Consider the following 57,671-nt stretch of genomic DNA (forward strand, 5'->3'; position numbering starts at 1 on the left):
AAGAGAAAGAGGATGAGCACTATGATCAGCTCAAGCTTGGTATGTGATGCCACCTTTAGGTGGCTCCAATTCTTGCCCCTTTGAGGGGCTAACAGAAATAAGCCTCCGGCTTTGCCGGAGGTAATTTAACTAAAAGGGTAAGAGGATAGGAGAAGAAAAGCAAGGCTACTTTTTATGGTTATTATATTATTAATGACCTGGTTTGCTGGTGCCGCCATAGGGACGTGCATCTGCACCTTCTTTAAGGCAGTTACCATTAGCATCCAATCCATGAGGACAATCCATTTTTTGACCGGAAATGATTTTGTTATAGGCTTCTTTCTCGGTTTCAGGTAATGCTTGACCTGGTTTGCCACACCCTGTCAATGTCAGGGCTGCTAAAGCGGCGGCGATCAGAAAAAATCTCATTATATTGATTCCTTATTAAAATTTGTAACTACGAACATCTTGTGACCAGTCCAGTATATAACGAAAATACTTCATTGCTCAAGCATTGATTTGCAAAATTTTCATAGTTCTATAATCCACAATTCTTTTGCTAAATTAAATATACCTTGAATGGTGTGTCCAATTGCTTCTCCATCAGCATATATTTCTGATAAATTATCTTCTGTAACAGGCTTGACAAATGTTGTGTGTACTTTCTACAAACCCTTTAGCTTTTTCCTTTCCCTGATCAGATTTTTTCTGTCTTCCGAGAAATCAGCTATGGAATTCAGAGATTCATTTTTGCCTATGTTGTTTTTTTGCTGCCGATATAGATCCCGCTGTGCGCAACAGACTGCGTGATCTCGGTTTTGTCTTTGCCAGCGATAATATGCGGGCGGTAGTATACCAGACTGTATTGATAGCTCGGTCGAATTTGAATATTCTGCTCACTGCGAAACCGATACTAGTAAAATCATTCTGGCTCACCCCACCCGGGCACAAGGTATTCCGTATTCGATCTGTATCCCGTGCTGAAAGATGGATCTCTACGGCAAGTTGGGTCGCGTCTCCACCGACCGCTCCGCTGGCGGAAATGACTCCATCGCCTGCTGCACCCGCCTCCTCGGTAGAGGCTATTATCCGTAATAGTATACGTAAGGTACTTGATCACACGGAGCAGTAATTTCATTTCCAAATCAAAAATGATGCGAAGGCGAGCCGCAGACAGTATAAAGAATGCGACAAGGTGAAGCTCACAAAGTCAGTTTTAATTTAGAAATGGAATAAAATCTCAAAGACATAGTGGTGTTGTTATGCCCACAGTTTTGTTATGCCCACAGTTTATAAAAGAGCTTCTGCGTAGAATGAGAGGAAATGTAAAGGAAGCAGAGCGACGGTGCTGGGGATATGCTGAAACAGGCAAAAGCGGGCTGATGTACTAGATCAAAAAGTTCGATATCGATCCGGGAAAATCGCGATTGAGGACCGGTCAACAGTAGCATTTTTGCGCTCTATCATATCACTTGCTCTATGTTGACAATATTAATTGAAATCGGTATGAACCACTCGCTCAGTATAATTAGGAACTCAACTAAGGCCTGTTCTGTCATAAGGTGTATTCCAACAACCGGCTGTATCGAGATTTTTTATGAGACACAGACAGGAGGATCTATGCCACGCGGTGACAAGAGCAAGTATACGGACAAGCAGAAAAGAAAGGCCGATCATATAACCGAAGGATATGAAAAACGTGGAGTATCAGAAAAAGAAGCTGAACGAAGAGCTTGGGCAACCGTCAATAAAGAATCGGGCGGTGGCAACCAACCCGGTGGCGGTGGTTATGGGAAAAAAGATACTCACGCATCATCCCGCAAGGGTGGACACAGCATGACAAAGGAAGAACGGAGCAGAGCCGCAAAAAAAGGTTGGGAGACCCGCCGCAATAAAGAAAATGCATAATATCCTATTCAAACGATGCGGTGCAGCTTGTTACCAAGGTACGCAAGAACATGAAAAACAAGCTTTGCCGCTGTTGCTTTGCCGCTGTTTGACAAGCTGCAGTTACGTAAACGCTCGATTATTGAGACCGTCAATGAGCAATGGAATAATATCTCGCAAATCGAGCATTCCCGCCATCGTAGCCCATTTAACCTCTTCGTTAATCTGATAGCTGGGCTGGTGGCTTACACCTTTCGGGAGAAGAAACTTCCCTTCATATCAGATTCTCTTAAGCTCTTCCAGCCGTGGTGGGGTGATCCTTATGTCGAACTCACGTTGAAATAAGTATCATGCTGCAGCTGATCCATAAATAATCTGCGTTTCAGGGGAGCTGGGGACAGCTGATTGTGAATGCATATGCTTGCTGCTAACATCCTTATTTTTCAGTGAAGTGGCGGTTGATTTCCCATAAAACTTCCTCAGGTACAATTTCCTGAATAGCGGGAAATAAATGTTGCTCCTCATAGCGAATATGCATACTGAGCAGTGCTGACAGTTTCTGACCTTCTCCAGCCAGGGCTGCTTCTTGCTCAATGTTTTTTCTCAGCTGACTGACGACTTGTTGGATATCGTCGTGTTGTTTTAAGGTTTCGATGATTTCCAGATGGTCTGGTGAGGAATACTGAGAGAAAACAGGTAGCAGAATTTCTTCTTCTTGACGAAAATGGAGTTGAAGATTGGTATCCCAATACGCAATAAAATCAATAGCAACCCGATTAAGTGATGACATATCGGAACTGGAGGAGGCAATACGCAGATTTTTTGCCTGGACAAGAGCATGATGATGATCATGAGACAAGGGATAAAGGCTTTTATGACGTTTCATGAGAGATCATTCGTAACATGGACTATTGTTGAGTTTATCAATGCTAAAAAAGTGTATGTATGCCAATGGGTCAGAAGGACAAGAGAGCATATGAAAAATTAATGAATACAGCAATAGCTACGGAATACGTGTTTGTACGTATTTACTTAGTTTTTAATATTCGATTAACTGTTACAACTTGCGTATGAAAGCTTAGGCAATCTTAATGTGATACTTCACAGAGATCTTTTAACCAAGGAGGTAATACGATGAGCTATGGTGATATTGTAGGACGTTTGCTAAACGAAATGACCAATAAGGGAAAAGAAAGACTTAAATATATGGCCAATTCTGCTCAGTCTACAACTCAGTCTAAAAATAAGTGGATGGATATGATAGAAAAATTCGTTCGTACCAAGCAAGCCGGTAACTTGACAGGGGGACAATTAGGAGGCATAGGTGCACTGGCAGGCGCTTTGCTAAGTGGTGGAGCGTCTGTAGTAAAAGGAGCGCTAGGTGGAAGTGCGCTTTCTATGTTAGGAGCTATGGCCATTAATGCACTCCAGAAAAAATATGGTGCTCAGCCTTCTGACTTACAGGAAAAGGAAACGGCTCATTCCTTGCCTAAGGAGCAATTAGAAAAGGAAGCCGCTCACTCCTTGCCTAAGGAGCAATTAGAAGCGATGATTTCATCAGACACAGAAAAGCTCATACTGCGGGCGATGATAAATGCTGCCAAAGCAGATGGTCAGCTTGATCAGTCTGAAATGGACAAAATTATGGGTAAGGTAAATGAAGACGGGGTTACAGACGAGGAACGTCAATTTATCCATAATGAGTTAATTCAACCAATGGATCTAAATAAGCTGATTTCTAGCATTCCTAATCAAATCGTTGCGACTCAGGTTTATGCAGCTTCCTTATTCGCAATTGATATAGACACGGGTGCCGAAAAAACTTATTTGCGTCAATTAGCACATTCACTTAAGCTGGACTCGGACACTGTTAGAAGTCTTCATGAGATGACAGGCTCTCCTATAATTTGATTTTATTTGGCCCAGTTCTTGGTTACGCCTTGATCAATATTTTATTTGCACTGTAATAAATATTGATAGAGGAATTCCATCTGCGAAAGTCTATCGTTGAGTTTATTAGTACTTTTTTTCTGGTTCTCATTCCATTTCTAAATCAAAATTCACTTTATCGGCTTTACCTTGCCGTATTATTTATACTGTCTGCGGCTCGCCTTCGCGTCATTTTTGATTTAGAAATGGAATGAGATGTGTGAGCAGCATGTTATTACATTGTTTACGGTTCTGAATTAAAGCTTGCTTTGTCGTTCCTTTTCCTTTGTAGCCTTGTAGAAAAAACTAATAAAGGAAAGCTGGTTTGTGATTAATCCGCTTTTCACTAAACTGCTGATCATTAATTTTGCAGCTTCGTCGTTTTCTCGTGATGCCAGGAAAGCCTCCTTCGATCCAGCCATTGTTCGATTTTTTTCAAGATCTCATTCCGTAACGGTTGTGATGAGAAAAGATGCTCATGATGGCTTAACTTCGATAGGGGTAACAGTTCATTATCAGGATGATTCTGTAGGGTGGCCTTTGCAAAATCTTCGCTACCCCAGAATGGGGTAATCGGATCATGACCAGAATAGATCAAATAATAAGGTATAGCGAATTCGCTCATATGATGGCGAAAATGGATGATTTCTGTTTCGATTGCTTTGACATAGCGCAACAGAGCGCGACGGATGAACCAATCATCTCCGCGAATACGGGCTTTTTCTTGCTCGTTATCGGTTAAATAATTGACCACCCAATCAGGTGTAGCTGGCGTGAATAGCGTTCGCAGACCTGGCCAGGATAACACTTCAAATATTCCGTCGAGCAATGGCACAATGATAAAGGAAACGATCTGATTAATGATTAATAGTGGCAAAGATTCATTCTGCGGATTCAACCAATGCTCCTTGGCATGAAATGATAGCTTGATGAGTGGATTTGCCAGCCAGCCGCGCCAGCCTGGAACTTCGGTAACGGAAAAGGCTGGCCCAAGCAAGATAATGCCTTGTACTCGTCTGGCTGATTCGCTCTTATTTTGAGTCGACAGCAAATAAGAAGCCGCAATCAGAGAACCCAAGCTATGAGAAACAATGAAGATCGGTTTGTCCGATTCACCTTGTTCATCGCAAGAGATAATCAAGCGCTTTAACGCATGACTTAGATCTTGTCTCATTGGATCCAGATCATATAATGGAATTTGTGCCAGATAGGCATCACTTACTTCCTGTCGAGCAGCTCCGGCAATCAGGGCTCGATCTGCCTGTTGCAGAATCGGATTGGACAGGCCATGCGCATAGAGATCGAACCCTGCCACTATGAAACGCTGAGCGAAATAACGGGCAATTTCGTTATAACGACCAATGTATTCATTCATACCATGAACGAGCAGCAAACAAGCCGATGCATTGCTGGGTTTGTTCGGTTGTAATATCCGCAGAAGCAGGGGATTGGCATCATCTGCCTGGTGAATAGGAATTTCCTTACCCCAGCGTGGGTAAGGTTGGGTGACGAATTGCTGATGGACACAACCCGAAAGCGTCGCTATTAGCAAAAACATGAATACGATAAAAGTGTAGCGCATATTTCAGCTTTGCCCTACATCGTACGCTTAAGGATCGGCTTGAGTTCTTGTAATGATCGTGTATTGAGTACATTTTGCTTTTCCAGCCAGCCACGCCGTGCTTGACCAATACCGAAACGTAGGTTATGAAAATCCAACACACTGTGCGCATCCGAATTGATGCTGATTAGAACACCTTCATCTTTAGCTGCCTGGCAATAAATGTCGAGTAAATCCAGTCTTTCCGGATGGGCGTTAAGCTCTAGATAGCAACCGCGCTCTTTAGCTTTGCGGATAATACGCAACATATCGACATCATAGGGCTTACGCCTGGCGATGAGCCGTCCACTAGGGTGAGCGAGCAGCGTGAAATGGGGATGATCCATGGCCTTGAGAATACGTTCAGTCTGCTTGGCGCGTGACAACTCAAAGCGACTGTGTACGGCGCCGACTACCAGATCCAATCTTGCTAGTATCGAATCGGGTAGATCCAAGCTACCGTCTTCGAGAATATCGACTTCAATACCCTTGAGCAGCGTGATTCCCGTTAATTGCTGATTAATGCGGTCAATTTCGTCGATTTGCTTGGTGAGTTGCACCGGATCAAGGCCATGAGCGACGGTGAGCCGGCGCGAATGTTCAGTAATGGCCAGATATTCAAAACCACATTTTTGAGCAGCGCTAGCCATTTCTTTAAGCGTAGCACGACCATCGCTTGCTTTGCTATGAGCATGCAAATCGCCCTTCAAATCACCCAACTCGATAAGTTTAGGTAAATGCCCGCTTCTGGCAGCTTCAATTTCACCGCGGTCTTCGCGCAATTCTGGGGGAATAAACGGCAGCCCTACAGACTGATAGACAGATTCCTCCGTTTCACCAGCAATACGCCGTTGACCCTTAAATACACCATATTCATTGATTTTGAGCCCTCGCTCCTGACCCAGGCGGCGGATAGCAATGTTATGTGCTTTACTGCCTGTGAAATAATGCAGGGCTGCGCCATAACTCTCGTGTTCTACTACACGTGCATCCACTTGTAGCTTGCATTTAAGAATGACACTACTTCGGGTAGGGCCGTGAGAGAGTACCTCCGTTATATCGTCATAGCTGCAAAAGCTTGCCATGATCGGGCTATTCTGGGTAGCAGTAATTAAAATATCGATATCTCCTACCGTTTCCTTGGCTCGTCGATAGCTACCTGCTATAATCGCCTGCTGCACTCCGGAAATCGTGCTAAGCCAAGCTATCAAAGGTTCAGCATACTGAGCTGCAGTAGCTAATTTAAAACGGCTGATGCTGCCAGCATGAATAGCCAAGGCGTCAGCAATGCGCATTTCGGTTTTTTCACCAAAGCCGGCTAGACTCTGAATACGATGATCGCGTACCGCCCGTTGCAATTGCTCCATGGTATGGATATCCAATTCGTGGTACAAAGTTTTTACCCGTTTGGGTCCCAGCCCGGGAATTTTTAGCAATTCCGTAATAGTCGACGGTAATTGCTTATGCAGCTTATCCAGCACAGAACAATGACCCGTCTCGACGATTTCCTGTATTTTGTTGGCGAGATCTTCCCCAATGCCAGGAAGACTGGTCAAATCTTCTCCTTTTTGAACCATGGTGCGGACATCTTTACCCATTTCCTGCAAATAACGGGAAGCATTACGATAAGCACGCACGCGGAATACGTTGTTATTCTCAATTTCCAGCAAATCAGCGATCTCTTCGAAGATGGCTGCGATATCAGCATTATGGATAGGCATAGCGCTCCTTTATTTTTTTGGACAAAAGTAAAGGAAAACCAGTTATGAACGTAGTGAACATATGTTCATAGTTCTTAGAAGGTTTCTATAATCATAGTAGTTTCCTAATGCTTTGACTAGGTTACTAAAAATAGTGTCAAGAAATATTCATTCTTGCGCTCAATAATTCACGCCTCTCTCAGCTTGTCAGCAAATCGGCGAAGCGTCGCCGCATGTTTTCCAAGTGGGAGCCTTCCCAGTAGATGCGCTGACACTTGATGCATCGGCGGAAGACTTCATAGTAACGTTTCGTCTTGGGCTCAAGATGATCCAATATCTTGGTCTTGTCGACGGGAGCTAGCACACCGTTACAGACTAGACATCGTGCAAAAGGATGAATCAACCTGCATAAATCAAAGCGGCGCACGACTTCATCAATCTGGCTTTCGACATCAACTGCACGCACCCAATAGCCATGCTGGATCTGTTTGGCATGCAACAGGCGACGGTCTCGGGTCAGCACGATGCGTTGCTCGTTTACTGCAATCTTCACAATCATCGAATCATGATAGTCATTGCGATAAAGGCTGTCGAAACCTAATAAGCGCATGAATCGTGCTAGCTTGCCCAGATTGACATCCAGAATGAAGTGAGGGTCAGATGGGATTTTTTCGCGTAATCTGAGCAAGGAGCTGATGTCCAGTCTTTTAAAAACCGGATAGACAGCGACACGATCGCCAGCCTGCAGTTGATAATCGAATCTCACCAAGAGACCATTTACAATAATCAACTCAACTTCGGTATGAGGGACGCCGAAAGCTTCAATCGGGTCTTTGATTCCTGGATGACCACTGAAGTGATAGGGCATCGTTTTCTGCCGTTGCTCGGCAGAAAAAAAATCATTCAACTCGGCGTAAAAACGAAATTCAGCTAGCTTATCTGGTTGCACCTTTCCTGCTCTTAGAGGATTATCATGCGGCAAACTATCAGAAAATCCGGTTTGATGCGTCAACCTTGTGATCTCTCTTTAATCAGATCAACACAATTGGTAATGGGAGCGTACCATGTTATTGCCGTCAAAATCAAAAGGAACAAAAGAAATAGGCCGTTGGGATAATTTGAGATTCAGAATGGTGTTTAATCAAAGAAAAGTGAAATAAACATCTCGAGAGCTTCAAACGGTGAGTATCCGATGAGTGAATGATTAGTTTGACTCGGCATGGCTTTGTGTCTCATTCAGGTGGAGATATTCTCTGGCCTCAACTTGGTTGTGTTTAGCTTGAGCCGCTAATATCTGTAGGTTGCAGCAAAAAGGGTTGATATGGGTGCTAAACAGGTTCTAGCTTTGTCAAAAGATCAGCCATGTTGAGGCTATCGGTTTGATTAATTTCCTGGTTTTAGATGATCTACCGGTAGCTCAAGAAGGAAAGTTATTAGATCTGTTAAGTATTTATACTTATTTTAATTATCTTCAAAAAAGAATATTTTCTCATAGGGTCAGGTGAGGTTTGGAGCTACTAATTACGGTTGGTTTTGGCAAAGGATGAGCAGTAACGCTACCTTATCTAAATCAAATCTAACTGGAACCTGGCCTAGTGGATTCATCATTGATTTCAGGTATTTCCCAGCAGACTTAAAGCTAGGCACTGATCGTTTAATTAGTGGCTAGCGGACAAAATTTGAAAGTAATGGGTCAATCCAAGCGCTTTCACAAAACGCTGAATTTATGTCAACCATGTAGCCATAAAAAATTAACCAGGAGAAAAAATGAATAATCAGGTTATTAAGTCGGCAATTGCTAGCTTGATATTGCTCGCTGCTATGACTATAAATGGTGTAGGCGCTGACACCTCAAAAGGTGTAGGTGCTGACACCTCAAAGTCAGTTATAATAAATGGAAATTTTCATAATATAAATGGCTTATCAGGAGTAGGATTAGGTGTGGCTGGATCGCTCGACCATCGCTTTCCCGATAAAAGCTACCTAACAGTAGTCAGCTGGTCTATCTATCAACCCAATTTTTATTGCCATGGCTCTGGTGACACAGTAGCGGATCTTGTCGTAGTGTCACCCAATGCATCTCAAGGTAGTCTGCAAGTAGACATCTCTCTGCTCAACTGTTCTTCCAGCCCTAATGCTATTTTGCCTCTACCCAAGACGGTTACAATGAACTGCCTCTCAAATCAGCATTATTCCGAGAGCTATGTCAGCAATGGTATAACCAACTATCACTATGCTGGAATTACCTACAAATATCATTCGATTTCAAACTATAGCACAGCCGAATGCACCGTAATGTTCGACGGCGTGAATTTAGATTATTACGGTGGGTACGCAGATATATCACATACTCAATATGTGAATAAGGAAAAGGGGGATTAATCTCTTACTGTTTCGAACTTGGTGGCGGGCTAGTTAACAATACGTTTCCAAACTCATCTACAGCATGGAATAGTCGAGACCGCCGCCCTGTACTGTATTGAAGTTAGAATAGTTTTTTCCAAGGCAGACCATGAAAGCTTAGAATAATCTTTCTAGCTTAAGAATAAATCCTTTTGCTTGAACCAATATAGGAAGAAACTAATCATAGAAAAAGCATATAGATCTGAAAGATCTGAATAGCAGCTTTTAAATGCCACCCCACCGCAACGTATTTTAGGAGGAATCATGGCTTTAAAACAATACGGCGTTCTTAAAGGAAAGGCCATCAATAAAATTATAGGACAAGGTTCTAGCCCACATTACGAAGTGCATCTTATCGACGATACTACAGACTATCGTATCGCCGTTAATGTAAAGTCTAAGCTAGCCCCTTCTGAGCTTTTATATTTGCTCATTGATGATTTTCGCCATCCCATTCTGGAAAAACTGGTCAAACTAGACAAGGGATTTACTCAGCTTGAGAATGCGCCAAATAAAATGTCACTGGATTATATACGCGGCAATTTGTTCGACCCAGGACAAATGCGACCTTTACCACACAACCTTCCAGGGCCGGATAATGATCTCAATGAAAAAATTGATGCTTATGTGCTACGCGCTATTGGCGACGAACGGGCAAGTATTTATGCTTTCGGCGAGCGCTGGGGACCTGAAGAAAAGATAAAAGACCAATATTTTGGCTTTCTGCCCGGAAACGGTATTCACAATATCCACATGAATCAAGGCAATGTAGGGCAATATGTGGGGGAAGACGGAATTTGGCAGGATGGGGGATTACTTTTTCATTTTCCGAGTATAGAGCAGGTGGGAGCTGGCACGGAGATTTGGCCGGAACAATGGGGGGCTGTCTTTTTAGCTTTCCAGTCCCAGTGCTGGCATACCGATGATCAAACAGGCCATCAACTCGCTGAATGCGAGGGTATTATTCCACCTAAAATAGAGCCTGACGTACAAATTATAGCAGCGCTGGTTAATCCGGCAGGGGACGATCAAGGGAATGAAACGGTGACCTTGATTAATCGCTCTCCCAATATGATTGATCTGTCTGGCTGGTTAATTGCAGATAAAAATAAAAAACGATCCTTTATCACTAACCTGCAGCTTAATCCAGGCGCAACCAATGTCGTGCAATTGGATGGCCAGGGAGCGCAGTTAGGTAACAATGGTGGCATCATTACTTTGCTCAACCCGGATGGGCTTAAATATCATGGGGTATCCTATACCAAAGAACAATGTCGTAGCGGCTGGACCATTGTATTTTGAGGCGTAATCTTTTATTTGCCAAAACATTCTAAGTTGGCTCAGGTTTAGCCAAACTGACATATATTAGCCTAATCTGTTTTACTGCCTTTCGGGTCTTTTTCATGGGACAATTGTCTCATTATGAAAAATACCGCTACATTGGAATTACGTGGCATCAGTAAGGCTTATGCGAATGGAAAGCAGGTACTGTCCGATTTATCTTATACCCTGGCTGCAGGGGAGTACGTAGCCATCATGGGGGAATCGGGTGTGGGCAAATCGACGCTATTGAACCTAATTGCCGGATTGGATACTCCTGATACCGGCGAGATATGGGTTGATGGCGTTGCATTATCAGCAAAAGATGACGAGGCCGCGACCTCCCTGCGGCGGCGTCATTTTGGTTTTGTCTTTCAGGCATTTCATGTCTTGCCTCACTTGACGCTGCTGCAAAATGTGGCATTGCCACTCCTGCTCAATGATTTGCCGCTTGATCGTGCCCAACAAATGTTGGTGGCAGTGGGGCTGCAAGGGCGTGAACAGGATTTCCCACGACACTTGTCGGGAGGGGAATTGCAGCGTGTTGCGATTGCGCGCGCATTGGTGCATCGACCTCGCCTGATTCTGGCCGATGAGCCGACGGGCAATCTTGATCCTGATACCGCCCAGGAAATTCTTCAATTGATGCGTAGTGAAATCAAAGCTAATGGTGCTGCGGGCATTATCGTTACCCATTCGCAAGCAGCCGCAGCAACGGCAGATCGTATCCTACTGTTGAGCAAGACGGGTTTGCAACCCTTGATATCTCATCAGCACGTATGAACCATAGCCTTCTGTCCCGTTGGCTGCTGCTGGGAGAGTGGCAAGCGCACCGGCTACAAATCGTGGTTGCGCTCATCGCAATTGCGCTGGGCATTGCCATGGGGTTTTCAATCCATCTGATCAATACTACGGCAGTCAATGAGTTTTCTGCGGCCGTCAAAAGCTTGTCCGGTCAATCTGATTTCCAAGTGCGCGCAACGCAACCGACCTTTGATGAAATGCTCTATCCCGTTCTGGCACAGCATGAAAGCGTGGCGGTTGCCAGCCCGATGCTGGAGATCCAGGCGGCTATCCCTGCCAAGTTGGAGGATGACAGAAACAATACCTTGAAAATCCTCGGGATCGATGTGTACCGTGCTATTACCATAACCCCGGATTTAGTCGGCGTACCTGCGGAAGGGCGCGCTTTCGACATGCTGTCAGATGATGCCATTTTTCTGTCACCCGCAGCAATGGAATGGCTGGAAGTCGAGCAGGGTGACAAGCTGTCACTACGTCTAGGCACCCAAACTGTGACATTGCGGGTAGCGGGTGGATTGGTGAGGGCGCATGCCGGGCAGCGCATTGCGGTCATGGATATTGGCGCGGCACAGTGGCGCTTTGATCACGTTGGGCTGTTATCACGCATCGATCTTAAATTAAAACAAGGTGTCAATCACCCTGCATTTAAAGCGGCTCTTGAAGAGGAACTGCCCGCGCAATACTTAGTAACTGAAACTGTCGATCAGGAAAGGCGCATCCATAATATGTCACGCGCCTATCGCATCAATTTGAATGTGCTGGCGCTGGTTGCGTTGTTTACCGGTACTTTTCTGGTACTCTCGACCCAAGTGCTGTCCACTTTGCGGCGGCGACCGCACTTTGCGCTGCTACGCGTGCTTGGACTGACGCGCAACCAAATCCTGCTGCAGATCCTGCGTGAAGGTAGCCTGATCGGCATAGTCGGGTCACTGCTGGGACTCGGGCTGGGTTATGCCTTCGCCGCGACGGCATTGCATGTTTACGGAGGAGATCTTGGCGGAGGATTTTTTCCTGAAATCAAACCAGCTATTCAGTTGAGGCCGTTGGCAGCTTTGCTTTTTTTTGTACTGGGGGTGAGTGTGACCATGTTGGGTAGCCTGATGCCTGCCTGGGAAGCAGCCCAAGCTCATCCCGCGTCCGCGCTCAAATCAGGTAGTGAGGAGACAGCGCTGGCAAAATTGCGGACTCCCTGGCCGGCACTTATCTGTTTACTGCTGGCAGCTATCCTCACGCAACTCCCGCCTGTGGTGGAACTGCCCCTTTTTGGCTATTTCGCGGTAGCCTTGCTGCTGATCGGTGGTATCGCTTGGATGCCATCATTAACTGCATTGTTTTTTTCCGGATTATTTCGCATATTTAACCGCTTGACAGCGGGTGCACTGACTACTTTGGTATTAGCCAGACTGGCGAATGCACCACAGCAAGCTGCGATTGCACTAGGGGGAGTCTTGGTAAGTTTCAGCCTGATGGTGGCTATGGCGATCATGGTGGCGAGTTTTCGCATCTCGGTAGAAGACTGGCTGACGCATATTCTGCCAGCCGATATCTATGTGCGCACAGTGGTGCGACAGGATGCGCTTGGCTTCACGCCACAGGAGCAACAGGCAATTGCGGCAACAGCGGGAATTGAACGCATCGATTTTATCCGCTCGCTGCAGATTACGCTTGATTCGGCTAGACCGACTGTTACGCTGATTGCGAGACCAATCGATCAAGCTGATCCAGGCCATACCCTGCCGATGACGGATAATGCGCTAAGCCCTACTGAAATTCCCTTGGACGCGATTCCCATCTGGGTTTCGGAAGCGATGGTCGATCTCTATGATTATCAGGTGGGTAAGCGAGTAGCGTTGCCGCTGAGTGAGGCGCAGCAGGATTATATCGTCGCGGGTGTATGGCGTGACTATGGGCGTCAATTTGGCGCCATCCAGATGCAACTGAGCGATTACCAAAAGCTAACAGGTGAATGGCATGTCAATGAAACCGCACTTTGGCTACAGGCCGGGGTTGCGCCTGAGGAAATCATAGCAGCGCTGAAAGCGTTACCATTTGGCGAGTCGTTGACGTTCTGGCAGCCGAATGCAATCCGGGCAATCAGCCTCAAGATTTTTGACCGCAGTTTTGCCGTCACTTACCTGTTAGAACTGATTGCAGTCGGAGTAGGACTGCTCGGGGTGGCGGCCAGTTTTTCAGCACAGGCACTGAGGCGTGTCAAGGAATTTGGTATGTTACGCCATATCGGGGTGACACGCGGTCAGATCTATCGCATGCTGGCACTGGAAGGTGGATTGCTGGCTGGCTTTGGCATCATCATCGGATTCTTATTGGGAGGGAGTATCAGCCTGATCCTCATTTTTATTGTTAATCCGCAGTCGTTTCACTGGACGATGGAACTTCATCCACCTTGGCAATGGCTGCTCATTATGGCGCTCACCATGCTGATGGCAGCGGCAGTGACGGCGCTGCTCGCCGGACGGCGAGCGGTGTCGGGTAATGTGATACGTGCAGTCAAAGAGGATTGGTAATTCCATTTCTAAAGCAAAATTAGCTTTGTCGGCTTCACCTTGCCGTATTATTGATACTGTCTGCGGATCGCCTTCGCGTCATGTTTGCTTTGGAAATGGAATAAGAGGTTATGTATAAGCTGGTATCGCTACTTTTTTTATGGTTGACGTCGCTGGGGATGCTTGTGGCAGCCCCACCGGTATATACCCCTGTGACGCCGCGAGCGCTGGTTTTTCCAGAGGATCTTGGTGCACATGAAAATTTCCGCATTGAATGGTGGTATGTGACGGGCTGGCTGGAAGCACCTGATCAGCAGCCGCTCGGCTTTCAGGTCACCTTCTTCCGTCCGACCACTGAGCACGCCGAGGATAATCCCAGCCGGTTTGCACCCAAACGATTGATCATCGGTCATGCGGCGCTGTCCGATCCGGCGGTCGGTAAACTGTTGCATGCAGAGAAAAGCGCGCGTGAGGGCTTCGGTCTGGCTTATGCCAAAGCGGGTAATAGCGCTGTGAAACTGGATGACTGGTATTTTATCCGCGAAGCGGATGGCCGCTATCGTACCTATGCGGCAGGAGACAATTTTGTGCTCGAGCTATCGTTTACGCCGACGCAACCACTGATGCTGCAGGATCTGGATGGCTTTTCCCGCAAGGGGCCGAAATCGGAACAAGCCAGTTATTATTACAGTGAGCCACATTTGCAAGTCAGCGGTACGGTCACTCGCGATAATCGGGCGATACCCGTTAAAGGCAGCGCTTGGCTTGATCACGAATGGTCATCGGAATATCTTGATCCGAACGCGGAAGGGTGGGATTGGACTGGCATCAATCTCGACGATGGTTCCGCATTGATGGCTTTTCAGATACGCGGCAAGGACGGCAAAAAAATCTGGGCGTATGCCGGTTTGCGCGATCCTTCCGGCCGCATGACTATTTTTCAGCCGGATGAAGTCAGCTTCCATCCCGTGCGCACCTGGCGCTCTCCCCACACTGATGCAGTTTATCCAGTCGTCATGCGCATCAAGACGAGGGATATCGAATGGAAGCTCGAGCCGTTGCTGGATGATCAGGAACTCGATGCACGCCAATCGACGGGTGCGGTTTATTGGGAAGGGGCAGTAACCGTTACGCGTGATGGCCAGCCGGCTGGACGTGGCTATCTGGAATTGACTGGCTATGACAAAGCACTGTCGATGTAGCTGATATCGATGCAACTGATAAGATTAGCAAGATGAAACTGACTGACAACGAAATTCGCGATATTACGCAACACCTGGAAGCAGGCAAACCGCTGCCGGACAAATACCGTTTCCTGCTATTCGAAGACAAGCGTGAAGTGGAACTGGTCTGGAATGGCAAGACCAACGAAGTGTGCAATATCGTGCTGCCCTTTCAGACCATCGAACAAGTGGATGAGCCGCGTGCGGAAAAGCTATCGGATACCGCTCTGCAAATGAGCCTATTCGATATAGACAACCGTGGACGGCAACTCAAGGGTTGGACCAATAAGCTCATTTGGGGTGATAACAAGCTGATTTTGTCCTCGCTCAAGAACGGGCCGTTGCGCGAAGAAATCGAAAAACAGGGTGGCCTCAAGCTGATCTATATTGATCCACCGTTTGATGTGGGCGCCGACTTTTCGATGGATATCGAAATCGGCGGCGACACCTTCACCAAGAAACCCAATATCTTGGAAGAAATCGCTTACCGTGATACCTGGGGCAAGGGTGCAGATTCCTTCATTGCAATGATTTGTGAGCGGTTGGTACTGATGCGCGATCTGCTGGTGGAAGGTGGCAGCATTTATGTGCATTGTGATTGGCGGTAAATGCGCATATTCGCGCATGTTTGGATGAAGTTTTTGGCACTGGTGCACATAGAAATGAGATTATCTGGCGACGAGCTAATGCGCATAATGACCCAGGCAAGTTCGGCATTATTACTGACACGATTCACTATTATGCTAAATCAGAGCGCAATGTTTGGAATGATGTATTTGTTCCTTATTCACAGGAATACTTGGATTCTCACTGGCAGCAAAGAGACGAAACTGGTCGCCGGTATCGTTTAATACCACTAGATGCTCCTCGTCATGGTAATGGGGGAAACTTGGTATATGAATGGAAGGGAAAATGGCCTGCTAAGTCGCGGACATGGGCATATCTGCGTGAGAAAATGGAAGAACTTGAGAGAGAGGGACGAATTGCATACACCAAGACAGGAACACCTTGCTTAAAGAGATATATGGATGAAACTCTTGGGCAACCAATACAGAACTTATGGGACGATATTCCTCCGGTTAATCCAATGGCAATAGAACGCCTTGGTTATGCGACCCAAAAGCCCGGAGCCTTACTTGAACGTATCATCAAGGCTTCCAGCAATGAAGGCGATCTGATTGCTGATTTCTTCTGCGGTTCCGGTACCACAGCAGCCGTCGCAGAGAAACTCGGGCGCAAATGGATTGCTTCCGATCTGGGCAAATTCGCTATCCATACAACACGCAAACGCATGATCGGTGTGCAACGCCAGCTCAAAGTGGAAGGAAAAGATTACCGCGCCTTTGAAATCCTCAACCTCGGAAAATACGAGCGTCAGCATTACATTGGCGTCAATCCTGATCTGCGCGAGGAACAGAAACAGCAGCAGCTTGCTGCCAAGGAAACCGCTTTTCTTGAATTGATCCTGCGCGCTTACCGGGCGGAGAAAGTAGCGCAGTTTGCCTGTTTTCACGGCAAGAAAGCCGGGCGGCTGGTAGCGGTGGGGCCGGTGAATCTGCCGGTAACGCGGTTGTTCGTCGAAGAGATCATCCTGGAATGCCGCAAGCAGCATGTCACCAAGGTGGATATCCTCGGCTTCGAATTCGAGATGGGCTTGTTTCCCAATGTGCTGGATGAAGCCAGAGCGATAGGTATCGATATTGCGCCCAAGTATATTCCAGCGGAGGTGTTCGACAGGCGCGCGGTGGAAAAGAATCAGGTGGTGTTCCACGATGTGTCCTTCATCGAGGTCAAACCGCATATCAAGGGCAATACGGTGGCCGTTGAACTCACCGACTTCTCGGTATTCTATTCGCAGGACTCCATCGCCAACGCCGAAGCAACGCTCAAGGACAAGCAGAGCAAGATTGTGGTGGAAAAAGGCCAGATCGTGAGAGTGAGCAAGGATAAGGGCGGCGTCATCAGCCGCGAACAACTGACCCAGCACTGGACGGACTGGATTGATTACTGGTCGGTGGATTTCGATTTCGAAAACAAGCGCGAGATTATCCGCGTGCAAAGCCTGGAAACCGGCGAATGGGAAGAGCAGTGGACAGGTGATTACATTTTTGAAAACGAATGGCAAAGCTTCCGCACCAAAAAGGACCGTTCGCTGAAATTGATCAGTGTATTCCAGGAAGTCATCCCCGGGCGGCGCAAGATTGCAGTGAAAGTGGTGGATATTTTTGGCAATGACACTATGGCCATTGTGGAGGTGAGGGTGTGAACTCAATCAAGCTCCTTCCGTTCCCCAAGGAAATAGAAACCACAGCGGTATTGAAGAAACTCACCAGAGCACACCAGGCGCTGGCGGAGCTGAAAGGCATTGCGGTAAGCATTCCCAACGAAGGCATACTGATCAGCACGCTTTCTTTGCAGGAGGCCAAAGATAGTTCTGCGATTGAGAACATTATTACGACGCATGATGATCTTTACCGTAGCGACAGTGCTGCTAAGCTTTTTGTCAGCGTAGCAGCGAAGGAAGTGCATAAATACGCCAACGCGCTGCATTATGGCTTCCAGCAGGTAAAAGCGCATGGCTTATTGACTAATAACGATGTACTGCATATTCAAGCGACTATCGAAGAGAATAGTGCTGGTTTTCGCAAGCTACCAGGCACTGCGCTAAAAAACGATTTTACTGGAGAAACTGTTTACACTCCGCCGCAGCATGCAGATGAAATCATCACTCTAATGGCCAATCTGGAGCGATTCATCAATGATGACGATTTGTGTGACTGGGATCCGGTCACGAAAATGGTAGTTATCCACCACCAGTTTGAAAGCATTCATCCCTTCTATGATGGTAATGGCAGAACTGGCCGTATTATCAATATTCTGTATTTGGTCAAACAAGGATTATTGAAAATTCCCGTGCTTTACCTGAGCCGCTATATTAATCAGAACAAGAGCGATTACTATCATCTGTTGCAAGCCACTCGTGATACTGACGACTGGCAGCCTTGGCTGATGTTCATGCTTGAAGGTGTTGAGCAGACATCTAAGCAAACAGTTGCACTGATTGAAGGTATTAAGGCAACCATGCAAACATTTAAACAGAAAATACGGAGTGAGTTACCTAAGATTTATAGTCAGGATCTACTTAACAATATTTTTCGCCACCCTTACACCAAAATCGATTTTGTTATGATGGAGCTTGATGTGAGTCGAATTACGGCAACTCGCTATTTAGATGAATTGATCAATATAGGGCTGCTGATAAAGCGAAAAATAGGTCGTGACAATTATTACATTAATACAGCTCTTTTTGGTTTGTTGAGTAATGTGCATAAAAAATGACAGAAATATATAGATATCTAAAAAACATGTATAGAAAATTATCAATTTCTATACATGTTAAAAGAATAGATATAGAAAAGAAAAATTTTTTACCTCTGCTGAAGGTATCAGAAATGGATAAAACTCAATCTGCAATAATCTATTGCGATATAGTCTTGGTAGAAAATCATTAATGGCTCTACACAAGGATTTTCCTCACTCACCTCACGCCATTCTTGATCCCGCTATCCGTTGGTTTCCGGCAGATGAGGCGTTGCGCGAAACCAGCATGGATAAACTCATGCCACCGCTGGTATCACAGTTGCGGCGCAAGGTAAAAGCGTTTCGCGATAGCGGCTATGTCGGGGCAACCCGCACCAGTCAAAGCCTACTCAACTGGTGGTTCAAGGAGCCGCACTTGTTACCGCAGGCTGATGGTACAACTGCCGAGTTTCAATATTTTTTCGCGCAACGCGAGGCGTTGGAGACGATCATTTATCTGTATGACGTAGTCGGTGTGAAAGATAAATTTGATCTGATGCGCTTCGACAGCAGTGGTTCGGTGTCGGCTAGCCTATTCGACGAGACTTGGCGGCGTTTCGTAGTAAAAATGGCAACAGGCAGCGGTAAGACCAAGGTGATGAGTCTGGCGCTGGCATGGAGTTTCTTTCATAAGCTGTATGAAGCGGATTCCGAGCTTGCCCGTAATTTTCTGGTGATCGCGCCCAATATCATCGTGCTGGATCGCGTTTATAAGGATTTCCAGGGATTGCGTATTTTCTTTGACGATCCGGTGATACTTGATAACGGCTTCGACGGCCAAAACTGGCGCGATGATTTTCAGCTTACCTTGCATTTGCAAGACGATGTGCGCGTGACGCACCGCATTGGTAATATCTTTCTGACCAATATCCATCGCGTGTATGCCGGAGAGGATATTCCACCTTCGCCGGATGATGACAATACGATGGATTATTTCCTGGGTAAACGGCCTAGTGGCGCTACCACTGATTCAAAGGTGGATCTGGGTATGATCGTGCGCGACCTCGATGAGCTGATGATACTCAACGACGAAGCGCACCATATTCACGATGCGAGGCTTGCCTGGTTTCAGTCGATTCAGGATATTCATCATCGGCTCCTGCAAAAGGGTGGCTCCCTCAGTCTTCAACTGGATGTGACGGCAACGCCCAAGCACAATAACGGGGCGATTTTTGTACAGACAGTAGCGGATTATCCCTTGGTGGAGGCAATCTGGCAGAATGTGGTCAAGCACCCTGTGCTGCCGGATGCTGCCAGTCGTGCCAAATTTTGCGAGCGGCAAAGTTCCAAATACACCGAAAAATATGCGGACTATATTGATCTGGGGGTGATCGAGTGGCGCAAAGCCTATGAGGAACACCGGAAGCTGAATAAAAAAGCCATTTTGTTTGTGATGACGGATGACACCAAAAACTGCGATGAGGTGGCAGCGTATCTGGAGGGTCATTACCCCGAGTTGAAGGGAGCGGTTCTGGTGATTCACACCAAGAATAATGGCGAGATTTCCGAGGCTTCGACAGGCAAGGCCAAAGAGGAGCTGGAGCAGCTTCGCAAGCAGGCCAATGAGATTGATACCCTGGCAAGCCCGTACAAGGTGATCGTATCGGTGCTGATGCTCAAAGAAGGCTGGGATGTGCGCAATGTGACGACTATCGTCGGTTTGCGTGCTTACTCTGCCAAAAGCAACATCTTGCCGGAGCAGACATTGGGGCGTGGCTTGCGCAAGATGTATGTTGGTTGCGTGGAGGAATATGTCAGCGTGATTGGCACCGATGCCTTCATGGAGTTTGTGGAGTCGATCCAGGCGGAGGGGGTGGTGCTGGAACGCAAGGCGATGGGCAAGGGGACCGAACCTAAAACACCCTTGGTGATCGAGATTGATCATAACAATACACAAAAGAATATTGAGGCATTGGATATTGAGATTCCAGTGCTGGCGCCGCGTGTCTATCGTGCATACAAGCATCTCAATGATTTGAATACCGGTACCATGATATTCCAGCCAGTGGTCTATCAGCCATTCAGCGAGGAAGAGCAGCGTGAGATCATCTTCAAGGATATCACGACGGGTGAAATTACGCATACCACGGTACTGGATACTGCTGGCATAGCGGATTACCGCAGCGTAATCGGCTACTTCACTCAGACTGTAATGAAAGAATTGCGCCTGGTTAGTGGTTATGATGTGCTATACGGCAAAATCAAGATATTTATCCGGGATGTACTTTTTGCTCAGACGGTTGATCTCCAATCACCCAATACGCTGCGTAACTTATCAGAACTGGCTGCCACGAAAACTGTGATTGAGGCTTTCAAAAAGGCAATTAACGCGTTGACGGTACAAACCAGAGGTGACGCAGCAATCCGCGATAGCATCAAGCTGCGGCAAACTCGTCCCTTTGTTGTGAAGGATCAGGGTTATCTGATGCCCAAGAAAAGTGTATTCAATCGTGTAATCGGCGATAGTCATTTCGAGCTTGAGTTTGCCAGTTTTCTGGAGAATTGTAGCGATGTAGTATCTTTTGCCAAGAACTATCTGGCAGTGCATTTCAAGTTGGATTATGTCAACGCGGCTGGCGATATTACCAACTACTACCCGGATTTCTTGGTGAAATTGCCTTCTAATCGGGTTGTGGTGGTAGAAACCAAAGGGCAGCAAGATTTGGACGTGCCTTTGAAAATGCAACGATTGCGTCAGTGGTGTGAGGATATCAACGTGCTACAAGCAAATGTGAATTATGATTACATTTATGTGGATGAGTTAGCATTCAAGCAGTACGCGCCCAAATCCTTTGCGGATTTATTAGCCGGGTTTCGTGAGTATAAGAATGGCTAATCAGCAATACCCCACTAAGTATGGAGACGATACCGTGAGCAGCGCAGAACAGTTGATTCGGTTGATTTTGAATGCCTGGCCGGATACCCAGGCGATTTACCTGTTCGGATCATGGGGGACGGAATATGAACGACCCGAAAGCGATGTAGACATCGCTGTGCTGTTGCCGCCCAAGCAGGCGAAAGAGGCGGGTTCACTTTTATTCAGTGAGTTGCATCAGGCATTGCAAACGGCAGTCAACAGGGATGTGGACTTGATCAACTTGCGCTTGGCCCCGACAGTGTTGCAAAAAGAAATTATTATGGGTGGAGAGCGTCTTTTTCAGGCCCCTGGAACGGCTGTTGATGAATTTGAAATGCTGGTGCTTTCGCTCTATCAGAAACTCAATGAGGAACGCGCGGGCATTTTGGCGGAAGGTTTACGCAGTGGAAAATTCTACGACCTATGAATGACGTTATTCTCAGTAAGAAAGTCAGTATTGAACGCTGCCTCAAGCAAATCGATCGATATTACCGTATGGAAACAGGTGTGCCCTTTGTTAAAGATCAGCTTCGCCTGGATGCGGTGGCGATGAATTTGCAGCGTGCTGCAGAATTAACGATCGATATAGCCAATCATCTGGTAAAAATTCGTAAACTCGGGTTGCCACGCGATAGCCGTGAATCCTTTACCTTGCTAGCGCAAGCCGGAATAATCGGTGAAAAAATGATGCGTAAACTGCAAGGAATGGTTGGGTTTCGTAATATTCTGGTGCATGAATATCAGGAATTAGACATGCAAATCTTGATCGATGTGATTGAGCATCGTATCCAGGATCTGCTTGAATTTGCTAACCAGGCGCTGCATTGGGCAAATTGAGCATTCCCGCCATCGCAGCCCATTTAACTTCTTCGTTAATCTGATAGCCGGGCTGGTGACTTATTCCATTTCTAAATCAAAACTGACTTTGTCGGCTTCACCTTGCCGTATTATTTATACTGTCTGCGGCTCGCCTTCGCGTCATTTTTGATTTGGAAATGGAATTGCACGTTCCGCGAGAAGAATCCCTCACTGAATATCAGGCTCCCTCAAGCTCTTCCAGCCGTGGTGATATGATCCTTATGTCGAACTCATGTTAGTCACAATGTGGGTTCAATTGTTGTCATTTTAGAGGCAACAAAATTCCACCTTTGATTTAACCTTAACCTGGCAGATTACTTGATGTAAAAAAATCTTGATCCATTTTATAATTTTTGATTGAGCTCACGGTAATCCGCCAGGTTTATTTTGTATTTTTTCAGTTTGGCGTAAACAGCACGTGATGTAATGCCCATATTTTCAGAGACTCTTTTTATATTTCCGTGATGCTGTTTTAAAGCTGTTTCAAGGAATGATTGCTCAATTTTGGCAAGGGTGTGTTCTTTTACGTCTTTCCATTCAATAACACTTTTTGCCTCAGTTGGAAAATCTAAATCCAGTTCGGTCATTTCTTTGCCGCTGGCAAACAGGATACTGCGTTCAAGGATGTTTTCCAACTCGCGAACGTTGCCTGGCCAATGATAGGCGCGGATTTTCTGCATGACTTCTCGGCTAACTGATTCAACCCCTTTGTTATACTTCTTGTTCAAACGCTGAATGATTAATTGCACAAGATAAGGTAAATCTTCTGGTCGTTCAGCCAAGGAGGGGATGCTTAAACGGACTACGTTGATGCGGTAGTACAGGTCATTGCGAAACAGGTCCTGTTTAACAAGATTTTCCAGATCTTGATTGGTAGCTGAGATGATCCTTACATCAACCGCCAATGTTTGTCTGCCGCCAACTCTTTCCAGTTCACCTTCCTGGATCACACGAAGCAATCGGGTTTGTGCCGCTGGTGACAATGAATCAACTTCATCCAGAAACAACGTACCGCCTTCGGCTCGCTCAAAATAGCCTTGGTGTACTTCGATGGCTCCAGTAAAAGCACCTTTTTCATGTCCAAACAAAGCGCTCTCAATCAGGCTTTCCGGAATTGCACCACAGTTAATGGCGATGAATGGTTTTTGGCTGCGATCGCTCATCGCATGGATGGCACGCGCAATCAGCTCTTTACCCACACCTGTTTGACCCTGAATTAACACCGTTGCCAAGGTAGGTGCAACAATCTCGATTGATTGCAGTATTTTCTGCATCATGGGTGATTTTGCTACGATCGCTGGTGGTTGATATTTTTTTGATATTTGCCTGCTTTGTTTGTGCCAAAGTCGTTGCATGCTTGTTTCAATTCGGCAGTGCAGTTCGTCAATATCCTTAATTTCCTTGACCGGTGTTGTATCAGTATATTCCATTCCTGCATGTCCTTTTGCTGTCTGCGGATTGGTGTAAATACATACATCACACTTTCCATCCCGGCGAGCGATGCTTTTTTTGATTTCAACTTTGGCATAACCAAAGTTTCTGGCTGCGATACCTCCAAATACACTGGAGGTCATTCTGCATAATTCTGGAAAATTGATAACTTGCTCACCAAAAGGACAGCAGGAATTGGTAACTGTAATACAGTCCTGATTAGTTGAGACCAGTGAAAATTGACCGCCGATATTGTTTTTAATGCCGAGTATGAGTTCGATATAACTTTCAATATCAAGCTGTTCACTTTTATGCGTATTTTCTCGATAAGTTTCTTCAAAAAAACATCCTGCGGTTTTGGCGATATGCTCAATCAGCTGCTCGCAGTGCTTTTGTCCCTGTTGTTCACTGGCATGCATCAGCTCAAGAATAAAAGTTTGCAGGAAAAAAACCGGTGTTAATTCAGAAAGAGGGTTGTTGCTCATGATCAATGAGTTTTGTGAAATGAAACTTCACAAATTGAAGCATGGATACAATAATATGGCAATATCTATTAACTAAGCTATTGTGAATTATGGGAAAAGCTATTTAGACCTAGTGGCATGATATTTGCTAGTATTTTATTGCATCTAAAAATAATTAGATTTATCCATAACCCCAAATTTTTATTAAATCTTTTAGCATTATTTCATCATCAGGAGAATTCACGTATGAATCAGGATATGCCACCATTAGATCCCCATCCGTTAAGCGAGTATGTTGCCTGGGCAGGGTCGCGCAATCGTGAACCCATTTTGGGGGTGCTTAAAGAAAAATTGCCTAAGGACCCGGAACGTATTCTGGAGATGGCCAGCGGCAGTGGTATGCATATCAATTACTTTGCGCCCCATTTTAGTCATTTGCATTTTCAGCCATCCGATAGGGATATCGAGGTGTTTGATAATATCAAAAAGCTGACCAGCGAACGCGGTAACAACAATATTGCTGATCCCGTTCATTTGGATTTAACCAAGCCGGAGACCTGGTTTAATCCAGGACCAGAAAAGTCATTTGCTGCGATTTTCTGTATCAATATTTTCCAAGTCGCACCTATTTCGATTGCGGATGGCATGATGAAATGTGCTGAACATTTACTCAAGGACGACGGATTTTTGTTGATTTACGGACCTTTCCGGGTCCATGGCGAATTTTCTACCGATTCAAACAAGGAATTTGATGCAACGCTCAGATCCGCAGGTATTGAGGAATGGGGGCTCAAGGATATTGCTGATTTGAAACAAGCTGCAGCAAATCATGGGATGGAATTGAAGGAACAGATCGAGATGCCGAGCAATAATTTTTCGCTGATTTTTGGCAGAATAGCGCAGTGAGCCAACTGAGTTCAGCTATCGTCGCCGGTGTCGGACCAGTGCGCGGGCTAGGTGCCGCGCTGGCCAGTTGTTTTGCTGAAAAAGGTTTGCATGTCTTTATTGTTGGCCGCAGTGAAGATAAACTGGAGAAAGTAGCGCAGCATATCGAACAAAGAGGAGGTTCAGCTACTCCTGTTGTGGCGGATATCACAGTTGATGAAGATGTTAGACGATTGTTCGAAATGGTGCGATCGCGCGGTGATGCCATCGACATTGCAGCTTATAATGTGGATAGCAACATACCTGCTCCCTTTCTGGAAACGGATACCAAGACATTTGCTGTCTTGTGGAGGCAGAATTGCTTGGGTGCTTTTTTGTTTGCAAAGCAAACAATTGGTATCATGCAAGCACAACAACATGGCACTTTATTTTTTACCGGTGCAACCGCTTCCTTGAGAGCCAGACCCCCTTTTACGGCATTTGCATCTGCCAAGGCTGCTTTAAGGGCATTGGCACAAGGGTTGGCCAGGGAGTTTTCGCCTCAAGGCATTCATGTTGTTCATACCATTATTGATGGCGTGATTGCTGGTGACCGAGCGCGCAGTCAGTTTCCAGAATATGTGAAAGCAAAGGGCGAGGAGGGATTATTGCAACCCGATGCGATTGCGCAAACTTATTGGACTATTCATCAACAGCACCCCAGCACTTGGACACATGAACTGGATTTACGGCCTTTTAAAGAACCTTTTTGATATAACAGCTAGGAAAAAAACATGAACAAGACAACAAATTGGAGTTTACAGGGCAGTTATTTTGAAACCTGTAATTGTGTCACATCCTGCCCTTGTATCTGGCTGCAACCTCCCTCTGAAGGCAATTGCAAATTACTGGTTGCCTGGCATATCGAATCCGGTCATCTCGAGAATCAATCGCTGGATGGATTAAATGTCGCTTTGGCCTGTTATTCACCAGGCCATATGAAAGATGGCAACTGGCAGGCTGCCCTCTATGTAGATGAGCGCGCGAATGATGAACAGTTCAATGCGATTACCCAGATATTCAGTGGTCAACAGGGTGGGCATCCAGCACTTTTAATGAGTTTTGTCAGTGAAGTATTAGGTGCCAAAAAAGTCAGAATCGATTATCAGGAGCAAGGTAATAAGCGGCTACTGAGTATCCCTGGCATTGCTCAGGCAGAAATCGAAGGTATTCAAGGTATCAAAGAGGGTGATGCCACCATTGATAATCCACCGTTATGCGTAGTGACCAGTCATCCTGCCGTGGTTGCACGATCCAGCCATTATCAGTACCAGGATTACGATAAGGTCTGGAAATTTACAGAGCGCAATGGATTTTATTCTCCTTTTGTTTACCAACCTTAAAGAATGACAAGAATGGCGCAGAATCTAAATAAATCTGTTATTGCATTCTGAACAGTAATTTCTTCATTTTTATAGTGATTGCTTATCGAGAATAATTTTGTTTCCAAATCAAACATGACGCGAAGGCGAGCCGCAGACAGGATAAATAATACGGCAAGGATAAGCCGACAAAGTCAGATTTGATTTAGAAATGGAATAAGAACCGTTATTTGCTTATCATGCCTAATACGCAATCCGTGATTTTGCTATGCTTGTCAGCTGTGGTGATCGTTGCTTGGGCCTATTTGTTTTATCAGTATTGGCAGATGACTTCATTACCGATGTCGGACATGTGGATGCCCCCGGCAGACATTTCATCATGGCAGCTTATCGATTTCGGATGGGTTTATTCCATGTGGGCAGTGATGATGGCTGCCATGATGCTGCCCTCAGCCATTCCTATGTTTCTGGTGTTTTCCAGGATCTGCAAGCAACGTTATCAAACTTCTTATTATTTAAATATCCTGTTTGTCCTAGCTTACCTGGTAGTATGGTTTGTGTTCAGTATGGTACTGACAGGGTTGCAGTGGCAAATGCATGGGTTACATTTTTTGTCTCCCATGATGAATAACCAGAATGAACATTTGGCAGCTGCCATTTTTATCGGTGCAGGCATCTATCAATTTACACCATGGAAAAGTGGTTTTTTACAATCCTGTCGGTCACCGATGGGTTTTTTATTAACCGAATGGCGAGAAGGTGCGCAGGGTGCTTTTTATGTAGGATTAAAGCACGGCAGTGTTTGCGTGGGGTGTTGTTGGGCGCAGATGCTAATCATGTTTGCAGTAGGAGTAATGAATTTGCCAGGTATGGCACTGATCACCTTACTTGTTACGGCAGAAAAAATTGTGCCTGGCAAGAGCCAGCTAATTTGTAGAATAGGCGGAGTTCTGTTGATAGCATGGGGAAGCTGGTTAGTAGGAGCACAGTCTTAATTGGGTGTTATTCCATTCTAAATTAAAACTGACTTTGTCGGCTTCTCCTTGCCGTTTATTTATACTGTTTGCGGCTCGTCTTCGCGCCAGCTTTGATTTAGAAATGGAATTATTTTGCTTATAAAAAATAGCACGACTTGAAAGGGGGTGCGTTATACTTGGCCCCTATTAAAGGTCACGTTATTTCAGGTAGATTAATGAAAGATATCAAAATTTTGCTTGGAGAGAAATTCAAGCGTTTATACTTTATAACGATAGTAATCATCATGCTGCTCATTCAGGCATCGGTGAGCTTTGCTGACAATAAGGAAGTAGATTTCCTCAAGGCAGCCCTGACAGGCGATATCGCAACTGTCGAAAAATTGCTAAAAGAAGGTATTAAGATCGATTTGCAGAACCCTGACGGGTTTACCGCACTGGCGGTTGCTGCGCAGAATGGGCATGCTGCTGTCGTGAACTTACTATTGAAAAATAATGCGGCAGTTGATCTCCAGAATGTTCAAGGAGGAACAGCATTGCTGCTAGCAGCTAAGAATGGCCATGTAGATATAGTCGATGCCTTGTTGGCTAAAGGCGCCAATCCCGATCTGCAAAGCACAAACGGTTTATCACCCCTGATGGTTGCCTCTGCCCTTGGTCATACTGCTATCGTCAACACTTTATTAGCAAAAGGAGCCAATCCGAATTTGCAAGACGAGGCTCAAACGACTGCACTGCACTTGGCTGCTCAGAATGGACATTTGGAAAGTGTAAAAGCATTGCTAGTAAAAGGGGGCAAACCTGACTTGCAAGACACAAATGGTGCTTCTGCACTTATTTTAGCTGCTTTGTCAGGGCATCAGCCAGTGGTCGAAACATTGTTGGCCAGTGGTGCACAGCCTAATCTAAAGGCTGTCAACGACTTTACCGCCCTGATATTAGCTGCCCAGAATGGGCAAACAGCTGTGGTTGAAACCTTACTGGCAAAAGGAGCCAATATCGACCAACAGAATCAGGATGGCGTCACGGCACTGATGTGGGCCGCCCTCCACGAGCATGAGGATGTGGTTAAATTGTTATTAGCAAAAGGTGCGGATTCCGAGCTTAAGAGTGCAAGCGGTAAAACTGCGCTGGATATGGCCAAGAATCCGGCGATCATTGAGCTGCTTAAAGCCGCTAATAATTAGTCAAGCTTTTCTGAATTCAACCATTGTTCAGATCTCGTGAAAAGGTTGTTTCGCTAGAAATCGTGGTAGTTACCTATGATAAGGTGCTTTGCAATCTCCCTATTGTTTCGCTGATTCATAAGTGAGTTAACCAATAATGATAAGAGCTTGCTTAAGAATTTCTTTATAATCTTCATAACACCTAATTGGTTTTTGTTTCTTTATTTTTGATATTTACATGGCTGCTGTCAATAAACCAATGGCGAAAAAGGCTAACCCTAACCCTTTGCCTCCAAGAATCGCCAAATTGTTTCGAGAAGCTGGTACCCTGATACTGAGCGGTATCGCCTTGTATCTGATATTGATTTTTATTAGTTTTGATCGTACTGATCCCGGCTGGTCACATAGCGACCATATCGATCAGATCGGTAATGCCGGAGGCAGAGCTGGCGCCTGGCTGGCAGATTTGCTACTTTACCTGTTTGGCGCTTCAGCGTGGTGGTGGGTGGTTTTTTTCCTTTCGGCAGTCTTCTGGAGCTATCGCCGCATCGATATTGCCAGCATCTTCGATCCACGTGCGCTGCTCATTTCACTGACAGGTTTTATGATTCTGCTGGCAGCCAGTAGCGGTTTCGAATCACTTCGTTTGAATACGATTAACCTATCACTTCCCTTAGTGCCGGGGGGGATACTGGGCGAAACCCTGAGTAAAAACCTTTCCCTGATACTTGGTTTTACTGGTACATCGCTCATTCTGGTTATTTTGATGGCGATAGGATTCAGTCTGTTTTCCGGGTTATCCTGGGTACGCATCACTGAAATGATAGGCGAAGCTATTGAAGAATCTTGCCTATCTCTATGGAACCGCTTATTGGCTCTGCGAGATCGTCGTCATGAAGTGATTTCCTTCTTGATGCGCTTTAAGAAGAATAAAGAAGATAATGAATCGATCAGAGAGGCTTCCATGCGATTTAAGGAGGATAAAGAAGACAATCAGCCGATCAGAGAGGTTCCCGGGAAGCCTGTCAGAGAGAATCAAAAAAAGCCTGCCGAGTCTTCGTCCCCACCTTTGCGGATAGAGTTGCCTGAGCCCGCTATTCAGAAACCTGCGCGCCCTGTTAAAGAAAAAATAACCTCTTCTTTTACCGATTCATCTGATGCGCTGTTGCCACCGCTTCATTTGCTGGATGAGCCGCAAAAAGATGTTGAGCTGCTATCTAATGACACGCTGGAATTTACTTCCCGTCTGATCGAACGCAGATTGCAGGAGTTTGGGGTTGAAGTCAAAGTAGTGTCTGCCCATCCCGGGCCGGTCATTACTCGTTATGAAATTGAACCTGCTGTCGGTGTCAAAGGCAATCAAATCATTAATCTCGTCAAGGATCTGGCGCGCGCGCTTTCCGTTGCCAGCATTCGTGTGGTCGAAACCATTCCTGGTAAAACTACGATGGGTCTGGAGATTCCTAATCCCAAGCGGCAAATGGTTCGGCTGTATGAGATCCTCAGTTCTCAGCCATATGCGGATATGGCATCGCCTTTGACCATTGCACTCGGCAAGGATATCAGCGGTCGCCCGATTGTATCTGATCTCGCGAAAATGCCGCATGCACTGGTGGCAGGTACAACCGGCTCGGGTAAATCAGTGGCGATCAATGCAGTCATTCTGAGTCTGCTTTACAAAGCCACACCTGAGCAAGTTCGACTGATTCTGATCGATCCGAAAATGCTGGAGCTGTCGGTTTATGAAGGAATTCCTCATTTGCTGACCTCGGTGGTGACCGATATGCGTGATGCGGCTAATGCGCTCAACTGGTGCGTGGCTGAAATGGAACGGCGATATAAGCTGATGTCTTCCCTCGGAGTGCGTAATCTTGCTGGCTATAACCAAAAAGTCCGTGATGCCAAGAATAATGAGGAAGTACTGACTAATCCACTTAGTATAGCGCCGGATGGACCTGCGCAGCTTGAAGAAATGCCACTGATTGTGGTGGTGATCGATGAACTAGCTGATCTGATGATGATCATGGGAAAAAAGGTCGAGAAACTGATCGCACGACTTGCACAGAAAGCCCGTGCGGCGGGAATCCATCTGCTATTGGCGACGCAACGGCCTTCAGTCGATGTCATCACGGGTCTGATCAAAGCCAACATTCCCACCCGAATAGCTTTCCAGGTTTCCAGTAAAATTGATTCGCGTACCATTCTTGATCAAATGGGTGCAGAAGCCTTGCTTGGTCAGGGTGACATGCTCTATCTGCCACCAGGCAGCGGTTATCCGCAGCGGGTCCATGGCGCATTCGTGGCTGATCATGAAGTGCATCAAGTAGTGGAATATCTCAAGGAACACGGTGAACCGTGCTATGTTGAGGAAGTGCTCAAAGCAAGTGATGAAGAGAGCGAATTGAGCGGCGAGAATGGTGAAACAAGCAGGCAGGCAGGAGGGGAATCGGATCCATTATATGATGAAGCAGTGGCCATTGTGCTCAAATCACGCCGTGCTTCGATCTCGCTGGTGCAAAGACAATTGCGTATTGGTTACAATCGCGCAGCGCGCTTAATCGAAGAAATGGAACGCGCTGGCCTTGTTTCCGCCATGCAGAGCAATGGTAACCGGGAAGTTTTAGCCCCTAACCGAGATGACTAAGGAAGCAGTGATTAATTGCCTGCGCAAGTGAATGGCCGTGTTGGGTGGTACTCAGAAACTCGCAAACTCTAAACTCGCTTTGCTCGTTTTCTCGTTTCTCATGCTCTGTCCACCTTGCACTTGGTCTTGGCTCGACTAATTAATCAAAGCGTTCGCGCGTGAATAATGATCAAATTGAATGGATAATGAAAACATGTCTACTCATACCCGCTCCATTCAAATATTATTTTTAAGGAGCAGCATGATTCGATTTAGCTTATATTGCTTACTTTGCTTACTTCCCCTTTTTGCTCAAGCCTCTGCTATCAATAGCCTTAGAACATTCGTGCAGAAAGCACAAACTTTCAAAGCGGTATTTTCACAAACTTTGCTTAATAAAAATATTCAGGTAATGCAGGAAGCCACTGGTGTCATGATGTTTGAACGACCGGGCAAGTTTCGCTGGATGTATGAGAAACCCTACCAGCAATTGATCGTCGGTGACGGTAGCAGGGTATGGTTCTACGATCAAGATCTCAATCAAGTTACGGTACGTCAGCTGGATGTGGCGATCGGCAGCAGTCCGGCTGCTTTATTGGCGGGCAGTAGTACGATCGAACGAAATTTTGATCTTACAGAAGTCGAGGTGAATGATGAGATGGAATGGCTGGAAGCTATACCCAAAACTAAGGAAAGTTCATTTGAATTGATCCGCATGGGTTTTTCTCAAAAAGGAGAATTGCGTGAAATGGTTTTACGCGATAATTTCGGCCAGTTTACCTTATTGGTATTTACTGATCTCGAAACCAATCCCGTTCTTGCCTCCGATTTATTTCAGTTTACCCCACCCAAAGGGGCCGATGTGATCAGTGACTGATCTATTTACCCAGCGAAAACCCATTGCGCCATTAGCTGAGCGTTTACGACCTCAATCCTTGAATGATGTCATTGGTCAAACGCATCTGTTAGGCGCTGGTAAACCTCTCCGTCTTGCCTTTGAATCTGGTAAACCGCATTCCATGATTTTATGGGGACCGCCGGGCAGTGGAAAAACGACCCTGGCACGTCTCATGGCGCACGTGTTTGATGCTGAATTTATTGCGCTGTCGGCAGTACTGTCTGGTGTAAAAGATATCCGTGAAGCGGTTGAACGGGCGCAGCAGATATTGCAGCAATCAGGTCGCCGCACTCTATTGTTCGTGGATGAAGTACACCGCTTTAATAAGGCACAACAAGATGCTTTTCTGCCTTATGTTGAGCAGGGATTGATTACCTTTATCGGTGCCACTACCGAAAATCCCTCATTTGAAGTCAATCGTGCACTCCTTTCGCGCGCGCAAGTGTATATGCTGAGCCCTTTATCCGAGCAGGAACTTAAGCAATTGCTTGAGCGCGCCTGTCAGTTAGAGCTGCAGAAAATGCATTTCTCAGATGAAGCAAAAAATCTCCTGATCACCTTTGCCGATGGTGATGCGCGGCGCTTATTGAACCTGCTCGAGCAGGCGGATATTGCTGCCGAGACCGAAGGCATAAGTGAGATCGATGCAGACTTTGTCCGCAATGTGCTATCGCGCAGTATGCGTCTCTTTGATAAAGGTGGTGACGAATTTTACGATCAGATTTCAGCCTTACATAAATCGATCCGCGGTTCTTCCCCGGACGCCGCTCTTTACTGGATGTGCCGCATGCTCGATAGTGGTGCCGATCCGCTCTATATCGGTCGGCGCCTCATTCGTACTGCTACCGAGGATATTGGCCTTGCTGATCCGCGTGCACTGACCATTACACTCGATGCCTGTAATGCTTATGAGCGCCTCGGCAGCCCGGAAGGTGAATTGGCGCTAGTACAGGCAACGCTCTACCTGGCTTGTGCTCCCAAAAGTAACGCAGCTTACCTTGCTTACAAAAAAGCCCGCTCATATGTCGAGCACGATCAATCGCGCCGTGTACCACTACGATTACGTAACGCGCCTACCAAGCTTATGAAAGACATGGGTTTTGGGCAATACTACCGTTACGCGCATGATGAGCTAGAAGCTTATGCCGCGGGTGAAAGTTATTTCCCAGATGACATGCCGCTAGTGGATTTCTATCACCCTACCTCCTACGGGCTGGAGGCGAAAATTGCTGAAAAAATGCAGTACTTAAAAAAACTGGATGAACAGGTAAAAAAGCGTCATACAAAACCTTGAGGACTAATAAAAGAATCATAAAGAACGAATATACTTGCGTCCTTCTTCTCCTATCCTAGTAAACAGCTTTTAATTTCCGGTCTGATGTCAGCTTGATTCTACAATTGAGTTTGCTGCTGTGTTCATCCAAGGTGCGCTGCAGCCAATGTGCATCTTCTGCTGAAGCGCGGTTCAACCGGAAATGCTTGATTTGCAGCGGCACCATTTCCAAGCTAACCAATTTACCCGTGGCAGGTGCAACACTGACAAAATACATCAAGGATAAGTCGCCACGATAATGCTGGTAACCACCTATACCTTCATAATCATTCAGAAAATCACCGCATCCATACAAAATAAGTTTTTCTTTGTACACTTCCAGTCCGATAGGATGATGAGAAGAGTGACCATGCAGCAAGTCTATCTCGGCAGAATCAATCAGCATGTGAGAAAAATCAATGTGTTCCTCGGGAATACGATAACCCCAATTTCCACCCCAGTGGATGGAAACGATGACAATATCGCCAGGGCGCTTATTCTGACGCACGAGTGCTGCAATGTGATCAACCGTTTTGCGGGATAAATCGGTTAAGAAATAAACACCTGCTTTCCTGGCCGAAGCTGTCCATTCATAGGAAATGCCGCTGGATTCCGTGCCACAGGAAATGACAATGACTCTTCCTTTTGAGGGAATATCCAAGATAGCCGGCGATTGTGCTGCCTGCAAGTTTGTACCGGCACCGGCAGTTTTGATGTGAGCATTGGTCAGGATGCGTAAGGTTTCAGTCAAACCGGCATATCCCCAGTCCAGTACATGATTATTTGCCAGTACACAGCAATCAATTTTTGCAACGGTGAGAGAGGGCACATTTTCAGGATGCATGCGGTAGTGGATGCCTTTATTCACCCAAAACTCATCGCTGGTAGTAATGCTCGTTTCCAGATTAATTATACGTGCATCGGGTGCTATTTTTTCCAGTTCAATCAGCGCATCGCCCCAAATATAATCGAAGCTTACCGGTCTGGGAATTTTGCCATTGATTTCTTCGGCCAGTTCGACATACTCTTGCGCATTTTCTACATAGGGTTCATATAATTGCGGTTTGCTGGGGTGAGGCAATATTTGATCGATTCCTCTACCCGTCATCACATCACCGCATAAAAACAGTGTAATGGGCGTTTTTTGTGTGGATGCTTCAGAGTCGGTTATTGCCATTGCTTTCTCTATACCGGTAGTCAATGTCAGGAGAGCTGCGGATGATCCGATTAGAAAATCGCGTCGTTTCATTTGAACTCATCAGTCATTGCTGAATTAGCCCAATTTTAAGAACGGATAGCAGTTGCGTTGTTCACGGGTCCATAACGAGAAGCCTGCCTGCTGTGCGACGATTTCAACATCCAGAATTACGTCAGGATCATCAAATGTTACTTTGCCCTCAGCCCCTAGTGATCGTAATTGCTCATTCAGATAGTCGCCGAGTAAACCTGCTTCATCCTGGCTTTTTATCGTGCCATAGAAGCCACGCCGATGCATACGTACATGGAAACTGCGATGGGCCAATTGGGGCAGAAATGACTGAATGCACTGTTTGGCCTTTTCCTCGAATGCTGAGAGTGTCTGAAAAAAGAAGCAGTGAGTACAAGGAATGACTCGACAGAATACGCGCTTATAAGCTGGATCTTTTTGCATGTCCTGGAGAAAAGATTTGAGAAATGTTTCGGTATTCTCAACCTTGAGGGTCAGCACGTTGCGAAAAGGTGTCTTTTCAACATGATCATAATGCGATAGTAAAGAAAAAGCTTCCTTAAAGCAATTTTCTGCGATAGTGACCACAACGTTCCAATCTTTCATGATGATTTACCTTCGAATGATAAGTAATGGATGCATGATTTGGCTTTAGAGAAAGATGCCAGGCCCGAATAACTTATTCCATTTCTAAATCAAGCCTAACTCTATTCACTTCGCCTTGCCATTTATTTATACTGTCTACCGTCTGCCTTCATCTCATGTTTGATTTAGAAATAAAATCTGAACTACTCACTCCCCCGAAATAATTAAAGAGCGCCTCTAAAAATACTTGACAAGTTTTTGGACGACAAAAATTCAATTTTGTGCCGCACTGATAAATTCCCACGGTAGTCACCTTAGATGCAGTGATGAGCCATTTTCAGTATGGTTTTGCTGTTTTGTCGGGATGAGTCTAGTTTATCCTCATTGACTGGCTTACCAGGCGCCAAAAAAAGCCGTGTGATGATGGCGTTATCGATAATAATCCATAAACATCAACATGACGAACTTGGATAAAACTTCAGTCAGAGATGAATTCAGCCGTTTAAAAGCAGACTTTGATCGTCTTGGTGCTAAAGGTAAATGATCGTCTGAAAGCCAGGCAATCATAAACAGCCTGTTTATGATGGTCGGACTGATTCTGGCGCTCTTTCTTGAGCGCAGCACTAAAAAAGACAGTAGCCATTCCAGCCAACCCTCTTCATTCACATCGAAAGATGAATCCGTGTTAAGTCATCCTGGAAGTAACGGCAAAGGCAAAAGTGAGAACAAAGACTAGGCCAGCAATACCCACGTTAACGAAACCGTTACGGTTTCTCCAGTGCTCGCCTGCGAAGCGTGCGCACAAGATCACAAGATCTCAGTGATGTTCTCTGTATTGATCATGAAAGGCGCACCAAGATCGATATGGTATTTGAGAAAGTCATTGATCATGTGGATGCTGAAATCAAACGCTGTCCAGCCTGTGGTGCCACGATAAAAGGCGTCTTCCCGCCGGACATACACGGCCTGTTACAATATGGCGATGGTTTAAAGACTTTTGTGATTAACTTACTGATCGGTCAGATGGTTGCTCTGAACCGGGTGCAGAAGTTGGTGAAATCGATGATAGGGGTCGTAATTGCTGAGGTCAGCTTGTTAAAGTTCGTGCTGCGTCTTCATCAGGCCTGGCAAGCTGGGAGTAGTAAGCTGTCGAGAAGATACTCAATTCACCCGCGATTAATGTCGATGAAACGTCTTTCCGAATTGACATGAAGAACGACTGGATGCATGTCTATTCATCAAATGACATCACCCTCAAGTTTTTGCACCGAACCCGGGGTAAAGCGGCGATCGAAGCAATTAACATCAAATTGATTGGATATCCCGGTTGGCTGTTGTTGTTTAGGTTTCGCCCAAACCGTGAGTGATATTAATTAAGTCTGGGCAGCCAAAGCTGGCCATGAACTCTGTGAAAATATTTTGGACACGGTTTGGTGCCGAAGATTGTGTGAGGTAGTGAACTACCAAGTACTTGGATAAAAAGTAAGATTACTATATTAATCCAGATGAGTGACTGGTGCGGAGCGTGTGACTTCGACGTCAAAGACAACGACATAACGGGCGCGGTATCCGTAGCAGCAGTGGGTAAAGTTAATTTTTATGCTATTTTTAGTGGCAGGGTGTTATTTAGGCTATTGACAGAGGTCGGCTAATGGGTGACTTTGTCGGCTTCCCCTTGCCGTATTATTTAATACTGTCTGCGGCTCGCCTTCGCGTCATTTTTGATTTGGAAATGGAATTACGTGGCAATTGGCGAAAAGCAGATCCTCCACTTTTCCTACTCCAATCACATCAACCAAATGCTTGGTTATCTTCCAGCTAATATCAATAATGGGTTCTGGTGAGTTAGTTATTTATTTGGCCTCTTCCGCAGAATCTGTGGAGAAGATATAGAATGGCAGCGAAGTTTTTGTGATTTTGAAGCAGTTTTGATCAGGAAAGGGATGGATATTTATCTCCGTTATAGGCCATGATCAAACTAAATAGCTCCAGAACAGAATGGAATGGAGAATCTGGCTATTTTTTATTTGCGATGGCTGAGGATCAGTGCGGCAATCTCTACACCTAAGCCAAGGCTCAGAAGGACCACTCCAACCCATGCATTCTCTGGTGCCAGAAAGATGAGCACACCCCCTAAAATAAATAGCGAAATAGATAAAATGCGTTTGGTACGAGGGTTTCTGATCATACTAATTCTCCTCATCATGCTGAAAAATTTTGACTATGTTTATAGCTGATTCGAGTGCTTGAAAAAAGATCTATCTGGATCTATATAGAGTAGATTTTATACTAATTAGTGCCACTAACGCTCGCGGCGAGGCTGGAAAATGAAATTTGATATTTATCGAAATATTTGTTTTACCTGGGTTGAAAATATAGTGAGTATTCTTATATTAAGATCAGTACATATTGTTTCCTTATATGACTATCAGTGAGCATATTAATGGATTTTTGAAATTTATAGACATGAGAAAAAATTTGTGCAAATGGAAAATATCAGAGCGAACCTAAGAATTTTTTCGCAAGAGAAGATAGGCAGGTACGCTACATGAAAATACTGTGGGGCAACCCGATTAAATATACTTTTATTGTGATATGGAGGTTATGAAATGGCTATTATGCGTTATGAACCTTGGGGGTTATTGACTCAACTTCAGAAAGAACTGGAGCAGATGCGCGGTGATGCGGCAAGAGAAGGCTCCTCTGCTACGGCGGAGTGGGTTCCAGCAGTGGATATCAAGGAAGAGCCTGATAAGTTTGTGTTGCTCGCTGATCTGCCCGGGGTTAAGCCAGAGGAGATAGATGTCAGTATGGAGAATGGAGTATTGACGGTTAAAGGTGAGAAAAGGACTGAAGCCAAGACTGAAGAAGAAGGTTATAAGCGCGTTGAGAGAACGTATGGCTCTTTTTATCGACGCTTTAGTCTGCCAGATACGGCAAATCCGGATGCTATCTCTGCTGTTTCTAAACATGGTGTGCTGGAGATTGTTATTCCCAAGCGGGAATCAGTGCAACCTAAGAAAATTAATGTGGCATCAAACGAGTAATAAAATGGAGCCTTCGGGCTCCATTCTTTTTAGAATGCTTTGAATAAAAGTCCCCTGTATAAAAAATTATTTTACTGAGACCTGTAATTCATGAAAGAATTACAGGCTTGCTAATTTTCTTGTTTTTCTCATGCCTCTCGTAATACTTGAGAATGCCAGTCTGGCATTTGGTCACCATGCATTATTGAATCATGTGGATTTGCAACTTGATGCAGGGGAGCGTATCGGTTTAATTGGCCGTAATGGTAGTGGTAAATCAAGTCTTCTGCGTGTAATAGCAGGGGAAATTAAGTTGGATGATGGCAAACTCTGGTATGCACCAGAATTGAAACTGGTCTATGTCCCACAGGAGCCACAATTTGAAGGTGGCAGTACAGTATTCCAAGAAGTCTCCAAAGGACTTGGAAATCTAAGCCAAGTATTGCTCGAATATCATGAGATTTCTCATGCTTTGAGTGAAAGCGGAAAAAATACCCAAGCATTGCTCGAGCGCCTGCAGGATTTGCAAAGCATACTTGAGGCGCAGGATGGTTGGCGTATTCAAACGAGAGTAGATACTGTGATTAATCAGCTCGGGTTGCTTCCAGATGCACAGATAAAAACTCTTTCAGGTGGCGTAAGAAAACGAGTGGCGCTTGCACGTGGCTTGGTAGTGATGCCAGATGTACTATTGTTAGATGAACCGACCAATCACCTCGATTTTTCATCTATTGAATGGCTAGAAAGTTTACTCAAGGATTTTCCCGGTAGTGTCATTTTCATCACGCATGATCGACGTTTTCTAGATAATGTTGTTACACGAATTATTGAGCTTGATCGTGGACATCTGGAGAATTTTCCAGGGAGTTTTGCAGTTTACCAACAGAAGAAAGCTGAGCTTCTTCAAACCGAAGCCGTGCATCATCAGAAATTTGATAAAGTGCTGGCACAAGAAGAAATCTGGATACGAAAAGGTGTTCAGGCTAGATGTACACGCAATGAAGGTAGGGTAAGGCGATTGGAAGCATTACGTCTGGAACGTGCAGCCCGACGTGACCGTGTCGGATCGGTTAATTTTAATATCGAACTAGGGGAGCGTTCTGGGCAGCTGGTCGCAGAGCTGGAGCATGTCTCCAAAAGCTACGGTGATAAGATTATTATTAAAGATTTCTCCTGCCGGATCATGCGGGGGGATAGGGTGGGATTGTTGGGTCCGAATGGCGCCGGAAAATCAACTTTATTGAAGCTTATATTGGGGGAGCTGAAACCCGATTCGGGAAGCATACGTACAGGAACAAAGCTGACGGTGGCCTATTTCGATCAAATGCGTGAGCAGTTAAATACGGATTTAACGTTAGTAGAATCAATCAGCCAAGGATCTGATTTCATAGAGATTAATGGTGAGCGTAAGCATGTTATTAGTTATCTGGAAGATTTTTTATTTACCCCACAGCGTGCTCGCTCAACAGTTAAGTCATTGTCAGGTGGCGAGCGTAATCGGCTGCTGCTGGCTCGCTTATTTACGCGACCAGCTAATGTGTTAGTATTGGACGAACCAACAAATGATCTCGATATCGAAACGCTTGAGTTACTGGAAACGCTGCTACAAAGTTATGCCGGTACACTGTTTCTGGTCAGCCATGATCGCGCATTTCTTGACAATGTAGTGACCCAGGTAATTGCCTTTGAAGGAAATGGTATTTTAAGGGAGTATGTAGGTGGCTATGAAGAATGGGTTCAAAGTAAACATTCTGTGGAGGTGGCACTTCAGCAAAAAGTGGCTACACCTAAATCTTCTCCTGCTTCACAGGACAAAAAAGCTAAATCCACATCTACTTCACGTATTAAATTGAGTTATCAAGAAGCGCGTGAGCTGGCAGCTTTGCCTGAAAAAATTGATTTACTGGAAAAGGAGCAATCATCTATTACTACACGATTGAGTGATTCTGCAATTTATCGAAATTCCCCTGAGGATGCCAAGGCTTTGCAAATACGATTTTCTGCAATAGAGCAAGAGCTGACTAAGTGCTTTGCACGCTGGGAAGAATTGGAATCCAAGCAATCAACAGCATAAAATTAGAAGAAGATTATTTGGAAAAAATCACAGATAATTTCCCTATCCACAACAGGGAGATTACTATTATATTCATTGACTTAACATGACTCATCGTTTAAAGTTTACATTTTTGAGAGGAGGACGCACAAAGTGAAAAAGTCAGCAGCTGTTAAATTATTACTTGCTACTGGCATGTCTCTGGCATTTTCTGGTGTAGTACAGGCAGCCGGTGATGCTGAAGCAGCCAAAGCCAAAATTTCCATGTGTATAGGTTGCCATGGAATAGAGGGTTATCGTACATCTTATCCTGTTGTTTACCATGTTCCGAAGCTGGGCGGACAACATGAGGCCTACTTAGCCAAAGTACTTAGGGATTATAAATCAGGAGAACGTAAGCATCCCCAAATGAGTGGAATTGCAGCCACCCTTTCCGATCAAGATATTGAAGATTTGGCTGCTTATTATGCTAGTAAATAATTTTTCCCTTTAAGAAGCAAGGATCAGAACATGAAAAATTTTGTTGTGGCCGCAGTAAGCGGTGTGGTATTACTCTTTTCCGGATACGGTATTGCGGCTGATATCGAAGCTGGCAAGAAAAAAGCTGCAGAGGTGTGTGCTTCCTGTCATGGAGTCGATGGTAATAGTCCTGCTCCAAATTTCCCTAAAATTGGTGGTCAACCCAGAACTTATCTCGAGAAAGCCTTAAAAGACTATAAAACTGGTGAGCGTAAAGATCCTATCATGGCTGGAATGGCTGCGCCGTTAAGTGAAGACGATATTGAAAATCTGGCTTTTTATTATTCCGGCCAATCTGGCTTATATGTGAAGTAATAATTTGTTCTATGGATGGGCAGGGAAGTCATACCTTGCTTATTCAAAAAGAAATATAATAAAAAACAAAAAACGGAGTGTATGATTTTATACATTCCGTTTTTTATTGATCTTATTACATTTTTAAATCAAAGCTGACTTTGTCGGCTTCACCTTGCCGTATTATTTATACTGTTTGCGGCTCGCCTTCGCGTCATTTTTGATTTAGAAATGGAATGACTTAGCAATCCATTTATCTAGACAATCAAAGTAAATCTGAGCATCCGGTGGCGTTTGATTGCGCTGCGCCTGCCAAAGCATTTCAGCAAGACATTCAATAATCAGATGAGCTGCATCGTGCTCATTCCCGGTTTTATTTAGCAAAAGTTCAAATTTCTTGCGAATCCCAATGGGTTGATTAATAGAAAGTTGCTCTTTAATGGCAACATGCATACTCATATGAAGAAAGGGATTGGTTTCCCCCATCTCTGGAAAATAGTTTTTATCACGATAACGCTCGCTATCATCAAGCATATCCTGATATTCAGGATGCAACAAGATGACTTCTAGTGCAATAGTTTCTATACCAGATAAGACTTCTTTCTGGCGAAATTTACGCCATGTTTCGAAGAATAGTTGACGGACCTGTTCTCTCGTTGGATTAAACATCTAGGAATTCATTACAACAACAGGGTTATTTTCCAGGTTTTTATGTTCGTATTCACACAAATCGTTGATAAGGCAGTCGCTACATGCGGGTTTTCTTGCCGTGCACACATATCGCCCATGGAGAATCAGCCAGTGATGTGCATCATGGCGAAATTCAATGGGTACACATTTCATGAGTTTATCCTCAACCACACGCACATTCTTGCCGGGAGCAATTCCCGTTCGATTGGCAACACGGAAAATGTGGGTATCGACTGCAATGGTGGGTTCTCCAAAAGCAGTATTTAAAATAACATTGGCGGTCTTGCGCCCCACGCCCGGTAGCTTCTCAAGCTCAACTCGCGTTCTCGGTACTTGACTATGATGATGTTGGATGAGTAATTGACACGTTGCAAGGATATTTTTTGCTTTTGTTCTATATAAGCCGATGCTTTTAATCAAGCTAATTAACCCGGCTTCACTCAGTGCTATCAGTTTCTCGGGAGTGTTAGCCAATGGGAAAAGTTTTCTTGTTGCCAGATTGACACTCTTATCCGTGGCCTGTGCTGAAAGGATGACCGCGATAAGTAGCTCGAATGGTGTGGTGTATTCAAGCTCGGTAGTAGGGTGAGGATTGGCTGCTTTGAAGCGTGTGAAAATTTCGTAGCGTTTGGCGGCGTTCATAGTTCGGGGTGATTACTTTTGATCAATTGTCTCGGCCCGATTTGCAAGTGCGCGCGCTAATGCTGCTTGAATGGCCGCCTTTTTCAGATTGGTATTTTCTGGTGCAGATTGAGATTCCTTTGCTGCCAATGATTTTTGTGCAAATATCTCAGTTTGTATTTGTTTGTCACGTTCAAGCCTTTGTAATCTAAATTGATGGCGTTGCCGTGCTCGATCAGCAGCTTGCTGCTTCATTTTCTGAGCCTGGTTTTCAGGGTAGGGTACAACGGGAATTATGCTAATACAATCTACCGGGCAAGGGGCGACGCACCGCTCACAGCCGGTACATTCTTCTGTAATAACCGTATGGACCTGTTTGGCAGCACCAACAATCGCATCGACAGGACAAGCTTGTATACAGAACGTGCAGCCAATACATTGTTCTTCGTTGATAAAAGCAGCCGATTTAGGTTTGGGTACACCGTGTGTTGTATTGAGAGATTTGAAAGCTACACCGACTAAAGCAGCAAGCTTTCGGATACCTTCTGCATCTCCAGGTGGGCATTGATTGATATCGGCATGGCCTTCTGCAATAGCGGTAGCATAAGGTAGACAACCTGAAAAGCCGCATTGACCACATTGTGTTTGCGGCAGAACGGCATCGATTTGTTCTATTAATTTGCGTTTATCAGTCATCATGGCAGGAAGTGCAAATTGCTTCAACAGATTGGCGTATCAAATCAGAGCCATGATAAATCAAACCTGTATAAATTTGGATCAGATTCGCTCCCGCTTCTATTTTTTCTTTTGCATCTTCAGCAGATAGGATGCCACCGACACCAATAATGGGTATGGTTCCTTGTAGCAAGGCATATAACTTTCTAATCACTTTGGTGCTGAGTGGCTTGAGGGGTGCGCCGCTTAAACCACCTGTTTCATTGGAAAGCGGTAAATGTTCTAGATTCTGACGTGAAATAGTTGTGTTGGTAGCGATCACACCATCAATTTGGTATTTTATCAATAGCTGAGCAATTGCCTCCAGTTGTGATGATTCCAGATCGGGCGCAATCTTTATAACTAGCGGCGTATATTTACCCTGTTGATCGCTAAGTTTTGTTTGCTCTCTTTTTAATAGATGCAACAAGCGCTCAAGCTCGGGAGAATTTTGTAATTGTCTCAAATTGCAGGTATTGGGTGAAGAAATATTGATAGTGACATAGCTGGCATAACGATAAGCCTTTTGAAAGCAAATTAAATAATCTTCTACTGCTTTGTCTACAGGTGTATCAAAATTCTTGCCAATATTAACGCCCAGTATGCCCTGAAAATTGGAACGTTTAATATTCTCAATCAAGTGATCAATACCGTCGTTATTAAAACCCATGCGATTGATAATTGCCTGTGCTTGAGGGAGGCGGAACAGGCGCGGCTGTGGATTGCCCGGTTGTGGACGAGGTGTGACCGTGCCTACTTCGATAAAGCCAAATCCCAGTTTTGCAAGGGCTTCAATATAAGCGCCATTTTTATCTAACCCAGCTGCAAGGCCGACAGGATTGGGAAAATCTAAACCCATTATCCTACGTGGCTTACAGGTAAATGAGCGGCCTCGCAGCAATCCAAGGTTTTGCACGCATTGTAATGCACTGAGAGAAAGGGTGTGCGCTGTTTCGGGATCAAGCGTAAATAGCAGTGGGCGAAAAAGGTGATAGCGCATTGAAACTTATTTTACCCTGTAAGACAGATTGGATTAAGCAGAACAATTTAAAGAAATTTTTGGGGAGAGTTGCTGAAGGCTTGCCATTGTCCGTCCGATAACCTTTGTAAAGGGTGGAAATTGGTTTTATAACTCATTTTTCGGGTTTCACCAATCCAATAACCCAAATAAAGAAATGGCAGGTTCTTCATGCGACATTGTTCTATCTGCCACAAAATATTAAAAGTACCAAAACTTGCATTGAGAATATCGGGATCGAAAAAAGTATACACCGAAGAGAAGCCATCGGGTAATTGATCAATGATGCTGATCATGCGTAATTGATCCTTTTCATGGAAGGTAACAAGCCTGGAATCGACGTTGCTTTGCAGCAAAAAATTGCAATATTGATCACGACTATCATAATCCATGCCACCGTGAGCATGACGTTTCACTTGATAGCGGCGATAGAGACGATAATGATCAGGATGGTAATGCAATTTATGTTGTGTGGCTACCAAATCCTGATGTCGCTTCCACGCTCTGCGTTGCGCTCGGTTAGATGTAAACTGATCAACAATGATACGTATCGGAACGCAAGCCTCACACTGCTCACAGCTTGGGCGGTAAACAAAATTACCACTGCGGCGGAAACCCATTTTGATCAGTTGCGCATAGGCCGGTGTATCGATCAGATGATCGGATAGCGCAATTTGTGAACGGGCAAGCTTGCCAGGCAAATAGCTGCATGGATAAAACTCAGTGGTATGAAATTTCATAACTGGCAAGATCGCATCATTCTGGATAGACATAATCAAAGTGCCATTTCCCAATTCTTCCTGGAGTAGTGAGTAGATTATTTAATATTTGAACAAATTTAATGCGAGGAATTTCTCTGCCACCTAATGAAGTAAGGTGCCTCGTTTTCATCTGACAGTCAAGCATGCCAAAGTTCCAATGTTCCAATTGTTTTACCAAATACACAAAGGCAATTTTGGAAGTATCCGTAACACGGGAGAACATCGATTCACCAAAGAACATTTTCCCCAGAGCAATACCATACAGCCCTCCCACTAACTCTCCTTCGATCCAGGTTTCCACTGAGTGAGCCACACCCATTTGATGCAGTTCAGTATAAGCTGAGATCATTTCCGGGTGTATCCATGTCCCTTCCTGTTCCATGCGTGGGGCTGCACAGGCTTGCATTACCTGAGTAAAAGCGCTATCGCATCGAATTTCGTAATGATGCTTCTTCATAGTTTTATGAAGTGAACGGGAAATTTTAAGCTCATCAGGAAATAATACCATACGCGGATTTGGACTCCACCATAGGATGGGCTCTTCCTGATTGAACCATGGGAAGACGCCGCAACGATAGGCTGTCAGCAGGCGCCGCGGTGATAAGTCGCCGCCAGCGGCAAGCAAACCATTAGGTTCATCAAGCGCCATTTCTAGCGGTGGAAAATATTCTGGGTTAGGAGTTAGCCAATGGATCATAAGTCTATTTTGTGATGAAATATATATATACCTTGATTTAAATCAAGGTATATAGCGTAATTTTTTCTTATTATAAATTTATCGATCCATAGATTGAATAAATAACAAATAACAATAATGGAAAGGAGAACGAATGAAGCAATTCCGTCACAAAACTAGAGTCGTTAGTATAGCTGTTAGTTCACTCATTATGGCGCTAGCAACGGGCTCCCCCCAGTTGCTAGCTCACGGTGGCACATCAACTGAAGCCATGGAGCAGCAGATCAAAGTATTAGAAAGTCAGTTAAAGGCGATTCGGGATGAGCTCAATCAAGTAAAAAGCAAGGCCGCACAAGATGAACAGGAGATTAGAAGTGTAAAAGAAGAGGTTGTCCGGCAAGATCGGAACATCCAAAAAGTAGAAGGGCGTGAACGTAAACACTCTCATATGCTATTTTTTCGTGGCGGCTTCGCTCATAACTTACAGGATCGTAATGGGGTAACCTTGCAAAGCAATGTTGCACCAGTCGGCGCACAAGATGCGGGAGGCAATGATGGTTGGTATGTAGGAGCGGGTTTTGATTTCAATTTAACAAAAGATGTATGGGGGATCATGCCCAAGACAGACGTCTTTGCTGAATTAATGTTTGAATACAAGCGTTTCGGCGTTTCACAAGGTAATGCACTGGCTAATATTCCTACTCAATTGGCAGGTGGCACACTGAATCCACGGGATGTGACTGTATCTCAATTTACCTTATCAGCTGCACCGAAAATTAAATTTTTGGATGGCTATAGATTCAGGCCTTGGATTATCCCAGCCGGCTTTGCTCTTCATGTTATCAGCCCACCCTCTGAATCCATCACGGTTTTGGCGCCGGGTATGACATTTGGTGCGGGGTTTGATTACCGAATTTGGAAGGATTTTTTTATCGGGGCAGATGCGCGTTATCATGAGACATTTGGCAAGACTGATGGCGTTAATGTCAGTGGCTTGACTGCCGGTGGTTACCTTGGAATCGGTTTTTAACGATATGGGCGCAGAAAGTAAAAGTAGGAGGACAATTTTTTTAGCTGTAGAGAATGATAATCTCCTAAATAGTTGTACTTCGTAGTTGTGTTTTAAATAAAATAGATTTATTTCTCTTCTTGTTTCTAGCAAGATCAGTGTGACTGAGTAGATGATTTTGTGACGAAGCCTTTGCACCCCGCTGTATGCCGGTGGGGTGTTTTTTTATTCTTGTTTCTTGGGAAAAACCGTATAAAAGTCTAAAAATACAGTTATGCAGAAACCTTCTACATCATCGCCATATTCAGCGGTAAAAATCGGGAGTTTAAGCTTCTCTCCGGGATAATACTTTTGCGCAGCCAATGCCAGAAAATAAAAAATATCCGCAAAATTATTTTCACTGATATCGATTTGGTACCATAAAAAAGTTACCTGCTGTTTCTTAAGTAAGCTGACGACAAAGACAGTTTTGCCAGAGCCAGTCAAGCCATTTCCCATATTATCTTGTTCCATTTCTAAATCAAAAATGACGCGAAGGCGAGCCGCAGATAGTGTCAATAATACGGCAAGGTGAAGCCGATAAAGTCAGTTTTGATTTAAAAATGGAATTAGCCGTTTTTCTTTGTTCAGTCAGTATCAATAAGTGATCACGCTCAAAAACACGATCGTAAACCGGCGACATGATTTTAGTCAGATACCTTTTAATACCACCCATCGACCTTTTATGATGTTTTTTTCAATCTGTATGCTATCCGTAAGTCTGATTCTGGTAATTTTCAGGCCAAAGATCGGAAGGCGCATTATTCAAACAAGATCAGTGCGATTGAATGGATGACTCTGTGACGGAGTCTTTGCACCTCGCTGTATGCCGGCGGGGTGCTTTTTTATAGCTTATTTATTTCGAGTCAGAATTATGATCTTTCTCTCTTTTTAATTGCTTGGCAAGCTCATGAATTTCATTAGAAAGCCTAACTTTAAATCCCTCAAATAAAATCCGATGGCATTGATGATAAGTCTGCAATGCCTGATCAAGCTGTCCTTGCCTGATATGATGAGACATTAATCGTCGATAGCTTGCTTCAGTCAAGGGGCTTAGCTCCACTATCTTGGTTAATAACAAGCTAGCGCGGTCATATTCCCCCTTCTTTTCATGGAAACTTATGGATAAATCCAGCGCGCGGAATAATTTATTCAATAATTGGGATTGTTTTAATATTCCTAACCCTGAATCGAAATCCTTCAGAAATGGGCCCTGGTAGAGTTTCAACAGCCGGTCAGTTAATTTAATGATCTCAGACGGTTGCTCATCACTAAACGCTTGCTCCAACTTGTCTACAGTCTCTTCAAACGCCCACAAATCTAGCCAGCAATAATTCCTGTTAAAGGAAACCAGACCAGAATTCAATATTATGGCTTCCTTGCCAAGGAGCTTGCGTAATCGGTGCAACGCTGTTTCCAAGGATTGCCTCGCCAGGTCACCATCAACATCAGGCCATAATATATCAGTGAGTTGAATGGAAGGAGCCTTACGACCACCTAGTATGACTAACGTCTCCAGCAATTCGAGTATCTTTTTCTGGCTTTTGCCAGAATGCTCTATCTGTTTTCCTTCGACTTCTACTATTAATGATCCAAAACTATAGATTCGTACTGGCCAGGGCCATTTCTCGAGATATGTAGGTGGACAAGCCAGCAGTCGATGTTTCTGCAACAAGTGAACAGCAAATTCTTCCTCGATGCCGTTTTCAATTGCCAGCAGGCACAGCGAAGTTAAAACCTTGGGGCGCCACCCGAAAAAAGCAACAATCTCCTCAGTATGCAGAATTTGTAATAGCTCTTTTAGAGCTGCGAGGGTACGAAGCTGATTTTGCTGTAAATATGCTAGCCAGGCATCGGCGATATGGTACTGGATCAGATTATGCTTATTATTGGTATCTATAGCTGCTGCAGAAAGTAAAGAAAGTGTTTGCTCCGCTTTGTGCCACTGTGACAGCTCAGCGAGTATTTGCACCTCAAGTGACCAAAGGCTGACACAAGCGATTTTAAAGTGAACTAATTTTGCCAACTGCAGAGTCTTTTGACTCTGCTCAAAGGCTTGATGCAGCTTGCCGGCTAACGCAGCTAACCAGACGGCATAGGAATAATGCATCACAGTTGATATGCGCTGGTACGCATTCTCATACTTGATGGTTCTTTGCAAAACAATTTCAGCACTAATCAGATCACCGTTATTAATATGACAACCAACAATAGTAGCAAGTAGCACCGCTTCAAATGAACGAATGCCTGATAAATCAGACAATTGTAGCCCTCTCTGGGCATATTCAAGCGCTTTGATAGTATCGGCCATAAATAGTCTTTGATTAGCTAATAGGTAAGTACTCATAATTCTTACCATGGCAGGTATAGCTTGATCTTCCACTATTAACTCCAAGAAAGCAGCGGAGGTGTGTAGTTTGGTTAATTGACAGTTAAATATGTAATATTGTGCTAACTGTGTGCCTAACAATAACTTGATTGTTTTCATCGGAGTGGAGAGAAACAGCCGTTCACAAATTCTGATTAATGTTTTTAACCGTGGATGGTGTGGGTCATAGATAGTAAGACCATTTATCGCCGCCATATAAAACTTGATTTTTAATTCGATTGACGGACAGGCGTGATGATGCTTGCGTATTTCGTCAAAGCGATTCATCCAAACCTTCAGTCTGGAAAAATCATCCCAGCTAATCATAATTGATTCAACTGCTGCCACCCAGCTAGAATAAATACCCTTAATATCATGATTGATGTCAAATAGCTGATAGCATTTTTCCATATGCGCTTCAGTCAAAAAGGGGCTAACTGGTTTCAATGCAATGGCATACCAATATTTCAACCAGGCATCCATATCCAGGTACTTGCTTGGTAATGCTTGTATCCATTGAATGACGGTATGATGACGCCCAGAATTAATTAGCTGGCTAGCTTGCTGCAATAGTAACTCTTTTAGCGATGACCAGTCCTGTAATTGCTGGAAAAGAAGCATGGCTTCAAGAGTGTTATCCTGCTTTACCAGGATCATCGCTGCTTTGTGCTGTAATTTCCTCCAATAGGCTTGGGTAAACACAGTGTCGGCCTGAGATAGCAATAAATCTCTGAGCAGCGGATGAAATTGATAAATCGGATTGGGTCTCTCTATACGCTTAATCATAAAATTTTTATAAACAAGCTCATTGAGATAGGACCTAGTTTGGCTGCAACCGGTCAGTTGCATACCCATTTCTGCCGTTAATTGGGTAAATAATGCACTGGCTACTAGAAACTTATGCAGTTCCTTGGGTAAATGAAAAAGTATTTCCGAAGAGAGATAAGCAAAAATATTTTCTTCGGCATTAAAATCTTCAGTAGCACCCCAAATTCTGAATTCCCTCGCCATCAATACCATCCCGGCAGACCAGCCATGTGTTTTTGACTGAATTTGCTGGATCTGGAGATCATTCAAATGTGGATCAAGCCATTTCAGGAATGCTTGACCCTCCTGATCATTAAACTCTAGCTCGGCATTGCTTATATCGAGCAATTCGTAATTGGTGTACAACCGCTTAAGTACAGCATGAAGACGATTCCTGCTGATACAGATCAATTGCATGCCGTCTGGTAACTGGTTTATAACAATCTGTATCAGCCGGGGAAAAACAACATACTTTTCCAGTTCATGGCAATTATCCAGCACAATGGCTGATTCTTCCGTGAGCGAAGCAAAAAGCTTACGAAAAAAGACACGTGCAAAGTTCTCTACATCATCAGCATATTCACTGGTAAAGACCGGCAGATTAAGTTTCTTTCTGGGATGGTTCTTTTGCGCAGCCAACGCCAGAAAATAAAAAATATCGGCCACATCATTCTCGCTGCTATCGATTCGGTACCACAAAAATGATGCATGCTGTTTTTTAAGTAAGCTGGTGACAAAAACAGTTTTGCCGGCACCGGGTGATCCATTCACCCAGATCACCTTCGCTGTCTTTCTTTTCTTAACGAGCTCAAACAAGAAAGTCCGCTCAAAAACACGGGTGTAATCGGGCGGAATGATTTTGGTCGGATATCTTTTTATTATCAATTCTATTCTTTCTATATCAAATTATTTTTTTCATAATGTGTATGCCATTTGTAAGTCTTCAATTTTATTTATCAAATAATCTGTTTGCTATTTGTATATCCTCAATTGTTAAATTTTTGCACAAAAATTAATTATGAAAGATTAATCAGTTTTCATGAAATTTTTAGTCAGCAAGTTTTTAATTTAACTGTACCAAGAGAGGGGAGGGTGAAAAAATATGAGGAGTATACACGCTGCAGAGCTTGTTACAGATAGCTTCTTTTCATCGCGTATGGAAAAAGTATGTAACTCGCGTCCACTATCAGCTATTTGGTCGATGGTTCTATTTGCTATCTCTTTGCTATTTCTGGGAGGTAATGTATTAGCAGGAAATACTCATCGAATCGGCATGTTTGCTGAAGAAATGACTGGCGGTTATTTTGCTTATCGTATGATGAGATATGAAGTTATCGATCAAGATGGTAGCTCAACCGATATAACTGCCCGTTATAGCGATAGGGCCACGATTCCAGGGCCAACCATAATCCTTACCGAAGGTGATGAAGCTGAAATCGAGCTCATGTATCAAATTAATCCCGATCAGGCAAACCCCAAGCATAATCATGTCAGTTTGCACGTGCATGGGGTTCACTACGATAAAGACAGCGATGGTACCTTGAAATACATCAATTTGTACAAGGATGAGAGTGCGACGCCTGTTTTGTCATACACTTATCGTTGGAATGCTGCGCTCGGCACTGCTGGCACATGGCCCTATCATGACCACAATATGGATAGCCATAATGGCGCTGAAGATAGGGGGCTCTTTGGAGCGCTTATCGTCAATTCTGCATCTGCTGCCGTGGATAACATTAAAAAGGAATTTGTTCTTTACATTATCGATGATGCTATTGTCGGAATGGAAACCAATAACACGACAGGTCAGCACACCCCGCTTTGGGTTAATCCTAACCTGACTGCAGAAAAAAATAGTGATGTCAGATTCCATGTGCTTGCACTGGGTACCAATTTCCATCAATTTCAACTTAATAACTACACATGGGCAGATCCAGGGGCAGTTAATCAAATCAATACAAAAGCGATAGGACCCCTTGAAAAACATGTATTTGTAGTTAAAGCAACTCATTCTTCAAGCTATATGGATACCGCTTTCTCAAGCGTATTGCTCGGCATGAAAGGCGATTTTGTCGTTGCTGATTAAGGCTAATTCTAATGAGTGCAAATATGAGTTCACAAAATTATGGAAAAAAAATGAAAACCATTACAGCAATTTTATTATTTATTACAGCATGGCTGCTTTCTTCGATTGCGCTGGCAGCCTCGCACAACATCGTATTAACTGCTGAAACCCTTCCTAATGGACAGTATGGCTATAAAATGATCAGCCATACTACGACGGATGGTACTGTACCCAATTATCCTGCTGATGCAGTGATTCCTGGTCCTACTTTGTTTATACAAACAGGAGATGACGTCAAAATTCAACTGACCAACAATACCAATGTCAAAATTGAGTTCAATGTTGGTGGATTATCTGTCGGCAATACTCCCTCTCTTTCACCGAAACAGACAAAAAATTATAGATTTAACGCTAATACAGTGGGTACATTCCCTTATGGTGATGAAAAGTCAGCCTTACTTGGATTATTTGGTGCCATTGTAGTGGATGATTCCAGTGGGAAAGCGCAAAGCTTTATGGATGGTAATGGCGCGCTAACTGCTGTCAATCGTAATCAGCTAGACAAAGAATTCGTTTTGTTTATGGTCGGCTCAACCTTCTGGGGAGCTGAAATCAGTGCGAATGGCACACAAAGACCGCTATGGACTAACCCCACTCTGGGTGCAGTCGAGAATCAGCTTGTGCGCTGGCACGTGCTAGCAGTGGGGCATGCCCATACTTTCCATCTGCATGCACATCGCTGGCCTGATGCCGTAGATAAAAATGCGGCTTCATCAAATATTATTGATGTTAAATTGATGAATAGCCCTTTTAGTAGCCATACCTTTACCGTTAAAGCTGGGACAGGTGTCGGGCCGGGTGTCTGGCAATATCACTGTCATGTGATGTCGCATATGCAATCCGGCATGAATGGTAAATTTCATGTGGTTGCAGCAGGGTCGGGTGAAACAGGCGAAAGCATCGCAGGTGCTTCCCCGCATGGCAAGATATTTGGAAATGAAAATGGTGATGGAGCGGGCCTGGTGACCTTCATTATATCCGACGAACCGGGCAGCTGGTTTAGAAGTGCACGTGGTGATGCTTTGAGTCCGGTAACGCATACTAAATCACTGGAAATTATTCCCCCGGGCAGCAGTGTTCATTTCATCATGTCCGACACCAACGGTACACATACTGTCACCAATCTGCTGTGGCCAAGTGATGCAGGGAAAAATGATCATGGCGGGGATCATTTCATGATTCCTTTTGAACAAACTAAAGCTTATCGTGGCGGCGGCATTGTGCAACTCAATGTGCCTGGCCTATATGTATTTACCTGCAAGATTCACCCGTTTATGATGGCAGCGGTGATAGTGGATGACCCAGCTACAGATGGTTTAGATCTGGGCAAGACTATTGATCTGGTATCAGGGGTGAAAGATTTGCCTACTAGCAGTGACTTGGCAACCCGTCTGGTACACACCTTCTTTGTTGCCTCTACGCCGAAAAACTGGCAGGATTTTACCTCTACTAGTCCCTGGCATGTTGCCTATCCCAATGTGGATGTGGTAACGGATGCGGGCAAACTCTCATTGGTATCTGTTCTTGAAGCAAGGTATGGTCAGGACATTGCACTGACGCCATTAGTTAAACCGGCCATTCCGGGTGTGGGTGAAGTATGGATCGATACCCAGTTCGAGAAAACAGCCGGTAAAACCAAACCAGGTACTATTACCGTTCTGGATACCAGTAACTGGACACTTAAACGGAAAATTGCGTTACCGCAGATCAATATGAATAACCCACATAACATGTGGGCCAATCGTGACCATTCAGTCATTTATCAAACTCAGTGGTTTGATACCAATCTGGTATTAATTGATCAGAGGACAGGTAAGTTGATTAATAATATCCACGTTGGGGATACGCCTTCGCATGTGATGACCCTCCCGAATACGGATGATGTTACTGTGGCAATTCATGGCGAGAATGGCGTAGTCATGATTCCTGCCGGCACGACAGAAGTACATCACATGATGCCGACCCAACAGCATGGACAAGCTCCGGCTAATCCGCATGGCCACTGGATTTCTGCCGATGGAAAGCAAATTATTACGCCTAATGTCAATACCGGTGATGCCGGTATCTATGACTCGGAAACAGGTCAAATCATAACAAGAACTCAGACAGGTGGCGGTGCGCCTGTACCACACCCAATTGCTATCGGTATGATGCCGGATTCCAGTAAAGTTTATGCTGCGAATTTGCTGCATCACAGCATTAGTGTATTGGATGGCAACAATGGTGCACTATTAAATACCATCAATTTGATTGCTGATTATAACCCAGTAACTGGTGAATTCGCGGATAAAGATGGAAATGGAACGGTCGCCGTTGGCGTGCTTCCAATTCAAACTCCAGTGTCACCAGATGGCAAAGTAGTGGTAACGGCTGCGATGGGCGGGCAAATTGTCATCACGGATACGGCTACCGATAAGATCGTTAAAATGCTGCCATGTGATCCTGGCTGTCATGGGGCAAATTTTGGTGCCAAACAGGGTGGTGGTTATTATGCTTATGTCGCCAGCAAGTTCTCCAACCGCTTGATCGTGGTTGATCCCGATCCAAATGGTGATGGCAATTTGATCGATGCGGAGATTGCCGGTTCGATTTCCTTGGTGGCGGATGCAAGTGTTGTCAAGGATGACAATATCAGCAGTCTGGCTGGATTTGGCGGTCAGGGCGTATTGCCATTACCCATCGTCTATAATGGCTGGGTACAGAATCTCTCAAGCGAATGGAGCGCAGGACTAACGAATAATCAGCGTAATCCAATCCAATAGATGGAGGTAGGTATCAAGTCTAGAATTAAAAAGCTTCTGTAGTCATAACATCACGCTAGCCAGAGAATCTCTGGTTAGCGTTTTTGTTTAATAACGATTAATTGCTATTACCCGCTTTAGCGAGTAGTTTATCCAATAAACGAATGCTCAGGAAGCGTTTGAGAAAACCAAATAAATAGGTAGGGAAAGTAACGTAATAGCGCGGTTGAGGGTTGTGTGCCTCAAGGGCATGAATGACTTTTTTGAGTACAGCCTCGGGCGGCAGTGTAAAAGGAACGGCTGGCCCTTGCTTGTTTAATCGATCCAATACCGCACGGTATTTTTTACCATGGAAGCTATGGTCGATATCGATATATTTTTGTAAAGCCTTAAGTGCGTTAGCTCTAAATTGAGTGGCAATCGGACCCGGTTCGATCAGGCTGACAAAGATTTGAGTACCCATTAATTCAAGACGAAGCGTATCGCTCAATCCTTCGAGGGCATATTTGGAAGCATTGTAGGCGCCGCGAAATGGCATGGCTGCAAAACCCAGCACGGAACTATTCTGGATAATTCGACCATAACGTTGCTTGCGCATGATGGGCAACACAAGATTGGTCAGCTCTAGCCAGCCGAAAACATTGGTTTCGAATTGTGCGCGTAAGGCCTCGCGACTCAAATCTTCAACTGCTCCGGGTAGGCCATAGGCGCCATTATTGAACAGGGCATACAATTGACCATGAGTACGGTGCATGATTTCTTCAAATGTTTGCTGAATCGAATCTGGCTCATTTAAATCTAGACGAAGACTTTCCAGCCCTTCAGCTAATAACATCTCGACGCTTTCCCGCCTTCGCGCTGTGGCGAATACGCGATAGCCTCGTTTGTGCAATGCATGGGCGACACAATAGCCAATACCGCTGGAGCAACCAGTAATTAAAATAGACTTTTTCATCAACTAAGCTTATCTTGCAAAACGATTCATAGTTGTTTTGGACTTGACACAAGAAAAAGCATAATCATAGCATCACATAGCTCGATTCATTACACATGGCATCACAATGATCATAATTGAATAATGGCAAAATTATTGTTTAAACTACGAAACGTTCCAGATGATGAAGCCGAAGAAGTGCGCGAATTACTGACCAATCATCATATTGATTACTATGAAACCTCAGCAGGCAATTGGGGCGTTTCCATGCCCGCCCTCTGGGTGAAGGATGATCATCAATTCCGGGAAGCAAAAGCATTATTTGATGCTTATCAGGAAGCACGTTCAATACGGGTGAGGGAAGAATACGCGCGGCTTAAAAGCGAAGGCAAACACAAAACAGTGTGGGATAGTATGAAGCAAAATCCTGTTTTGTTTGTAGCGTATATACTCATTGTGCTGGCCTTGCTTTACTTGCCATTCAAGCTGATCATGGAACTAGCCAAGTAGTAATTTTCTTATTTTATTTTCTCATTGTTCAAAATCATTTGAGATTTTTTTGCTAAGTGGTCCGGATTGAATCAAATTAATTTAAAAATCATCCTCTCTTTCCTATCGGGTGCGCTGACTGTTCTCGGGTTTGCACCGTTTTATTTTTTTCCGATTCCTTTAGTTACCCTAGCATTACTCATCTATTTTTGGCGTCAAGATATAAAGTCTTTAAGTGCCGCAATACTGGGTTTTTCTTTCGGCATGGGAATGTTTGGTGCAGGGGTGACCTGGATTTATGTCAGTTTGCATGATTTTGGTAGTATGCCGATGCCGCTGGCTGTATTAGCTTTGATTCTGCTTTGTGCTTATCTCTCATTATTCCCTGCGTTAACGGGATGGGTTTCGGTAAGATTGCGCAATGCTGCGCCAGCTATTTGGCCCTGGATGGTTGCCTCGTTATGGATATTATCAGAATGGTTGCGTGGTACTTTATTTACCGGTTTTCCTTGGTTAGCGGTTGGGTATTCGCAGGCACCCTCTAGCCCGCTCATAGGTTTTGCACCAGTAGTGGGTGTGTATGGTATTTCGCTTCTTTTGGTTCTGAGTGCTGGCTGGCTATCCTCCTGGTTTGAGCAAAGGCGTGCATGGCGATGCTTATTTTTTCTAGGTGGAGTCTGGGCAATCGGTCTGGGACTGCAGTGGATCAATTGGACTAAGTCCCAGGGCGATGCCGTGACAGTGAGTCTATTACAGGGAAATATTCCCCAGGATCTAAAATGGCGAAAGGATCACGTTATCACGACCATGGATACTTACGCCAAGCTTATCCAGGAAAGTAACAGTCAGTTAATTGTGACGCCAGAAATATCCATTCCGCTGTTTCATGAAGATGTGCCGTTTGATTACTTATCAGAGCTTGCCGCGCATGCAAGGACAAATGAGGGCGATGTACTGATCGGCATGGCTGAATCGGTCTCATCGGACAGAAATGCATACTACAATACCATGTTTAGCCTGGGTGTATCCCCTGAACAACGTTATCGAAAACATCATCTCGTGCCATTTGGAGAATATATCCCGTTAAAGCTCGTGTTCAGCTGGGTTATCCAAGTGTTGAATATTCCTTTGTCAGATTTCTCTCGCGGCTCACTTGATCAGCAACCTTTGTATCTGGCTGGACAAAGCGTAGCCATCAATATTTGCTATGAAGATGTGTTCGGGGAAGAAATTATTATGCAGCTACCCGAGGCATCATTGCTGGTCAATGTTAGCAACGATGCCTGGTTTGGACGTTCTATCGGCCCTTGGCAGCACTTGCAGATCTCACAGATGCGTGCCTTGGAAACAGGACGATACATGTTGCGTGCAACCAATACAGGGGTAACCGCCATCATTAATCAACGCGGCAACGTCGTACAGCAATTGGAAATGTTTACCACAGCGGGTCTACATGG

At 44.8% G+C, this 57,671-nt stretch carries 52 protein-coding genes and 2 pseudogenes (1 of these 54 running past the window's edge); 36 read left to right on the forward strand and 18 right to left on the reverse strand.

The features are described from left to right. Positions 1–189: 189 nt before the first annotated feature. Entirely contained in the window at positions 190–408 is a 219-nt protein-coding gene (locus BM122_RS01790; protein WP_074903122.1) for a hypothetical protein, read from the reverse strand. 361 nt (positions 409–769) lie between these two features. Between BM122_RS01790 and BM122_RS22130 the strand changes: the two genes are divergently transcribed. From BM122_RS22130 to BM122_RS01800, 3 genes and pseudogenes are all read left to right on the forward strand, one after another. After that, entirely contained in the window at positions 770–1,111 is a 342-nt protein-coding gene (locus BM122_RS22130; RefSeq protein WP_143083277.1) for a hypothetical protein, read from the forward strand. A gap of 488 nt (positions 1,112–1,599) precedes the next feature. Then, positions 1,600–1,887: a plasmid stabilization protein gene (locus tag BM122_RS01795; protein WP_074903124.1), complete on the forward strand. Its 288-nt coding sequence runs from the start codon at positions 1,600–1,602 to the stop codon at positions 1,885–1,887. A 20-nt stretch (positions 1,888–1,907) separates the two neighbouring features. Continuing rightward, positions 1,908–2,211 (forward strand): annotated as a pseudogene (locus BM122_RS01800) (transposase); the annotation flags it as partial. Between the two features lie 91 nt (positions 2,212–2,302). On the opposite strand, the gene BM122_RS01805 reads toward BM122_RS01800, so the two are convergent. Beyond that, positions 2,303–2,752 (reverse strand): hemerythrin domain-containing protein, encoded by a 450-nt coding sequence (locus BM122_RS01805; RefSeq protein ID WP_074903128.1) that lies wholly within the window; start codon positions 2,750–2,752, stop codon positions 2,303–2,305. Positions 2,753–3,000: 248 nt separating this feature from the next. Between BM122_RS01805 and BM122_RS01810 the strand changes: the two genes are divergently transcribed. Then, entirely contained in the window at positions 3,001–3,777 is a 777-nt protein-coding gene (locus BM122_RS01810; protein ID WP_074903130.1) for a tellurite resistance TerB family protein, read from the forward strand. Positions 3,778–4,156: 379 nt separating this feature from the next. Here BM122_RS01810 and BM122_RS01815 read toward each other — a convergent pair whose 3' ends face one another. From BM122_RS01815 to BM122_RS01825, 3 genes are all read right to left on the reverse strand, one after another. Beyond that, positions 4,157–5,377 (reverse strand): alpha/beta fold hydrolase, encoded by a 1,221-nt coding sequence (locus BM122_RS01815; protein ID WP_074903132.1) that lies wholly within the window; start codon positions 5,375–5,377, stop codon positions 4,157–4,159. Between the two features lie 14 nt (positions 5,378–5,391). Then, on the reverse strand, positions 5,392–7,116 hold the full coding sequence (gene polX / locus BM122_RS01820) for a DNA polymerase/3'-5' exonuclease PolX (protein ID WP_074903134.1): 1,725 nt from the start codon (positions 7,114–7,116) through the stop codon (positions 5,392–5,394). A gap of 178 nt (positions 7,117–7,294) precedes the next feature. Then, complete coding sequence (locus BM122_RS01825) at positions 7,295–8,107, reverse strand: Mut7-C RNAse domain-containing protein (RefSeq protein WP_218151963.1); 813 nt, start codon at positions 8,105–8,107, stop codon at positions 7,295–7,297. Positions 8,108–8,862: 755 nt separating this feature from the next. Here BM122_RS01825 and BM122_RS01830 point away from each other — a divergent pair. From BM122_RS01830 to BM122_RS26505, 12 genes and pseudogenes are all read left to right on the forward strand, one after another. Beyond that, positions 8,863–9,477, forward strand: coding sequence for a hypothetical protein (locus BM122_RS01830; RefSeq protein WP_074903136.1), 615 nt, complete (start codon positions 8,863–8,865; stop codon positions 9,475–9,477). A gap of 285 nt (positions 9,478–9,762) precedes the next feature. Continuing rightward, complete coding sequence (locus tag BM122_RS01835) at positions 9,763–10,800, forward strand: DUF2278 family protein (RefSeq protein ID WP_074903138.1); 1,038 nt, start codon at positions 9,763–9,765, stop codon at positions 10,798–10,800. Between the two features lie 120 nt (positions 10,801–10,920). Then, entirely contained in the window at positions 10,921–11,601 is a 681-nt protein-coding gene (locus BM122_RS01840) for an ABC transporter ATP-binding protein (protein WP_074903140.1), read from the forward strand. Then, positions 11,598–14,147: an FtsX-like permease family protein gene (locus BM122_RS01845; protein ID WP_074903142.1), complete on the forward strand. Its 2,550-nt coding sequence runs from the start codon at positions 11,598–11,600 to the stop codon at positions 14,145–14,147. Before BM122_RS01840 ends, BM122_RS01845 begins: the two co-directional genes overlap by 4 nt. Positions 14,148–14,257: 110 nt before the next feature. Beyond that, positions 14,258–15,328: a lipocalin-like domain-containing protein gene (locus BM122_RS01850; protein ID WP_074903144.1), complete on the forward strand. Its 1,071-nt coding sequence runs from the start codon at positions 14,258–14,260 to the stop codon at positions 15,326–15,328. A 32-nt stretch (positions 15,329–15,360) separates the two neighbouring features. Then, the gene (locus tag BM122_RS23945; RefSeq protein ID WP_218151964.1) at positions 15,361–15,957 is read left to right on the forward strand and encodes a site-specific DNA-methyltransferase; all 597 of its coding nucleotides are present in this window, start codon (positions 15,361–15,363) and stop codon (positions 15,955–15,957) included. Then, positions 15,948–17,615, forward strand: a complete 1,668-nt coding sequence (locus BM122_RS01855; RefSeq protein ID WP_218151965.1) for a DNA methyltransferase — start codon at positions 15,948–15,950, stop codon at positions 17,613–17,615. Before BM122_RS23945 ends, BM122_RS01855 begins: the two co-directional genes overlap by 10 nt. Next, positions 17,612–18,688, forward strand: a complete 1,077-nt coding sequence (locus BM122_RS01860; RefSeq protein ID WP_074903146.1) for a Fic family protein — start codon at positions 17,612–17,614, stop codon at positions 18,686–18,688. The genes BM122_RS01855 and BM122_RS01860 overlap by 4 nt, the downstream gene beginning before the upstream one ends. Positions 18,689–18,860: 172 nt before the next feature. After that, positions 18,861–21,545, forward strand: a complete 2,685-nt coding sequence (locus BM122_RS01865; protein WP_074903147.1) for a DEAD/DEAH box helicase family protein — start codon at positions 18,861–18,863, stop codon at positions 21,543–21,545. Next, positions 21,526–21,993: a type VII toxin-antitoxin system MntA family adenylyltransferase antitoxin gene (gene mntA / locus BM122_RS01870; RefSeq protein ID WP_218151966.1), complete on the forward strand. Its 468-nt coding sequence runs from the start codon at positions 21,526–21,528 to the stop codon at positions 21,991–21,993. The genes BM122_RS01865 and mntA overlap by 20 nt, the downstream gene beginning before the upstream one ends. Then, positions 21,990–22,403, forward strand: coding sequence for a type VII toxin-antitoxin system HepT family RNase toxin (gene hepT, locus BM122_RS01875; protein ID WP_074903149.1), 414 nt, complete (start codon positions 21,990–21,992; stop codon positions 22,401–22,403). The genes mntA and hepT overlap by 4 nt, the downstream gene beginning before the upstream one ends. Further along, positions 22,390–22,640, forward strand: a pseudogene (locus BM122_RS26505) (hypothetical protein); the annotation flags it as partial. The gene hepT and the pseudogene BM122_RS26505, both read left to right, overlap by 14 nt. Before the next feature lie 128 nt (positions 22,641–22,768). On the opposite strand, the gene BM122_RS01880 reads toward BM122_RS26505, so the two are convergent. Continuing rightward, positions 22,769–24,340 (reverse strand): sigma 54-interacting transcriptional regulator, encoded by a 1,572-nt coding sequence (locus tag BM122_RS01880; RefSeq protein ID WP_074903151.1) that lies wholly within the window; start codon positions 24,338–24,340, stop codon positions 22,769–22,771. Between the two features lie 225 nt (positions 24,341–24,565). On the opposite strand from BM122_RS01880, the gene BM122_RS01885 reads away from it, so the two are divergent. The 8 genes from BM122_RS01885 to BM122_RS01920 all read left to right on the forward strand — a co-directional run bounded on the left by BM122_RS01885 (position 24,566) and on the right by BM122_RS01920 (position 33,520). Continuing rightward, positions 24,566–25,225 carry a DUF938 domain-containing protein gene (locus tag BM122_RS01885; RefSeq protein ID WP_074903153.1) on the forward strand — a complete coding sequence of 220 codons (660 nt, stop codon included), beginning with the start codon at positions 24,566–24,568 and terminating at the stop codon, positions 25,223–25,225. Further along, the gene (locus BM122_RS01890; protein ID WP_074903155.1) at positions 25,222–25,956 is read left to right on the forward strand and encodes an SDR family NAD(P)-dependent oxidoreductase; all 735 of its coding nucleotides are present in this window, start codon (positions 25,222–25,224) and stop codon (positions 25,954–25,956) included. The genes BM122_RS01885 and BM122_RS01890 overlap by 4 nt, the downstream gene beginning before the upstream one ends. Positions 25,957–25,977: 21 nt before the next feature. Next, the gene (locus BM122_RS01895; RefSeq protein ID WP_074903157.1) at positions 25,978–26,586 is read left to right on the forward strand and encodes a DUF1326 domain-containing protein; all 609 of its coding nucleotides are present in this window, start codon (positions 25,978–25,980) and stop codon (positions 26,584–26,586) included. 218 nt (positions 26,587–26,804) lie between these two features. Then, entirely contained in the window at positions 26,805–27,560 is a 756-nt protein-coding gene (locus BM122_RS01900; RefSeq protein ID WP_074903158.1) for a DUF2182 domain-containing protein, read from the forward strand. A 197-nt stretch (positions 27,561–27,757) separates the two neighbouring features. Further along, positions 27,758–28,726 carry an ankyrin repeat domain-containing protein gene (locus BM122_RS01905; protein WP_074903160.1) on the forward strand — a complete coding sequence of 323 codons (969 nt, stop codon included), beginning with the start codon at positions 27,758–27,760 and terminating at the stop codon, positions 28,724–28,726. A 217-nt stretch (positions 28,727–28,943) separates the two neighbouring features. After that, positions 28,944–31,349, forward strand: a complete 2,406-nt coding sequence (locus tag BM122_RS01910) for a DNA translocase FtsK (protein WP_074903162.1) — start codon at positions 28,944–28,946, stop codon at positions 31,347–31,349. A 241-nt stretch (positions 31,350–31,590) separates the two neighbouring features. Beyond that, positions 31,591–32,205 (forward strand): outer membrane lipoprotein periplasmic chaperone LolA, encoded by a 615-nt coding sequence (lolA, locus tag BM122_RS01915; RefSeq protein WP_074903163.1) that lies wholly within the window; start codon positions 31,591–31,593, stop codon positions 32,203–32,205. Further along, positions 32,198–33,520, forward strand: coding sequence for a replication-associated recombination protein A (locus BM122_RS01920; protein ID WP_074903164.1), 1,323 nt, complete (start codon positions 32,198–32,200; stop codon positions 33,518–33,520). Before lolA ends, BM122_RS01920 begins: the two co-directional genes overlap by 8 nt. A 55-nt stretch (positions 33,521–33,575) precedes the next feature. Here BM122_RS01920 and BM122_RS01925 read toward each other — a convergent pair whose 3' ends face one another. Both BM122_RS01925 and BM122_RS01930 read right to left on the reverse strand, forming a co-directional pair. Beyond that, positions 33,576–34,787 carry a CapA family protein gene (locus BM122_RS01925; RefSeq protein ID WP_256211837.1) on the reverse strand — a complete coding sequence of 404 codons (1,212 nt, stop codon included), beginning with the start codon at positions 34,785–34,787 and terminating at the stop codon, positions 33,576–33,578. Positions 34,788–34,811: 24 nt separating this feature from the next. Then, entirely contained in the window at positions 34,812–35,351 is a 540-nt protein-coding gene (locus BM122_RS01930) for a THUMP domain-containing protein (RefSeq protein ID WP_074903166.1), read from the reverse strand. Between the two features lie 774 nt (positions 35,352–36,125). Between BM122_RS01930 and BM122_RS01940 the strand changes: the two genes are divergently transcribed. From BM122_RS01940 to BM122_RS23070, 3 genes are all read left to right on the forward strand, one after another. Next, positions 36,126–36,542, forward strand: coding sequence for a hypothetical protein (locus BM122_RS01940; protein ID WP_143083278.1), 417 nt, complete (start codon positions 36,126–36,128; stop codon positions 36,540–36,542). Then, positions 36,539–36,697 carry a hypothetical protein gene (locus tag BM122_RS25790; protein ID WP_371264880.1) on the forward strand — a complete coding sequence of 53 codons (159 nt, stop codon included), beginning with the start codon at positions 36,539–36,541 and terminating at the stop codon, positions 36,695–36,697. The genes BM122_RS01940 and BM122_RS25790 overlap by 4 nt, the downstream gene beginning before the upstream one ends. Before the next feature lie 138 nt (positions 36,698–36,835). After that, positions 36,836–36,982, forward strand: a complete 147-nt coding sequence (locus BM122_RS23070; RefSeq protein ID WP_177198018.1) for a hypothetical protein — start codon at positions 36,836–36,838, stop codon at positions 36,980–36,982. A gap of 371 nt (positions 36,983–37,353) precedes the next feature. On the opposite strand, the gene BM122_RS23075 is transcribed toward BM122_RS23070, so the two are convergent. Continuing rightward, the gene (locus BM122_RS23075) at positions 37,354–37,518 is read right to left on the reverse strand and encodes a hypothetical protein (protein ID WP_177198019.1); all 165 of its coding nucleotides are present in this window, start codon (positions 37,516–37,518) and stop codon (positions 37,354–37,356) included. A gap of 421 nt (positions 37,519–37,939) precedes the next feature. Here BM122_RS23075 and BM122_RS01950 point away from each other — a divergent pair, with 421 nt between their 5' ends. The 4 genes from BM122_RS01950 to BM122_RS01965 all read left to right on the forward strand — a co-directional run bounded on the left by BM122_RS01950 (position 37,940) and on the right by BM122_RS01965 (position 41,243). Then, positions 37,940–38,377 carry an Hsp20/alpha crystallin family protein gene (locus tag BM122_RS01950; protein ID WP_074903171.1) on the forward strand — a complete coding sequence of 146 codons (438 nt, stop codon included), beginning with the start codon at positions 37,940–37,942 and terminating at the stop codon, positions 38,375–38,377. A 130-nt stretch (positions 38,378–38,507) separates the two neighbouring features. Then, positions 38,508–40,430, forward strand: coding sequence for an ATP-binding cassette domain-containing protein (locus BM122_RS01955; RefSeq protein ID WP_074903173.1), 1,923 nt, complete (start codon positions 38,508–38,510; stop codon positions 40,428–40,430). A 174-nt stretch (positions 40,431–40,604) separates the two neighbouring features. Beyond that, complete coding sequence (locus BM122_RS01960; RefSeq protein ID WP_074903366.1) at positions 40,605–40,889, forward strand: c-type cytochrome; 285 nt, start codon at positions 40,605–40,607, stop codon at positions 40,887–40,889. Between the two features lie 30 nt (positions 40,890–40,919). Continuing rightward, a complete protein-coding gene (locus tag BM122_RS01965) occupies positions 40,920–41,243 on the forward strand; it encodes a c-type cytochrome (RefSeq protein WP_074903175.1) in 324 nt (107 codons plus the stop codon). A 204-nt stretch (positions 41,244–41,447) separates the two neighbouring features. Here the strand turns inward: BM122_RS01965 and BM122_RS01970 are convergent, their stop codons facing one another. From BM122_RS01970 to aat, 6 genes are read right to left on the reverse strand one after another with little or no spacing between them, the layout of a single operon-like run. Continuing rightward, on the reverse strand, positions 41,448–41,891 hold the full coding sequence (locus BM122_RS01970) for a DUF1841 family protein (protein ID WP_074903177.1): 444 nt from the start codon (positions 41,889–41,891) through the stop codon (positions 41,448–41,450). After that, positions 41,892–42,554, reverse strand: a complete 663-nt coding sequence (nth, locus tag BM122_RS01975) for an endonuclease III (RefSeq protein WP_074903179.1) — start codon at positions 42,552–42,554, stop codon at positions 41,892–41,894. A 12-nt stretch (positions 42,555–42,566) separates the two neighbouring features. After that, the gene (locus BM122_RS01980) at positions 42,567–43,232 is read right to left on the reverse strand and encodes an RnfABCDGE type electron transport complex subunit B (RefSeq protein ID WP_371264881.1); all 666 of its coding nucleotides are present in this window, start codon (positions 43,230–43,232) and stop codon (positions 42,567–42,569) included. Then, on the reverse strand, positions 43,222–44,247 hold the full coding sequence (locus tag BM122_RS01985; RefSeq protein WP_074903183.1) for a quinone-dependent dihydroorotate dehydrogenase: 1,026 nt from the start codon (positions 44,245–44,247) through the stop codon (positions 43,222–43,224). Before BM122_RS01985 ends, BM122_RS01980 begins: the two co-directional genes overlap by 11 nt. A 47-nt stretch (positions 44,248–44,294) precedes the next feature. Then, positions 44,295–45,038, reverse strand: coding sequence for an arginyltransferase (locus tag BM122_RS01990; RefSeq protein WP_074903185.1), 744 nt, complete (start codon positions 45,036–45,038; stop codon positions 44,295–44,297). Next, a complete protein-coding gene (aat, locus tag BM122_RS01995; RefSeq protein ID WP_074903187.1) occupies positions 45,022–45,723 on the reverse strand; it encodes a leucyl/phenylalanyl-tRNA--protein transferase in 702 nt (233 codons plus the stop codon). Before aat ends, BM122_RS01990 begins: the two co-directional genes overlap by 17 nt. A 133-nt stretch (positions 45,724–45,856) precedes the next feature. Here aat and BM122_RS02000 point away from each other — a divergent pair, with 133 nt between their 5' ends. After that, the gene (locus BM122_RS02000) at positions 45,857–46,732 is read left to right on the forward strand and encodes a hypothetical protein (RefSeq protein WP_074903188.1); all 876 of its coding nucleotides are present in this window, start codon (positions 45,857–45,859) and stop codon (positions 46,730–46,732) included. Between the two features lie 204 nt (positions 46,733–46,936). Here the strand turns inward: BM122_RS02000 and BM122_RS02005 are convergent, their stop codons facing one another. Together BM122_RS02005 and BM122_RS02010 are read right to left on the reverse strand one after the other, a co-directional pair. Then, the gene (locus BM122_RS02005; protein WP_143083279.1) at positions 46,937–47,224 is read right to left on the reverse strand and encodes a hypothetical protein; all 288 of its coding nucleotides are present in this window, start codon (positions 47,222–47,224) and stop codon (positions 46,937–46,939) included. A 382-nt stretch (positions 47,225–47,606) separates the two neighbouring features. Then, positions 47,607–50,696: an AfsR/SARP family transcriptional regulator gene (locus BM122_RS02010; protein ID WP_177198020.1), complete on the reverse strand. Its 3,090-nt coding sequence runs from the start codon at positions 50,694–50,696 to the stop codon at positions 47,607–47,609. 331 nt (positions 50,697–51,027) lie between these two features. On the opposite strand from BM122_RS02010, the gene BM122_RS02015 reads away from it, so the two are divergent. After that, on the forward strand, positions 51,028–52,011 hold the full coding sequence (locus tag BM122_RS02015; RefSeq protein ID WP_083398286.1) for a multicopper oxidase domain-containing protein: 984 nt from the start codon (positions 51,028–51,030) through the stop codon (positions 52,009–52,011). Between the two features lie 50 nt (positions 52,012–52,061). Further along, positions 52,062–54,812 (forward strand): multicopper oxidase domain-containing protein, encoded by a 2,751-nt coding sequence (locus BM122_RS02020; RefSeq protein WP_143083280.1) that lies wholly within the window; start codon positions 52,062–52,064, stop codon positions 54,810–54,812. Between the two features lie 97 nt (positions 54,813–54,909). On the opposite strand, the gene BM122_RS02025 is transcribed toward BM122_RS02020, so the two are convergent. After that, positions 54,910–55,746, reverse strand: a complete 837-nt coding sequence (locus BM122_RS02025) for an SDR family oxidoreductase (protein ID WP_074903197.1) — start codon at positions 55,744–55,746, stop codon at positions 54,910–54,912. Between the two features lie 123 nt (positions 55,747–55,869). Between BM122_RS02025 and BM122_RS02030 the strand changes: the two genes are divergently transcribed. Together BM122_RS02030 and lnt are read left to right on the forward strand one after the other, a co-directional pair. Then, entirely contained in the window at positions 55,870–56,235 is a 366-nt protein-coding gene (locus tag BM122_RS02030) for a DUF6164 family protein (RefSeq protein ID WP_074903199.1), read from the forward strand. 75 nt (positions 56,236–56,310) lie between these two features. Further along, a protein-coding gene (lnt, locus tag BM122_RS02035; RefSeq protein ID WP_074903368.1) for an apolipoprotein N-acyltransferase crosses the window boundary here: on the forward strand, positions 56,311–57,671 show its 5' portion. 133 nt of this gene lie beyond the right edge of the window; 1,361 of the gene's 1,494 nt are visible here — the first part of the coding sequence; it begins with the start codon at positions 56,311–56,313; its stop codon lies off the right edge, out of view.

The sequence above is a fragment of the Nitrosomonas communis genome (assembly GCF_900114745.1).
Classification (GTDB): domain Bacteria; phylum Pseudomonadota; class Gammaproteobacteria; order Burkholderiales; family Nitrosomonadaceae; genus Nitrosomonas; species Nitrosomonas communis_A.

Coding starts and splice junctions, on each gene's coding strand:
- BM122_RS01790 (WP_074903122.1), bottom strand. CDS start 408: ATGAGATTTTTTCTGATCGCCGCCGCTTTAGCAGCCCTGACATTGACA.
- BM122_RS01795 (WP_074903124.1), top strand. CDS start 1,600: ATGCCACGCGGTGACAAGAGCAAGTATACGGACAAGCAGAAAAGAAAG.
- BM122_RS01805 (WP_074903128.1), bottom strand. CDS start 2,752: ATGAAACGTCATAAAAGCCTTTATCCCTTGTCTCATGATCATCATCAT.
- BM122_RS01810 (WP_074903130.1), top strand. CDS start 3,001: ATGAGCTATGGTGATATTGTAGGACGTTTGCTAAACGAAATGACCAAT.
- BM122_RS01815 (WP_074903132.1), bottom strand. CDS start 5,377: ATGCGCTACACTTTTATCGTATTCATGTTTTTGCTAATAGCGACGCTT.
- polX (WP_074903134.1), bottom strand. CDS start 7,116: ATGCCTATCCATAATGCTGATATCGCAGCCATCTTCGAAGAGATCGCT.
- BM122_RS01830 (WP_074903136.1), top strand. CDS start 8,863: ATGAATAATCAGGTTATTAAGTCGGCAATTGCTAGCTTGATATTGCTC.
- BM122_RS01835 (WP_074903138.1), top strand. CDS start 9,763: ATGGCTTTAAAACAATACGGCGTTCTTAAAGGAAAGGCCATCAATAAA.
- BM122_RS01840 (WP_074903140.1), top strand. CDS start 10,921: ATGAAAAATACCGCTACATTGGAATTACGTGGCATCAGTAAGGCTTAT.
- BM122_RS01845 (WP_074903142.1), top strand. CDS start 11,598: ATGAACCATAGCCTTCTGTCCCGTTGGCTGCTGCTGGGAGAGTGGCAA.
- BM122_RS01850 (WP_074903144.1), top strand. CDS start 14,258: ATGTATAAGCTGGTATCGCTACTTTTTTTATGGTTGACGTCGCTGGGG.
- BM122_RS23945 (WP_218151964.1), top strand. CDS start 15,361: ATGAAACTGACTGACAACGAAATTCGCGATATTACGCAACACCTGGAA.
- BM122_RS01865 (WP_074903147.1), top strand. CDS start 18,861: ATGGCTCTACACAAGGATTTTCCTCACTCACCTCACGCCATTCTTGAT.
- hepT (WP_074903149.1), top strand. CDS start 21,990: ATGAATGACGTTATTCTCAGTAAGAAAGTCAGTATTGAACGCTGCCTC.
- BM122_RS01880 (WP_074903151.1), bottom strand. CDS start 24,340: ATGAGCAACAACCCTCTTTCTGAATTAACACCGGTTTTTTTCCTGCAA.
- BM122_RS01885 (WP_074903153.1), top strand. CDS start 24,566: ATGAATCAGGATATGCCACCATTAGATCCCCATCCGTTAAGCGAGTAT.
- BM122_RS01895 (WP_074903157.1), top strand. CDS start 25,978: ATGAACAAGACAACAAATTGGAGTTTACAGGGCAGTTATTTTGAAACC.
- BM122_RS01900 (WP_074903158.1), top strand. CDS start 26,805: ATGCCTAATACGCAATCCGTGATTTTGCTATGCTTGTCAGCTGTGGTG.
- BM122_RS01905 (WP_074903160.1), top strand. CDS start 27,758: ATGAAAGATATCAAAATTTTGCTTGGAGAGAAATTCAAGCGTTTATAC.
- BM122_RS01910 (WP_074903162.1), top strand. CDS start 28,944: ATGGCTGCTGTCAATAAACCAATGGCGAAAAAGGCTAACCCTAACCCT.
- lolA (WP_074903163.1), top strand. CDS start 31,591: ATGATTCGATTTAGCTTATATTGCTTACTTTGCTTACTTCCCCTTTTT.
- BM122_RS01925 (WP_256211837.1), bottom strand. CDS start 34,787: ATGAAACGACGCGATTTTCTAATCGGATCATCCGCAGCTCTCCTGACA.
- BM122_RS01930 (WP_074903166.1), bottom strand. CDS start 35,351: ATGAAAGATTGGAACGTTGTGGTCACTATCGCAGAAAATTGCTTTAAG.
- BM122_RS25790 (WP_371264880.1), top strand. CDS start 36,539: ATGAAGAACGACTGGATGCATGTCTATTCATCAAATGACATCACCCTC.
- BM122_RS23070 (WP_177198018.1), top strand. CDS start 36,836: ATGAGTGACTGGTGCGGAGCGTGTGACTTCGACGTCAAAGACAACGAC.
- BM122_RS23075 (WP_177198019.1), bottom strand. CDS start 37,518: ATGATCAGAAACCCTCGTACCAAACGCATTTTATCTATTTCGCTATTT.
- BM122_RS01950 (WP_074903171.1), top strand. CDS start 37,940: ATGGCTATTATGCGTTATGAACCTTGGGGGTTATTGACTCAACTTCAG.
- BM122_RS01955 (WP_074903173.1), top strand. CDS start 38,508: ATGCCTCTCGTAATACTTGAGAATGCCAGTCTGGCATTTGGTCACCAT.
- BM122_RS01960 (WP_074903366.1), top strand. CDS start 40,605: ATGTCTCTGGCATTTTCTGGTGTAGTACAGGCAGCCGGTGATGCTGAA.
- BM122_RS01965 (WP_074903175.1), top strand. CDS start 40,920: ATGAAAAATTTTGTTGTGGCCGCAGTAAGCGGTGTGGTATTACTCTTT.
- BM122_RS01970 (WP_074903177.1), bottom strand. CDS start 41,891: ATGTTTAATCCAACGAGAGAACAGGTCCGTCAACTATTCTTCGAAACA.
- nth (WP_074903179.1), bottom strand. CDS start 42,554: ATGAACGCCGCCAAACGCTACGAAATTTTCACACGCTTCAAAGCAGCC.
- BM122_RS01980 (WP_371264881.1), bottom strand. CDS start 43,232: ATGATGACTGATAAACGCAAATTAATAGAACAAATCGATGCCGTTCTG.
- BM122_RS01985 (WP_074903183.1), bottom strand. CDS start 44,247: ATGCGCTATCACCTTTTTCGCCCACTGCTATTTACGCTTGATCCCGAA.
- BM122_RS01990 (WP_074903185.1), bottom strand. CDS start 45,038: ATGTCTATCCAGAATGATGCGATCTTGCCAGTTATGAAATTTCATACC.
- aat (WP_074903187.1), bottom strand. CDS start 45,723: ATGATCCATTGGCTAACTCCTAACCCAGAATATTTTCCACCGCTAGAA.
- BM122_RS02000 (WP_074903188.1), top strand. CDS start 45,857: ATGAAGCAATTCCGTCACAAAACTAGAGTCGTTAGTATAGCTGTTAGT.
- BM122_RS02005 (WP_143083279.1), bottom strand. CDS start 47,224: ATGGAACAAGATAATATGGGAAATGGCTTGACTGGCTCTGGCAAAACT.
- BM122_RS02015 (WP_083398286.1), top strand. CDS start 51,028: ATGAGGAGTATACACGCTGCAGAGCTTGTTACAGATAGCTTCTTTTCA.
- BM122_RS02020 (WP_143083280.1), top strand. CDS start 52,062: ATGAAAACCATTACAGCAATTTTATTATTTATTACAGCATGGCTGCTT.
- BM122_RS02025 (WP_074903197.1), bottom strand. CDS start 55,746: ATGAAAAAGTCTATTTTAATTACTGGTTGCTCCAGCGGTATTGGCTAT.
- BM122_RS02030 (WP_074903199.1), top strand. CDS start 55,870: ATGGCAAAATTATTGTTTAAACTACGAAACGTTCCAGATGATGAAGCC.